Genomic DNA, 57,671 nt, shown 5'->3' with positions numbered 1-57,671 from the left:
ACGCCAGAGTCCGCATACTTTTCCAATAGAGCATTTAAGACTGCTTGCGCCTGTTCGCCATACTTAGTAAAATAGTTGCGTTTTTTCACGTTGTTAGCGCGTTCTTTTCTGGTAAGCGGCGGTTGGTCGTAGGCAATATGACACACCAAATCAAAGGGGTCAAACTCTCGGCCGATTTGCTCCTGCAATTCTTCCAAAAGCACGCCTTGGCTTGCAAACTCATCAAGGATTACCTGTTTGCGCTCCGCACTGTGCCATGCGGTGAGGAAATCCTCTAAGGTCGCATACTGGTCGAGGACATTGCGCTTGGTGTAATCAGTGAGGGATTCTGTAATCAGCTTGCCGTCCTTGTCAATGTATTGAACCCTTTGTTTGAGTACGGTCACTTCTACATTGTCAACAAAGTATTTCATACGGCGCTCGTGCTTGTGTTCCTCGTCCCCTGCCCCAGGATATTCCGGGTCCTCAGGAAAATCTGGTTCTTCTGGGTCCGTTGGCGGATCGCCGGGCAGGTCGGGGATTTGTCCATCCTCTGATGGCGTGAAAGAATCGTCCTGCTCAACTGGGCCGTCAAAGTCCGGGTCAGCAAAAAGTCGTGTAGAATCTCTAAAATCGAAAATAGTAAAAAACATTTTGCCGAGGTCTTCGCGCACACGGGTTCCTCGACCAATGATCTGTTTGAACTCCGTCATACTGTTGATATTGGCATCAAGCACAATAAACTTTACCATCTGCACATCCACGCCGGTGGTAAGTAATTTAGAAGTGGTCACCAACACAGGATAACGGCTTGAAACATCGCGGAAGGCATCAATCTGCTTTTTGCCGATGTCATCATCGCCGGTGATGCGCATGACATAGCGCTCGTCTTCTTTTACAAGATCGGCGTTTTCGTTGACAAGCGCTTGACGCATACGGTCAGCATGTTCGGTATCGACACAGAAGAAAATGGTCTTGTCATAGCGCAAATTATGCTTTTTAAGATAGTTGGACACAACTTTTGCAACCATGCGGGTTCGTTGTTCCAACACCAATTCGCGATCATAGTCTTTCGTGTTATATTCCCGGTCAAGGATTTCATTTCCATATTTGTCAGTTTGACCTTTGTAGGGGCGAAATCCTTCTGCATCCTTATCTAGCAAAACACGAATGACACGATACGGCGCTAAAAAGCCGTCCTCTATACCTTGCTTGAGAGAATAGGTATAAATCGGCTCTCCGAAGTAATCAACATTAGAAATGTCCTTTGTTTCTTTCGGTGTTGCGGTCAAACCGATTTGCGTTGCTGCGGTAAAGTAGTTTAATACAGCGCGCCATTCGCTATCTTCCTTTGCACTGCCGCGGTGGCACTCATCAATGATAATCAAATCAAAAAATCCCGGAGAGAACTGCTTGAAAATTTCCTTGTCGCCATCCCCGGTTAAACCTTGATACAATGCCAGATAGATTTCATAAGATTTATCAACCTTGCGATTGCGAACAATCGTCATTTTGTCCTTAAACGGTGAAAAATCGTTTACATAGGTTTGATCAATTAAAGCGTTGCGATCAGCCAAATACAAAATACGCTTTTTCACACCAGATTTCCACAAGCGCCAAATAATCTGAAATGCTGTGAACGTTTTACCTGTGCCAGTTGCCATCACCAACAAGACACGGTTCTGCCCACGCGCAATCGCCTCAACAGTTAAATTGATGGCATTTAACTGGTAGTACCTTGGCGTTCGGTCTTCCCGTGCCGTATAGTAGGGTTCTGTAATGACTGCTTCCTGCTGCGCGGTAAGCCCAGTACCCTCTCGATACATCGTCCAGAGTGTTTCAGGGGATGGAAATTGTTCAAGGGTCAAGAATGTTTCTCTGTCGCCTCCGCCGCTCATGCGGTTATGAAAAGTAAACCCGTCACCATTGGATGTGAATACAAACGGAATCAACAGCCGCTCCGCATAATCAAGGGCTTGTTGCATTCCATCAGAAACAGCATGATTGTTGTTCTTTGCCTCAACAATAGCCAGTGGAATATGCGGCTTGATGAATAAAGCATAATCTGCAAATTTAGCTTTGTCGCGCTTATATGTACCACCTCTGGCAATGATGCGGCCTTTCGTAATAGGATATTCTTCCCGTATCTGAGAAGCAGACCAACCCGCCTTCGATATTGCAGGGGTAATATATCTTGTGCGGATTTCTTGTTCTGTCAATTTTTTCTTATCCATGCACATTCCCCTTTGCCATACTGTTATGGGCACAAAAACTCAAAATAATTGTAGCATAAGTGATGGCAATTTCCAACATAATTTTGCACTGAACACATCAGAGTGAAGCACTGCTACACAACCTCCAAAAAATATTTTTGCAATACAGGAACAAAAAGTATATACTTATGTCGTAAATTAATAGATGAACTTCATCTGATTTCAAAGGAAAGGAGGTTCACCCCATGAACGACCCTTCGCTTGTCCAGTTTCCCTATGACAGCAACATCCGCTATCTGCCTTTGGCCTATTTCCTGCCGGAAGATTTATTCGCCCAATGCCCTACCCTTCGTAGGCTGCCGCGTGATTTGGCTGCTTTAGCCGCTTCGGAGGAACTGATCTCGCTGATCGACAGCGATCAATTTCTTAAGGAAATCATGGACGCCGCCGCTTCCCTTGCGTTTCCCCACTTCGGTTTCGGCGGCTGGAAGGAGCATTATACCGGCTGGTGTCCCATTTGGCGTCTGTCCTACGCCCTGCCGCTGTGGGTCAAGGGCGTGGAGCAGATCACCGGCTGGGGAGTGCAAGCCTTGTTTCGTTTGCCGCCCCATACGCCCATCCCTTTCTTCCAGCCGGAATATGTTTCGGAGGTTTTCTCGCTGGCGGTCAAACGTGTTGTCGAGGAACAAGGTTGGCAGCCTGTTTTAGACGTGGTGCGGGAGATACCTTGCGACGAGGACTTTGAATCGTGGGACACCAATGTTCGCAAGGACTTCTTGCGGAAATGGTATCACACCCGTTCCAAGAGGGTGCAGACGGTTTCGCTGGAAGCCTGCATAGAGGACGAGAACAGCGGCATCCATGAGATCGCAGAGGCTTCCGGCGATTTTACGGAACAGGTAGAGGCGGAGGACTTCTGCCAACGGTTCAAGGCCACCTTATCCGAAAAGGACATGGCGATTTTGGAACTGCGGGTGGAGGGCCATACCTACGAGGAAATCGCGGACAAGCTGGGATACAAAAATCACAGCGGGGTCGTGAAGCGGATGGAGGCCATCAAAAAGCGGTTTATCCAATACGAGAAAGAAGCAGGGTGCTAAAGCCACGCAAGCCGAGATGGCAAGCGTGGCTTTTCTGCGCCCCAAATAAGAGGAAAGAAGGTGCGAATGTTCAACATCAAAGATTTTCCGCCCATTGAACGCAGGCCAGACGGCTCCCTATACCGCATGGATGCCAAACAGCGGCGGGAGGCGCTGCGGCTCATCAAGGGCCTGTGCAGTTACTACGACAGCGGGAATTGCCTCTATCTGGACAGAGGCGAGGAAGTGACCTGCCCCCAGAGCATTTCCTATTCCGTCTGCTGCAAGTTTTTCCGCCATGTGCTGTTGAAGGACAAGGAAGGGAAAGGATTGGAAGCGGCGGTTTTCCAGCACGACGCCTTGAAGCACTGTAAACGGTGCGGCAAGGCGTTTTCTTCGTCCTCTAACCGGGCCAAATACTGCGAGAGCTGCAAAGCGGAAGTACAGCGGCGGCAGAAGGCCGAACACGCGAGGAAGAAGCGGGCGGAGAGTAGAAAAATGGAACCCGAAAAAGGCTGATATATCAAGACTTTTCCAGCGAAAAACAAGCAGGGCAGTATAAATCCCTTTAAGACCCCGGAAACGGGGTTCTATCTTTCTACAAGGAGGTACAATGGCGCAAAAGGCACAACACGCAATCCTACGCTTCGCCAAACACAAGGCGGGGCCAGCCGGGGCGCTGGAAGCCCACCACGAGCGCACCAAAGAGCAGTATGCCAGCAATCCCGACATTGACACCAGCAGGAGCAGGGACAACTTTCACATTATCCAGCCCGCCCAAAAGTACCGGCGGGAGATCGACAGCCGGATCAAGGCGGCGGGGTGCCGCACACGGAAGGACAGCACCATATTCGTGGACACGCTGATAACCGCCAGCCCAGAGTTTTTCACGGGTAGGAGCAAGAAAGAGGTGCAAGCCTACTTCACCGAGGCTGTGACCTTCATGGAGAAGAAGATAGGCCGGGGCAACATCTTCTCCGCTATGGTACATATGGACGAGAAAACGCCCCACCTCCACCTGTGCTTCACCCCCATCACCGAGGACGGGCGGCTGTCAGCAAAGGAGATTTTGGGCAACCGGGCGCAGCTTTCCCAATGGCAGGACGAGTTTCACGCCCATATGCAAAAGGCGTTCCCCGTCCTCAAGCGGGGCGAGAGCGCCCTTGTCACCAGAAGAAAACATATCCCCACATGGCTGTTCAAGCAGTCGGTTGACTTAACGAAACAGGCGGCGGCAGTTCAAAAGGTGTTGGCGGAGATTACGCCGCTGAACGCCGGTAAAAAACGGGATGAAGCGGCGGCACTGCTGAAACGCTTTTTCCCCCGGCTGGAAAGCCATTTGGGGCAGATGAAAAAGTATCAAGCCACAATCGACTTTCTGACGCAGGAGAATGAAGGATTGAAAGAAAAGGTCAAGGATGGCAGCAGCATCAAGAAACAGTTGGAGGCCGCGAGGCTAAAACAGGAAAACGAGCAGCTTCGGCGGTTTGTGGAGAGCATTCCGCCGGAGCTGCTTCACAATTTGCGGGAACAAGGGAGGGACGGCCATTCAAAAGACCAGCAGCGGTGACACGGCTTTGCACCTTGAAAATTGAATATGCTAACGGGAGGTAGCACTTGGGCAGAAGGAAAAAACTAATCAACAACACCGACATTCCACAGCACAAGATTGAAGCAATTGCCCGCTGTCTTTTGCCGGACATTCTCGCTTTCTACGAGAGCGAGGAGGGCCAGCGGGAGTTTGCCGAATGGAAAAAGCAACGGGAGGCGGAGAAGCAGGAGGCCAAACAAGAGTAAGGACGAAAAGGGCGGGCGCACCGTGAAAACGGTAGCGCCCGCCCTTTTTGCGTTTACGGGGTCTGCTTCTTCTTGCGTGGGCCTCTCGGCTTGGAGGTGGGCTTGCGCTCCAATCCGTTGCGGAAATGGGTCGCTTCGTAGCGGTCAAAGAAAACAATAAATCCGAACCCGTCCCCAATTGGGAATAGGTTCGGATTATATTGGTTTGGTGCGGATAACAGGAGTTGAACCTGCATGAAGTCGCCTTCACACGGACCTGAACCGTGCGCGTCTGCCAATTCCGCCATATCCGCAATTTTTAAAAAAGCGCTTTTATATGCGCTTTTTTAGTTGGTGGAGAGAGATGGATTCGAACCATCGAAGGCGTCGCCGGCAGATTTACAGTCTGCTCCCTTTAGCCACTCGGGAATCTCTCCATATTGAAACCTATAATAGGTTCTGAACCAGCAACCTGCTGGTCAAAATCCAAATGCTTCCCTTACCCGGTCAGCGATATTTATTATAGCATAGCGGTTTGTAGAGGTCAATAAAAAAATTACAAACTGCAAAAAAAGTATGGACGGCGTAAATATACGCTTTCAAAAAACGATCTGTTGTTTCATCCGGGAAATTCACTGGAGCATCACCTCCTTTCGCCGGTCAGGTTGCTGAAGCGCATGACGCTACCGCTTATTTTTATTTCCATCGATCTGGGAGACCAGATAAAGCATCCAGCCAACCATAGGCATATCATACTCGTTATCCAGCCCGTAGGACTCTTCAACGAAGCTTTCCTCTGTGATTCCGGTGAATACCGCACCCGGTATTTGAGGAACCGGAGGAAAAAATTCACCAAAAATACCCCTGTGCGGCTGGTTATATCCAACTCCCTCCACATTGCTTGCGTCAAACCGGTTTGCACCGAGTATCCAGTCGAGCTGCCGCTGGGCAGTCTGTGTATATTCGGGCTCTCCAAAATGCTTTGCCGCTTTTGTGAGGAATACGCCAGCCGCAATCAAATCAAGATTATAGCAAAAACTGTATTCCTTGTAAAGCACTTCAAAATCTTCGTTCCCTTTGCTTGCGATACCGCCCTTTGTTTCATCACGGCTTGCGTCATGTTCTGTGCTGTAGCTGAAAATAACAGGCGTCTCAAACCTGTCGTGCCCGGCTGTATGCCATGTTGCGGGTACGCGTCCAAAAGGATTTTCCCGGTGTTTTTGGTTATGCTGTTCTGCAATCAATCTGGCGCAGCCCTGCCATATGGCTGCGTCCGGATCGTCTGGCCACGTTTCCGCAGCTTCGAGCAATACGATTGGTACTGAGGTGGAAAAAAAGTAATAATAGTTATTCGCCAAAAAGTCGGAATGTTCCCCTTCCCAAAAGCATGCCGCCGCAGGATTTTGGGATACGTCGCCCCCAACCTGAAGTTTTGACAGTTGCCGTAGGGCCAAAACCGCTTCGTCATGGTATTCCATACAGGGCTCAGCATCAAATAGCTTGATTGCCGCACCCGCCAGCTCCGCGCAGCGTAAGGCCGAACCCTGATAATATCCCCGGTACTGCCTTGCCATACCATCATGCCCCAAAGGCGGATAAGCCGGCAAATCGTAATTTTGCATCTCGCTGCCGGGACCAAGCATATACCGCCAGACAGCCTTCGCTCCCACCAGGCACTCTTCTGATTTACCCGCATCGCTCTCTTTGAAGTATCGTGAAGCGAGCGCCAAAAATTTGATCGTCTGCCAGTGTGAGGGCTCATTATTCGGGCTTTCATAGTATTGCCTGTTTTTCCAGCTGAACCGGTAATCACCGTAGCCCTTTCCCGCCAGCTTTGTATTGTATCCTTCCGGAATCCATGTGCAGTCGATAAGCCATCCTTCCTCCGTAATGAGGGAAAGAAGGTATTTTGCCCCATGCCAAAGATTTTCCCCGATTATTTTCTGGTCCCGGGCAGGCTCCGCTTCCAGTGCATATTCAGCGAGCGCCGAAAGTCCCAAGGTTGTGCCAAAAACCCATTTTCGCAAATCGCTGGACTGGTGGAAGCCCCCGGTAAGGCTTCGCATCTGCGACGAACGCAACAAAATATGGTCGCCTGTATGGCACGCGCCGTTCCAGCCCTGTTCGTCACCGCACCTCTGCCAGACAAAAAAATTCAAAAGGATACGCGCCAGAGGATCGTATGCGTTTTCCCATATGACGAAGCAACGGCTGTTGCCATCCTCTGTATGGATGCGGTAAATCCCCTCCTCACAAAGCCCGGAAAAATCTCCCACGCCGTAAGAACCATATTGCACGCGCCATTCAAACGAGCCCTCAAAGACCGGCGTAAGCTTTAAATCCTGTAAGCGGCATACCGTAAAAGAGTCCGCATTGCCGTCATAAACAAATTTTTTGGACGCTTCCGGCAGGAAGCCCGTATGATTGATCAAAAACCGATTTTTATGATTCATTTTTTTCTGAGACCTCCATCAATGTTTTTTTGCTTTCCGGATCGAAAACATGAAGCTTGGCCGTATCGAGGTATAGATTGACAGAAGCGCCAACACCTGCGGCATATCCGGAAGAAAGCCTGGCGTTAAGCTGCTCCTGTCCGCTTTTTCCGCCGGGCGGCAGCACGATCAGGAACATATCCGCGCCGGTCTGCTCTTCTACCTCTATCTTCATTTCGATAGGCGTTTCCCCTTTTGTTTTGATATCCTCCGGGCGTATACCAAAGACGACCTCCTTCCCAAACGCCTCCTTTTTTATTTGGACGGCCCGTTCCCGGTCAATTTCTATTTCCTTTCCCCACATACAGGCAAAGGCTTTTCCGTTTTTCCTGCTGAGTCTTCCCTTCCATACGCTCATCTGCGGGCTGCCGATAAACTGCGCCACAAAAAGATTTGCCGGATGCTCGTACAGGTTCATCGGTGTATCGATCTGCTGGATGTACCCATCCTTCATCACGACGATTCTGGTTCCCATGGTCATGGCCTCTGTCTGGTCGTGCGTAACATAAACGAAGGTCGTTTTCAGGCGCCTGTGAAGTTTGAGTATCTCTGAACGCATTGTGACGCGCAGTTTCGCGTCGAGGTTCGAAAGAGGCTCGTCCATCAGGAATACGGATGGGTTGCGTACGATTGCACGCCCAAGTGCTACACGTTGGCGTTGTCCGCCGGAAAGTGCCTTTGGTTTTCGATTCAGGTATTCGGTAATGTCGAGTATTTCAGCAGCTTCTTTCACCCGTTTGTCGATTTCTTCTTTGGGTGTTTTGCGTAGCTTTAAACCGAACGCCATATTATCGTAAACTGTCATATGCGGATACAGGGCGTAATTCTGGAAAACCATAGCCATGTCGCGGTCTTTTGGTTCCACTCCGTTTACGATACGCTCCCCGATAGAAAGCTCTCCCTCCGTAATATCCTCAAGGCCAGCGATCATACGTAGCGTCGTCGATTTCCCGCACCCGGAAGGCCCTACCAGCACAACGAATTCTTCGTCTTCAATTTTCATGGACACGTCTTTCACAGCATAAACGTCACCCTGTTTATATTTTTTCCCTATGTTTTTGAACGTAATTGCAGCCATATTTTTTCCTCCCTCAGCCTTTGACCGCTCCACCGGTCAGGCCCTGCACGAAATATTTTTGAACAAAGCAGAAGAAGACAACGAGCGGGATCAGTATGATGCAGATTGCAGCGCACATCGGTCCCCAATTCGTGCCAAACTGTGCTGAAAACGAAACCATGCCGATCGGTATTGTTTTCATGGACGAGGAGGCCAGCGCTACTGTCGCCCATAAAAGTTCCCCCCACCATGCGACAAAGATCAGAATCGCGTTGGTAGCGATTGCCGGAAGCATAAGCGGTATCGCAACTTTTGTGAAAGTCTGTACCTCCGTGCAGCCGTCGATACGCGCAGCCTCGAGCAGTTCGTTTGGTATGGTATCGAAAAAATTCCGAAAAATATAGATCGTCATGGGGAGCCCCCATGCGATATATGGGATGATAAGCGACATCCGCGATCCGATCAGCCCGATTTTTGATGTAATCAGATACAGTGGCATAATGACCGATTCGGAAGGCAGCATCGTACATGCCAGAATCGCAAGCATAATAATCTCCGCGTGTTTGATGCGGAATCTGGACAAGGCATATCCTGCCAGTGCGCCGACAATGAGCGATACGATAAGCACGATAGACACGATGATCACGCTGTTGAGCATATATTGACCGATTTTCGCATCATTCCATGCCGTAGCGTAATTTTCCCACGCAACATGCTGGGGCAGTCCCCAAACGTTCGTATAAAATTCCGACGTTGATTTGAAAGAAGTCATTACAACGAAAATAATTGGAAATACGATTACCGCACAATAGAGAATCAATAATGTGCGGCTGAATCCCCGCGCCTTGCCATCGCCCTTCATGTGCATCCTGACAGTTTTCTGGTTGATATTCATACGTTTAGTATTCATATTTTTCTCCTTTGAACACCCGGTTCATCAATACCACGATCAGGATGACGATCACCGTGATAATCACCCCCTGTGCAGCTGCATAGCCAAAATCTCCAAAGTTAAACGCTGTTTTTACCATGTTGATGGGTACGACGTAAGAGGTTGTGCCCGGCCCCCCTCCCGTCATGACGGAAACAATATCGTAGGATTTGAAATTCACCGTCAGCGTATAGACGGCCGTCATCAGGACAGTAGGCCGGATCAATGGCAGGATCAGGCTGAAAAACTGGCGCGGATAGCTCGCTCCTTCCAGTTTGCTTGATTCAAAGATAGAGGCTGGCAGCATTTGCATCGCCGCAAAACTGAGCATCATCGTCAGACCGCTCATTTTCCATATATTGACGAGTGCGATGCACCACATTACGGTCGATTTATTCTCCAGCCACGCCGTTGTCAGGTTATCCAAACCGATTGACCGGAGTAAATTGTTAAGCAGGCCCATGTCTGAATTATAAAAAAACGTAAACAATAAGCCGACCACTGCCGCAGGCAGCATTACCGGCATAAACGCCATCAAGCGATAAAAAGCTCCCTCCTTCCTGTATACCTTAAATACAAGCGCCGCCAAAAACAGTCCCATAAGAACCGATCCTGCAGTGGATACCAGCCCCAGAAACACAGAATTTTGCAAGCTGAGACGGGATGTGCCGTTTGTGAAGGCTTTTGCATAATTATCCGCGCCAACCCATTGTGGAGCACTGAATCCATCCCACTGTTGGAACGACATAACTCCATTCCATACAAACGGGACATACAGCGCATAAACAAGAAATGCAAATGCAGGAACCAAAAACAGCAGACACAGCAGGCGACGCTTTGTCTTACTTTTTCGAATTGCAGTTTCCATATTTTTCCCTCCCCATAAAAATAAAACTTTGCGGAATCATTCGACGTTCATTGAATTGTATTTGGTGATGACTTTATTATAGGCAAAATCGTTGATCTCAAGAAGGGTGCACACTACGAAACTATCCAAAATTCTACGAAGTGGACTTCCGCTTTCAAAAGGTGATATCTGCCTGCGTTAGCAAATTACCAGCCGCACGCAACAAAAGAAAGGAATCATCCTGCTTAAATGGATAATCCCTTTCTTTTGTTACGATTTCAGAGTGTGGACGTTTCTGCGAAAATTCGCGCTAAAATTGCAATAGCAATCACTGCTCCATTTTTTTACGGTATGCGGAGGGCGAGCATCCGACGATCCGCTTGAAAACAGTTGAGAAATATTTATAATCGTAGAAGCCAACTTTATCTGCAATTTCATAAGTCATCATCGAGGTTGTACGCAGCATTCGCCGCGCATGTTCGATTCGAACCCGCGCAAGGTAATCTACAAAACTGGTCCCAGTTGATCGTTTAAAGCAGGAGCTAAAGTAATTATTCGATTTCCCAAGGTGCCTGGCTACGTCTTCCACGGTAATACGATCTGCATAACGTTCGTTGATATATGCAAACGCGCGTACAAGCAAAGGGCTAAAGCTGTTTTCGCTGAGGTTCAGTGTGGGATCTCTGCCGAAAATGACCTGGTGCATTTCCAGGCCGAACGAGCCCTCCTCGCCAAGCGCCATCGCCGCATTTTTCACAGAAATAATCTGGGCGACCAGTTTTTGTATCAGCTCTTTTAAGGCCTGAATATTGACCGGCTTCAATAAGTAATCAACGGCGCCAAGCTTGATTGCATCGTGTGCATAATCAAAGTCTGCAAACCCGCTCATAATGACAATTCTTAGTGGCTCATAGTTAAGCCTCCTGCCAAGCTCCAGTCCATCAAGGCCCGGCATACGGATATCTGTCAGTACCAGCTCTATTTTATACTCCATACACAGGCGATATGCCTCCTGTCCATCGCGCGCAGCAAATACACGGTCGATCCCCAGTTCTTGCCAGTCAATGCCTGTCTGGAGGCCGAGGCGGATATTTGTTTCATCATCTGCTATGAGTAACTTAATTTCATTCTTCATCTGTTTTGTACAGTATGGGAAGCAGTAACCGGACAACTGAACCTTTGTTTTTGCTGCCCTGTATACTGAGCCCATATTCCTTCCCGTATTCGAGCTGAATCCTGTCATGGATATTTTTAAGCGCAAACGATCTGCCTGCATCCCATTCCCCGTTGATATATTTGTTAATCGCTTCCGCATCGATACCAATCCCGTCGTCGGTAACGCGACAGCGCATTTTTCCTTCCCACCTGTCGATCAGTATCCTGATATGCCCTTTCCCCAGTTTGGGCTCAATTCCGTGCACGATCGCATTTTCGACAAGCGGCTGGATGACCAATTTGATGATCCTGCATGGAAGTAAATCTTCCTCCACCCTGATTTCAAAAAAGATGCTGTCTTCAAACCGCGCGCGCTGTAGTAGGATATAGGACTCAAGGCTTTTGATCTCTTCTTCGAGCGTTGTATATTTGTTGCCGCTGTTCAGGCTGTGCCGGAAAAGGTTGCAGAGCGCCTCGATATTGTCTGCGATTTTCTGCTGGTTTTCCATGACGGCCATCCAACGGATGTTATCCAATGTGTTGTACAAAAAATGCGGATTAATTTGGCTTTGCAGGTATTCCAGTTCCATCTCCCGTTCCGAAAGTTTGCTTTTGTATTCCTGCTCGATCAGATTCCTGATATATTCGTTCATTTCACGCAGCGAGCGGTTGAGCTGCCCGATTTCGTCGTTACTCCTCGACTGCGTCGTAATCCTGAAATTCCCTTCCCTGTAATTCTGCGCATCCTTTGAAAGCAGCGATACCGGCCGGATGATGCTGCGGTTCTGTACCAGCAGGAACGCGATTCCAAAGGATACCACGACAAGGATATTAAAAAATGTCAGCAGCGTTACTTCCTTCTGCCCGCTCAGGAAGACGCTTTTGGGCTCTTCCATCACAAGGCTCCAATCCGGGCTATCCTGCACCGTATGGAGCACAACATTCCCATCCTGTTCGAAATATCCACTGTTTCCGAACAGCTCCGCAAACCGTCCGCCGCCTGACAGGTTGCTTCCAAGCATGGATTTATCGGTGGATGACACGACTTCCCCGTCCCGGTTCACGATATACATACGCCCATTTCCAATCATAATACCGGAATAGAGGGCCTCGATGTACGCTTCATCAAAGGTAATTCGTTCGATCCCCAGCATTGTTTTATAATTTCCAAGATCATTGATTCCGCGCAGCAGCGATACGACGTATTCACCGTCAAGGTAACGGTAATAGTAGTCGCCCGGATAAACCTGCTTATAGGCCGCCGTCCAAAACGGCCTTCCCTCCGCTTCCTTTACCGCTTCGACGTACTGCATATCCTCCGCTTCAATACGCAGACCATACTGGTAGATAATTCCTTCGTCGTCATACAGGCTGATGGCTTCGACATAATTCCTTGATTCAAGGAGCGGCTGAACGGAAAAACCTACCGTCAGCGTTTGCCTGCCAACCGCGTCGATCGTGGGATCACGGTAGTCTTTGAGGAGGGACTGCGTTTTTGCATCCGATAAAATATTCAGGGAGACATACTTCGCGTCATTCGTAAAATTTTCCAGGTTACCGCTCACCTGCTCCAAAAGCGCAAAGCGCGCGTCGCAGGTCTGTCTGTAGTTGTTAACGCTGATATAGTGACTGACCAGAATGGAAACGACAATAATAGGCGCAAGCAAAAGCAGCAAAAGCGTTACGCTGAATTTTTGTGATAAGTTTAGATTTGAAAACAGACGCATGGTTTCCTCGACGTAGCCAGTCATAGAATATGTTTAAATATAATATATCATAACATATTTTGACGAATTCCGGATTAAAACAATTTAGAAGCGGCATCCCCCACGAACGCCGCTTCTAATTCATTTTTGTTCGTTTTCGTTTATCCGACAATCTGCTGGCGGATATCTTCCATCGCCTGCATGACGGAATCAACGCCACCCCCTAATATAAGTTCTGGCAGTGCCTGATTGACGCAATAATCCGACATGACGGGATCAAGGTTTTTAATTTCCTTTGCAACGACTGCAAATGTGAAATCCGAGAGCTTTTTGACGATGGGATCGTCAGAGGTCGTTCCCTTTACCGCCACAACAAAACCGTTATCGGCATTAATCTGCTGGACAGGAACGCTCGTATAGGTTTTCAGGACTTCCACTGCGGCATCAGGATCCTTGACATTGGCTGGAATAAACAAACCGTCAGCACCGCCGGTTATAGCCGTTTCACTTGCCATAGACGGCCATGGAACGATGACGGCTTCAAACGGGAGGGAATCTATCACCGCGCCGATGCCTGCTGCAACTTCCGCACAAAGAGCCGTTTTACCCTGAGAGAACGCAGCGCGTCCTTCGTCTGTCGTAAGCGTTACAGCGCCCTCGCCCGGATACATATATTCCTTGTCGTAGAGTTCCTTTGTATTGGTGAACGCATTTTTAAAAATATCGTCCGTACATGCCACTTTTCCTTCCGCTACTTCATCTACCTTATTGGCGTCTTTCGTATAGCCAAGAACACCATTACCCCATACCCAGTTCCCTTTTTGATTATCAGTCGGCGCCGACATCGGGAAAATATCTTTTTCCTTGAAGGTTTCGCAGGCTTTGAGGAAATCATCCCAGCTCCAGTAGGTGCCGTCCGGAACCGGTACGCCCGCCTGTTCAAATAATTCCTTATTGGCAATCAGGCAGGAGAAGTTTGGCGTAGTAGGTATGTCGTAGACTTTCCCGTCGATTTCTCCCAGCGTCAACAGGTTTTCGTCAAAGGTATCGCGCCACGCACCGCCATCGGCGTCAAGGTATGGTGTAAGATCGAGCGCCATATCCGATTTTGTGAATGTGCTTATATACTGCGGCCAATAATTATAAACGTCGCAGGGATCCCCCGAAGCGATGCCTGTACGGATGACCTGTTCGAGGTTCCCCCAGTCTACCTGGAGTGATTCGATATTATACTGATCCGAAAGCAGCTCTTCGAGTTTTTCGCACGTTGCTTCGCCTGATGTATATTCTACAATTTTACCATAGAATTTAATGTCCTTTTTTGCAGAAGCTGTTGTAGCGGTTGCGTCCTGCGTTTCTTTTGCTTCGGAAGGCGCGCTCGCTTCCGTCGTCGATTCGCCAGTGGAAGAAGCCGCCGGGGAGGATGCGCACGCAGCCATAAGCAGGCAGAGTACGATCACAATAGATACTACCATCAATGCTTTCTTTTTCATAATTTCCTCCTTATTTTCAGGCCCTTACGGGACAATTAGAAATTTTGACAAAGAGTTATCCTTTTTTCTCGGCAAATAGTGTCAGTATTTTAAATGTTACTGGTTCAATAAAATAAATATAGTAAGATTATGTTTGAAATTCTTCTTGCGTTAATCCTATGATAAAAAAAACATCCTGCTAATAGAATGGTATTATCTACGAAACTATCGAAATTTCTACGCAATGTCACCTTTTCAGTAAAAAGTAGTTTTTGTTCAGACGCTTTACGTTCTCAACTGGCGGAGCTGTTAAGAATGAAAGAAAAATGAACCTTTATGACAATCAGAATTTTTGATGCTAAAGATAATTACAAACAATAAAAAAGTTTAACAAAGGATTTTTGAAGATCACGAACATTCAGAAAAATAAAAAAACCGCATAAAAACGCGGTTTAAAGTTTGGAGCTGGTGATGGGACTTGAACCCGCAACCTGCTGATTACAAATCAGCTGCTCTGCCAATTGAGCTACACCAGCAGGATAATTATGTCAGCGTTTAATATTTTACCAGAATCGCAGCAAAAATCAAGTATTTTTTGTAAAATAGTTTTTACAATTTTAGTTGCTGCCAAAGGATCAACCGGTTTTGGCCAAACAAATCGGATTCCCTGTTGCAAATATTGCGATACGTGGATTATGACATTGGTCAGTCCGCAAAATCTACTGGTAATATCAGGTATAAAAAAAGCCTTTTTAAAAGGCTTTTTTTGACTTATTACGCCGGTCTTATAAAGACGCGGCATATTTCATGGTGCCTCCGGGCGGAATCGAACCACCGACACGGGGATTTTCAGTCCCCTGCTCTACCGACTGAGCTACAGAGGCAAATGTGGCGACCTGGAAGAGACTCGAACTCTCGACCTCTAGCGTGACAGGCTAGCGTTCTAACCAACTGAACTACCAGGCCACATTACTGTAAATATTATCATGTAAAGGTACATAATTCCTTTACTCAATTGGTGGGCCCTCAGGGACTCGAACCCCGGACCAATCGGTTATGAGCCGACCGCTCTGACCAACTGAGCTAAGGGCCCGCAAGCAAATAAGAGTAAAACTTGCTCAAAAAACAAATGGTGACCCCACCGGGAATCGAACCCGGGTTACCGCCGTGAAAGGGCGATGTCTTGACCGCTTGACCATGGGGCCTCGTACAAAAGCTAAGATGTATTTTTTGGTCGGGGTGGAGGGACTCGAACCCCCGGCCCCATGCTCCCAAAGCACGTGCGCTACCAAACTGCGCTACACCCCGAAGCATACTCTTTTTATTTGCGACGCTTTATAATATACTTTAATTTGGTTGAAAAGTCAATAGTTTTGACTCTTTTTTTTATGCTTTTTTTAGAGACACAAAATTGCGTAAAAAAAGCCGCGTGGTGCGGCTTTTTTATGCAATTCTAATAACTATTCTTCGTCCTGATCATCCATTTTTGGGAAGAAATCTGCAAGTGAAGAAGTAGCCTCTTCTACCGGCGGAATTTCATAATGGAATTTCTCTTCACGCTGTCTGGAATCGTCTTCACGCTTTGCAGGCTTTTCCGGTTCATCCATTAGTGCGCGAATGCTCAGGCTGATGCGTTTTTTTGCAGGGTTCACTTCCATAATCTTGGCAGTTACCTTATCGCCAATCCTAAGCTCTTCCTCAACCTTCTCAAGGCGCCTGTTGGTCACCTGGGAAATGTGGATCAATCCGTCAATGGTAGGTTCAAGGGAAACAAACGCGCCAAACGGCATAATGCGTACAACCGTGCCTTCCACTGTGTCTCCAACAAGATACTTCTCAGGAACAAGATCCCATGGCTTGGGTGAAAGCTGCTTCAATCCGAGGGAAATCCTCTTCTTTTCAGGATCAACATTCATAATGAGGACTTCAATTTCATCCCCCACGTTTAACACATCCGAAGGATGTTTGATTTTAACCCAGGAAATATCTGTAATATGGAGAAGCCCATCTACGCCACCGATATCGATGAACGCGCCAAAATCGGTCAGGCGCTTTACTTTTCCAGTTACTTTATCACCTTTTTTGAAGGTTTCATATAGCTTCTTTTCCTGTTCTTCCGCCTGAACCTTCAGGATATTCTTATGAGACAGTACAAAACGCCTCTGGCGCTTATCTGCCTCGATGATGTTGACTTCAAGCTCTTTGCCTACAAACTCGTTGAGGTCCTCAACGTACTTCAAAGAAAGCTGGGATGCAGGAATAAATGCGTCATATCCTTCCAGTTTAGCAAGTACGCCGCCCTTTACGACTTTATCCACCTTGACAGTATAAACTGCGGTTTCATCAAGAGATTCCACCAGTTCTTTCCATTTCAGCTTGGATTCGATAGACCTTCTGGAGAGCACAACATTGCCTTCCCCGTCGTTCAACGTAACGACTTCTGCTTCGATCTCATCTCCAACCTTGAACAAATCCTGTGGATTTGCATCACCGGATGCGGTAAGGTTCTCTTTTTTGATGATACCGTCAGATTTATAGCCTATATTGACACATATTTCACTGTCGGAAATCTGAACAACCGTTCCGGTTACTATCTGTCCTCTCTTAATATATACAAACGATTTTTCGATTTCAGCCATGAAATCCTCGTTTGCCTGTGATTGTTCTTGTTCTGTTGTGGATACTTCCGTCTCCTCTGCAACTTCTGCGTCCACTACTTTTTCGACATCGCTCATAAGTGTCTTTACCTCCCTAATTAACCGATCCGGTGTCGAAGCACCGGCGACAATACTTATTATATCATGATTCGTCACATTTTCAAGTGGAAGTTCTGCAATATTGTCTATGTAATACGTTTTTTGACAATTATTTTTACACAATTTGTACAATTTTTCCGTATTTGACGAGTGCTTCCCTCCCACCACTAGGACGATATCAGACTTTTTCGCAAGTTCTACCGCTTCCTTCTGTCGTTTTTGCGTCGTATCGCAAATAGAATTGAAAAGTTCGAGGTTTACAATCCTTTCACGCAGTACAGTCACAATTTCATCCCACAAATCGTGTGTAATTGTTGTTTGCGCGACCACGAGCGCTTCGTCAAGGGAAGGAATCGTTGCCGCGTCTTCTGCGGTATTTACCACATAAACCGGCCCCTGCGCCCAGCCTTTGATTCCCGTTACCTCAGGATGATCCTCTGCGCCGATAATAACGACAGGCATATCCCCCGCCTCAATGACACGGTTATGGATACGTGCGACAAACGGACAGGTGAGGTCTAAAAGCTCAAAGCCCCTGTTTTCTATTTTTTGGTATACAGCTTTGGGAACACCATGCGAACGAATGATGATAACCGTGCTTTCTTCCTGTGGGACGCTGTCAATATCCTCTGTGATCCTGACGCCCTTGTTTTCCAGCTCTACGATTACGTCCTTGTTATGGATTAATTCCCCGTAGGTATAGATGTGCCTGTATTTACCGATGGTTTCGTTCACCGAATCCACCGCGCGCGCAACGCCAAAGCAAAATCCGGCGTTTTGGGCTACCACTATTTTTGACACGCCTTTTCCCTCATTTCAATCATAATCCCGCGCAGGTACTCCGTCGCCTTTTCTACCGCCGCGCTGTTTGTTTTCTCTCCAACAATCTCCTTCAGGTCTATCGGCGGATGCGTATACAGCTTCACCTGATGAAAGAGCTTGTAACTTGCCTGGATATAGACCGGTACCACCGGTACGCCCGCCCGCATTGCCATAAGCGCCGCCCCTGGCTCGAACGGCAGGATCTCACCCGTTTCACTTCGCGTCCCCTCTGGAAAAATTCCAAGTATCTTTCCGTTTTTAAGCGTCGTAAGGGCTGTTTTAACCGCTTTTAAATCACTTTTCCCGCGGGCCACCGGGATGGCGTGAAGCCGCCGTAAAAACCAGTTGGCTATTTTGTTTTGAAAAAGCTCCTCTTTGGCCATATAGCATACTGGTTGCGTCTTGATACTATGCCCCAAAATGATCGGATCCCAATTAGACTGATGATTGCAGATGACTACTGCTCCGCTTTTGATCTTCAGGTTTTTCTTATCGATTACCTTTATACAAAAAATCGGCATCAGGACGATATAAGCAAATACCCGCGCAAGAAAATAAACCATGTTATTTCTCCCCCGAAACCCGCTCGGCTACCAGCTTAATTACCTGCTCCCTGCTCATCTCTGTGGTATCTACCAGAAGCGCGTCCGGCGCCTGGCACAGCGGTGCAAATTTCCGTGTGGAATCCGTTTTATCCCGTGCGATAATTTCTCGTTCGATCTCGTCAAGATCGGCGTTTGGATCGGTATCTTTCATTTCCAGATACCTGCGCTTTGCGCGTTCCCTTGGTGAAGCCGTAATAAAAAATTTGAAATCTGCATCCGGCAGCACATAAGTCCCTATATCGCGGCCATCCATTACAACGTCGTATTCGTCCGCTACCTCGCGCTGCAGCTCTACGAGCTTAAGACGAAGCTCAGGAATAACAGCGATATCGCTTGCCCCCCTGGAAATACGCGGCGTACGGATAAACGGCGTTACATCCTTTCCGCCGATCAGGACCTTTTGCATACCGTTTTCATAAATAACCTTCATATCCATTTCAGGCAAAGCCTGCACGACCTCCTGTGAACGTTCCGGCTCAATCCCCTTCTCAAGCATCGCGTAAGCAGCCGCGCGGTACATCGCCCCAGTATCGAGATAATTGATATGCAGTTTTTCTGCAACCGCCCTGGCAACGGTGCTCTTTCCCGCACCCGCAGGTCCGTCAATCGCTATTTTCATGCTCGAATCCTTCTCCCTCAACTACTTTTCCCGTTTCAGAATAAAACGCGCAAGCTCTGCAAGCTCTTCGCCACGCGTACCGAATACCTTCAAGGCGGTTACAGCCTCGTCGGTTTTCTCTTCGGCAATCTTCATAGACTTCTCTACGCCGTACAAAGTAGGAAATGTAAACTTTTTGGATTTATTGTCCTTGCCCAGTGTTTTACCCATTTTTTCCTGATCGCCAACAATATCGAGCACATCGTCCACAATCTGGAACGTAAGGCCGATATTATTTCCATAAACAGTCAGCGCGTCAATATATTCCTGCCGGGGATTACACAGCAAAAGACCGGACAACAGCGCAGATTTGATCATTGCGCCCGTTTTATGTTCATGCACATATTTCAATTCTACTTCCGTTAAAATCTGTCCTTCGTTTTCAAGATCGCCGCATTGGCCTGTGATCATACCATAAACGCCCGCTCCCGTGGCCACTTCAAGCATCGCCTTGATATGCGAGTCCATATTGGAAGCATAGCGGAGCGCGTTTTTAAGCATCACCTCATAAGCAAAATTGAGCAGCGCGTCTCCGCATAAAACGGCAAACGCCTCGCCAAACATCACATGGCTGGTTGGCTTACCGCGTCTCAGGTCATCGTCGTCCATTGCAGGAAGATCATCGTGAACCAGGGAATAGGTGTGAATCATCTCAATCGCACACGCAATATCCAGAGTCTCTTTCATATTCCCTGACAAAAGAGCGTTTGCCATAATGTTCAAAGTAGGACGCAACCGTTTTCCGCCTGCATTGACGCTGTAGTTCATCGCATCTTTGATTACAGCATTCGTATTGCTGATATCAAGCAATTCCCCCAGCCGCCGGTTGATAATGTCGGTATATTGATTCAAAATATCAGGCATGATCATTCCTCGCTTTCATCATGAACAATTTCTAATTCGTTTTCATATTTTTCCAGAATCTTAGACGCTTTATCGGCTGCCGTCATTCCTTTTTTGTACAATGAAACGGCTTCCGCAAGCTTGATATTCTCATCCGAAATTTTTTGGGATATTTGTTTCAAATCTTCAAGATAGGCTTCCAAGTCCTTTTCAGGCATATTATTTACTCCTCTTTACCGGTAATTCCCGCAATCAGCGTCCCGTCTTTTAACATAATTTTAACTACGTCGCCCGCAGATACGTCCTTAACGCTTTTTACTTCGTTGTCCTGATAAGTCGTGACAGAATACCCACGGTCAAACGCGCTCATCGGGCTCAGGTTTTCAATCGCCGACCTATAGGTATTATACTGCATTTTACGCGTGTGATAAAGGTGTTGCACATCGTTTTTGATCCGGGTTATGCTGTGCGTAATAAACGCACGTGCATTCTCGGCCCGCATGGAGAGCAAATCCTTTTGCAGCGCCTGCCTGCCCTGCAAAAGCTGCGTCTTCTTTGCAAATAATATCTGCGTCAGCTTCTGCTCTATGGTTTCACGGTAAACGGACAGTTTTGCCATAATATCTTCGCGCGCAGGGATCGCAAGCTCCGCCGCTGCAGACGGAGTTGGCGCCCGAAGGTCGGCAGCCATGTCGCACAGTGAAAAATCCGTTTCATGTCCTACTGCGCTGATAACAGGTATCCTTGAGCGGTATACGCTTAGCACCACTTCTTCCTCGTTGAATGCAAAGAGGTCTTCCGCGCTGCCGCCTCCCCTGCCTACGATCAGCACGTCCGCATCCGTATGCTCATTCAGGTAAGTAATACCACGCACGATTTCTCCCGGCGCATCCGCCCCCTGCACCTTGACCGGATACAACACAAGTTTTACATAAGGATTCCTGCGCAGGGCAATATTCCTGATGTCCTGTATCACAGCGCCCGAGGGCGATGTAACGATTCCAATCTTTTTTGGATATCTGGGAATTTCGCGTTTGCGCTCTTCGTCGAATACGCCAAGCTTCGCAAGCTTTTCCCTGATGCGTTGAAAGCGCGCATAAAGCTCGCCAAGGCCAACAAGCTGGACTTCCTTCACGATGATCCTGTAATTCCCGTTTTTCCAGTAAAGGGAAATATCCCCGCGCACGAGTATCGTCTGTCCCTCGATGATTGAATCTGTATATTCAACCGCTTCGTCGCAGTCAAAAAGCATACAGCTGACAGAAGCGGTGTCATCCTTCAAAACAAAATACAGGGTATTGTGCTTCAAATTTACATCAGTAACCTCGCCGCGCACCCAGATTTCCTCCAGAAAAGGATCGCTTGAAAGTTTATCCGCAACGTAATAATTCAGTTCATGGACAGAAAGAACAAGTTCATCCATAAAGCTCCCCGGCATCCACAGTGTTCTCCATCAGCATTGTGATCGTCATTGGGCCAACGCCTCCCGGAACAGGCGTGATATAGCCTGCAACCTCGCTTACTTCAGCAAACTTCACGTCGCCTTTGAGCTTTCCGTCCACACGCGATGTTCCCACATCGATTACTACAGCCCCCGGCTTTACAAATTCCTTTGTCACGAACTCCGGCCTGCCAATCGCCGCAACCAGTACGTCGGCCTGCGCGCATACTTCCGGCAGATTTTTTGTTTTGGAATGGCAGATCGTTACGGTTGCGTTTTCGTTGAGCAGCAGAACCGCGACAGGCTTTCCTACGATATTGCTCCTGCCGATCACAACTGCATTTTTACCGGTGAGATCGATGCCTGACTTTTTGATGAGTTTGATAATACCTTTTGGCGTGCATGCCACAAGCCCGGGGAGTCCGGTGAACAGGCTGCCCGCATTCTGCACATGGAAGCCGTCCACATCCTTATGCGGGTTAATATTTTTTAATATCTCCGTTTCATCGATGTGGGACGGGAGGGGCAGTTGAACCAGCAAGCCATGGATTTTAGGATTGTTATTATACTGGTCAACCATTGCGAGCAGCTCCTCCTGCGTAGTTTCTTCCGGCAGGCGGTTGACCTCCGAATAGATACCTACTTCAGCACAGGCTTTTTCCTTATTATTGACATAAATTGTAGAGCCGCCGTCGTCCCCCACCTGTATTACCGCAAGGCCGGGCGTGATGCCTTTGGCTTCCTTCAGCTCTTTTACCCGCTGCTTCAGCTGTTCCCTGATTTCAGCGGAAAGCTCTTTTCCACTCAGAATTTGTGCGCTCATTTTGTTCCCCCTTTTTTCTGTGCTGCCAAAACTGCAAGTCCAGCCGCATTATCGGCAGAATATTCCACGTTAGCAAATTGTACTTCTTCTATTTTAGACGAAATGTGCTCTCTAATCAACAGGTTACTCATCACTCCGCCAAATAACAGGCAATTTTTTACGCCGGTTTTTTCTCGAGCGGCCCGAAGCGTTTTCTCAAGGGTTTTGGCAATCGATAAAAGCGCCGAGCGGCATATATCCGGGGCCGCTTCCCTTTCGACCGCTTTCATTACCTGTGCCTCAACGCCGGAAAAATTCATATCGCAACCATCTGCGCTGCATTTAAACTGTAAATCATTGCTGCTTTTCCGCGCACATTCCTCCACATGCCTTCCACCCGGAAACGGAAACCCCAATTTTTGCGCGAGCCGGTCTATAACCTGTCCGGCCGCGATATCTTTTGTCGCTCCAATTATTTCGATGGCAAAGCCATCCTTTTTGCGGACGACGTCAAGAAGTTCTGTTGTCCCGCCTGAAACGTGGGCTGCCAGAAAACGCTCCGGCGCCTTCTTTCCGATCAGCGCCGCGGCAAGATGCCCTTCCTGGTGCGTGGCATAAAGGACGTCGGCTCCCGCTGTGCTTCCGGCAATCGTTCCGGCAAGCGTGCTGGCCAGAAACACCGGCATATAGGATCCTTCCTGTGGACGCGGTTTCTCACTGACGCAGATTCCAGCGATATTTCCATAGGATGAAAAATGATTCTCCTTAAAAATTTCAGTCAAATTCCTGACATGAAGAAATAAAGCCTGAGACTGCTGCAAGCCTTTTTTCCCCTGCGCAACCTCAAGCGGTATTTTGATATTACATATGATTTTTTGCGTTTCATCCGCAAGTGCCACGGATGTTGTATAACAGCTCGTATCAATTCCAAGAAATATGTTCATTTTGGCGCTCCATTTTTCAGGTAACCACCCAGAAGCCCATTGACATATTTATAGGATTTCTCTGCGGAGTACTTTTTGGCAAGTTCCACCGCTTCGTTGATTGTGACCTTTTTGGGGATCTCCTCCATGTATAGCAACTCAAAAATAGCAAGCCGCAGGATTGCAAGGTCCACCTTGGCGATTCTGTCAATTTTCCATGCGTGTGAATTCTGTGATATTATCTCGTCTATTTCCTCCTGCTTTTGCGGGAAGCCATCAATCACCTGATCAATGTAATGTAAGTTCTCTTCATCCAACTGCTCGAAATCAAGCACATCCGGGGCGTCATGCAGTGAATCCTTGCTTAACGCCCCGGTAATGCTGTATTCATAAAGTAGCTTCATTGCAGTTTCGCGTGCGCTTTTCCTGCTCATGCCAAAACAATTCCTCCATCAATCTCAATTCTTTTTCGTAAACAATCCGTAAAACCATTCCCTGATCATCAGGCGAATATCGGGCCTTCCGCCTAAGAATGCGCCTACACCAACGCATAAAGCGATCAGAAGCGTTGCCCAGAAGCCAATGGTTAAAAACAGGATTGCCACGGCAAGGCCGATTACCATACCCCAGAATAATCCGCCATGCTCACCGTACCATTCGAAAAACTTTTCTTTCATGATTTCTGCCCCTCCGATTCGTCAGGCAGGCCTTACCGTGCTTTCCCTGATCCCACTCACAACGATTTTGACCTGGCTTACCACGATACCCGTATGCTGCTGGATGTGCGCGGACAGCCCCTGCTGAAGGTCTTTCGTGACCTGGGGAATATCCGCCTCCGGCAATACGCTGACATCGAGGTTAATATCCAATGAATCCTGATTTGAAATCACATTTGTCTTAAGGCCTTTTATGTTTTTGTCCTGGTGCACAAAGCGTTCCACCAGCTCTTCAACAGCTTTCACCGTAATGACGATGCTTCCGCTTTCAAACGTAGCAACCTGTGCCGTTTTGGGAGCAGGTGCTTTTCCAAGGCCAAAAAACATTAACATAAAGCTTACGATAATGACCACAATACCAATTACAGCATACAGGATTTTAAACCAGATATCCCCATTGGCTGCCGTATACGCAAAATCCGTCAGGTTGCTTGCAGGCAGAAGGCCCGCAATAATCGCCAGCACAAAACCACATAATACGATTACCGCAATCAGATAAATCGTCAGGACTACGCGTGTTCCCACTTTCATTTTCATATGATAGATCCTCCCTAAAAAACAAATCCGTTTTCATGAAGCGTGACAGGCTATTGAAATACCCGGCCGTAGACATAAACAGACCGGGCATTTCTATATACTCACGCTATTTTATCCGAATTTACTTTACTCTGCTGGTTTCTTTCTCTGGTTTTTCTTCCTTTTGCTCTTTACGGGAAGTCTCTTTGAACTTAATTCCCTGAATGCTGATGTTTACTTCTACAACCTTAAGACCGGTCATTGTTTCAACAGCCTTCATGACGGCCATCTGAATGTTCTGGGCAATTTCCGGAACAGGCGTGCCATAATCAACAATGATTGCAATATCTACCGCGACCTCTTCCGATCCCACCTCAACTCTGATGCCTTTGGAAAGGTTTTTCCTTCCGAGTAGCTCTGTGACTCCGTCCACGAATCCGCCGCTCATGCCTGCAACGCCGGGAATATCAACTGCAGCAAGTCCTGCAATCGTTGCAATCACCTCATTTGCAAAGGTAATCGTGCCGTTGCTTTCTTTTTTAATTGCTGTATCCTGCGTGGTTAATTTTGTATCTGCCATTAGAATGTACCTCCGGTTTCTTTTTTATATATTGCATTTATACCCCATCTGAAATACAAATAACATTTTTATTAAAAAAGACCTATACCCTCTCCATATATTCGCCCGTGCGGGTATCAATACGGATTTTATCCCCTGTATCTATAAACAGCGGGACCATAATTTTTGCACCGGTTTCCATAATTGCAGGTTTATTGCCCGCGGTTGCCGTATCTCCCTTAAAGCCCGGCTCCGTCTCCGTAATCGTCAATTCTACAAAATTCGGAGGCTCTACCGAAAAGGCTTCGCCTTTGAAGAACTTGATCGTTACGTTCATATTCTCTGTGATATATGGGAGCGCATCCTCCACCTTATCAAAGTTAAGCGGCAGCTGCTCGTAAGTTTCCGTATCCATAAAATGATACAACTCACCATCCGTATAGAGGTATTGCATTTCCTTTCTTTCCACATGTGCCTTGGGAAATTTCTCTGTCGGGTTGAATGTGCGCTCAAGGACATTTCCTGTCACCACATTTTTTATTTTCGTACGGACAAACGCAGCGCCCTTTCCGGGTTTTACGTGCTGGAAGTCTACAACTACCCAAACCTGCCCGTCTATTTCGATTGTCATTCCTTTTCTAAATTCTCCGGCTGAAACCATGAATACCTTACCTCCTGTTTATTGTGAAACTCTTATACCGCCTCCCGGCGTATGTTACAATGTAATCAAATCCCTGCTGAAGGAATATACGCTTCCCTCGCCGCCGATGTGCATATCCTCAATGCGCACCCCGCCTACGCCGGGCACATAGATGCCAGGCTCTACAGTAAAAACCATATCCTTTTCAAGAAGCATACTGGAACGTGGATTCAGAACCGGAAGCTCGTGGATAAACCTTCCAACGCCGTGCCCTGTTCCGTGGTCATAAAACGCGCCAAAACCATTCTCTGAAATAATGTCGCGCGCTACCTTATCGACAAATACGGTATCCGCACCAATCACCGCCGCGTCTGCAGCGCTTTTTTGTGCATTCTTAACTATATCATATATTTTTTTTTGCTCTGCGTCAATATTTCCGATTGCAAAAGTCCTTGTCATATCTGAACAATAGCCCTGATATTTGCATCCGAAATCAATCGTCAACAGATCGCCGTTTTTCAGGCGGTATGAAGAAGGCGTTGCGTGCGGCTGGGCTGAGTTCTCCCCCGCTGCAACGATCGTGGGAAACGCAAGGTCCATGCCCTGACGCTGCATCCTGTATTCAAGCTCCGCTCTTACGTCAAGCTCGCTGATTCCGGGCTTTATGACGTTGAGCATTTCTTCGAGCGCAATCTCGTTTGCACGCGCGGCTTTTTTGATCTTTTCAAGCTCGCTTTGTGTTTTAATCATACGCATTGTAAGTAAATCGTCAAAAATATCGACGTAAGTATATGGTTCAAAGGTTGCCTCATATCCTTCAAAAACCTTGACCGTCACATTGTTTTTTTCGATACCCAATGTTTTGACGCCGCGCCCCCTTAAGTATTCATTCATCTTTGTAATGCGGTCTCCGCCTCCGGTCATGACGACCTGCGCATTTTTCACTTCGATGCGCGCCTGTTCCACATAGCGAAAATCCGTAAAAAACAACGCCTCGTCTTTTGTAATCAAAAGCTGCGAGCAATCGCCCGTAAAATCGGTTAGATAAGCCACGTTTTCAACAGAAGAAACCAGATACGCATCCGCCTTAGCCAATTCCCTTACTTTCTGTATCAGATTGTTCATTTTGCCTCCTCATATAGCTGCTTCATTTTTAACGCATCGTATGCCTGTGTGCCGCTCGACTCGCAAATGATCACAGGCTCCATTTCCGTTCGTTCCGCAAGCACCTCTGCAAGCGGCTCAAAAAAAGGCCCCCACTCTTTATCTTCAAAGGTCAGATGAAGCTTCTCTCCCTTATCCGTATATTGGATATGTGAGAAATGCACGTGCATTTTTCTTGTTTTTTCTTCTCCTGCACTCTTTTTCAAGGAGTCCAGAACTGCAATGTAGTCTTTCTTGCTTCTGAGTCCTCCCAACGTGCGCGCATTCAGGTGTCCAAAATCAATCGCCGGATATACACAATCCGAAATTTGCGTCAAAAGCCCAATTTCTTCAAGATCGCCAATTTGATTGATTTTACCCATTGTTTCCGCGCAATAAATAAAATCATGGAAGCCTTCCTTCCAAAGGGCGTCCACAATTAATTTTAAATTTTTTTGGACGTTGGAAAATGCAAGCTTGCGATCCATTTTGGCGCATGAACCGGGATGGAAAACAACGCGCTGCGCGCCCAGATACCCGGCGGCAATCGTTGATTCCCGAAAATAACTCAGGTTTTTTTCAAACTTTTCAGGCGCGTCGTTTGCAAGATTAATGTAGTATGGCGCGTGTACGCTCATTGCAACGCCGTATTTTTCCGCCTGCTCCCTGATTTTCGCACCGGTCTCTTCCTTCAATTTTACGCCCCTTCCGAAGGAATATTCAAAGGCGTTGAGCCCCAGGGAATGTACCCACTGCGGCGCTTCATAGGTATGTTTATGCCCTTCGCTATAAAATGCTTCCGAATTTCCTGCCGGGCCGAATCTGATCATATTTTCTCCTTCAATCATGCCTGCGCAAAAGATCGCCCTCATGCAGCGTGTACGGGCAGTTTATCCTGACCATCTGCTGCGGGTGCGGGGCGCTGTCCTGCATATTTCCGTCCATGTCCATAATCTGTGTAACCGTGAAAAAAGCATTTTCCACAGATGGGGACAAAATTTCAAGTTTTTCGCCAATACTGAACTTATTACGCTGCTCTACTTTTAGATACCCTTCCGGTAAATTTTCATGCACTTTGCCAACAAACGTGTATCTACGCAAGTCTACGTCACGCGTAACATCCTGGGCGGCCTCGTGCGGATTCCCAAAGAAAAAGCCTGTTGTGAAACCGCGTGTTGCGGATTTTATAAGCTCTTCTTTCAGGCTCTCATCAAATACGTAGTTATCCTTTTGGGCATAATAGGCATCCAACGCCCGCCTGTATGCGTGAACGACCGATGCGACATAATAAGCCGATTTCATACGTCCTTCGATTTTAAACGAAGTAATTCCCGCCTCCGCAAGCTGCGGAATATATTCAATCATCATCAGATCGCGCGAATTCATGATATAGGTGCCGCGATCATCCTCCATAATTGGAAAATATTGTCCGTCATACCCTTTTTCATACAAGTAATATTCCCAGCGGCAAGGCTGTGCGCACGCACCCTTATTCCCGCTCCTGCCCGTCATGACAGAGCTTAAAAGACACCGTCCTGAGTGCGCGACGCACATGGAGCCGTGCACAAACGCTTCGAGCTCCAACCCTTCCGGCGTATTTTGCCGGATCGTTTGAATATCATCAAGCGACACCTCGCGCGACAGTACAATACGCTTAACCCCTTGCCGATGCCAAAAAGAAGCAGACAAATAATTGGTCGTATTTGCCTGCGTGCTCAGGTGAATGGGTATGCTGAGCTGTTCGCGCTGCACAAGCTCAATTACCGCCGGATCGGAAACAATCACACCGTCGGCTCCTATCTCGCTCAAATAGCGCAGATAACCGCCAAGCCCGTCGAGGTCCCGGTTCCACATAACCGAATTCACCGTAATATATATTTTTTTATTTCCGTTATGCGTCAGCTGTACGGCTTCTGATAGCTGCTCATCTGAAAAATTATCGGCAAACGCCCGCAAGCCATAGCTTTGTCCCGCCATATAGACTGCGTCGGCGCCAAAATACAGGGCTGTTTTCAGGCACTCCATATTTCCCGCCGGCGCAAGCAATTCTATTTTTTCGTCATTCATATCTCGATTCACTGTACTCCCGCAGCAGCGTCTGCCGCATCCCACAAAGGCCTGTATTTTGCAACTGCCTCATTATGCTCTTCCAAAGTCTTATTGAACTCCAGCACGCCTGTCGCAGGATCAGTCAGCGTGAAGTACATGTACTCGTCGCCTTCCTGCATATATTCTTCAAAGGGATACAAGGCCGCTTCAATCGCCGCCTTACTCGGATTGCCGATCGGTCCCGGTGGCAATCCTTTGTTCTGGCGCGTATTATAGGCGGAAGGCGTATTTACCTTATCGCCGATATTATAAACGTTTTTCAGGCCCAGGGCATACATGATTGTGGCGTCGGAACCAAGCGTTTCATCCTTATTCAGCCTGTTATGGAAAACGGCGGAAACCTTGGAAAAATCATCCGGCTTCGCTTCCTTTTCGATGATAGACGCAAGCGTCACGACATCGTCGACCGTCATACCAAGCTCCTCGGCACGCGCTTTATATTCATCGCTGAAAATCTCGTTGAAACGGTTGAGCTGCTTCTTGATAATTTCCTCTTCCGAAGCGTCCGTATAGTATTCATAGGTGTCAGGGAACAGGTAACCTTCCAATACGTACTTTCGTTTTTGATCGGGTTCCTTTTCCGCTTCCTTTGCAATGACGTCCGCAATCACAGGATAATCCTGCGCGAAAGCCTCGCCGCTGGTTGCGATTTCCTGATATCTGGTCGTGTTCTTCAGGATTCCGCTCTCAATCAAAACTTCGCTGAAATCATCGATCGTAAGGCCTTCCAGGAATTTTACCTTTGCAACATTGGAATCGCTCTTTCCCTCCTGCAACGCATAAATCAGGTCGTCAAAATCCATGTTTTTGGATAATTCATAGGTTCCTGCCTTCAGCTTTGAGGACATGTCGGAAAAATCCACATACAGTTTAAACACCTGCTTATTACGGATCAAATCGTTGTCATACAAAATATCTGAAATTTTATTGAGTGACGCGCCTTTGGGAATCGTTACCTCAACCGCAGTGCTGTCGGCACTGTCTACCGGATCGAAATATTCCTTGCGCACGTAGGAAACCACGCCATACACAATGGCGGCCACAATCGCAAGGCTAATCAGGAACATCACAAGCGTACGCATCCTGCTCCACCCGGAACGCGTCTTTTTTTGCGGTTTTTTTCCATTGCCGGTTTTTTGCGGCTCAAGATCGATGTAGTTGTTTTCGTCGGGATACAGATGATTCAGCTTTTTTGCCAACGTACCAGTCTCCTGTTTTTATTCTTCAAACATATTTGCGCCAACGTCACACGCATCTCCGATGATCTTATAGATATCGGAGACAAGTGTATTAAACTTATACTCAGCGGAAAAAAACTCGGTGATTTTGGGATTGAACTGCAAAACCTCACCCATTTTCTGGATTTTATTCATCAACTCCGCCTCCGGCTCCTGCCCTGTGAGGTAGGCAGCCTGCGCTTCAAACTGCAGTTTTTTATAATCCTTGATCATGCGCTGGTTCTGCTCGTCTTCGTACACCTCATCCTTGATCTTCGTATATTCCTCATATTCTTCACTTTGCTTGATCAAAGACGCAAGCTCATTTGCTTTATCATAAACATTTACCATCACAAATCTGCTCCTTTATACTTCAATAATAATCGGCAGTATCATCGGACTGCGCTGCGTCATGTCGTACAGGTAATTGGATAATTCTTTTTTAATCAGTCCCTTGAGCGTAGACCAGTCGCTCGAGCCGCTCTTGAAGCACGAATCCACAATGTTAATCACAAGGTCTTTTGCGTGATCGAGAAGGTCTTCCGATTCCTTCATATATACGAACCCGCGTGAAACAATATCCGGGGCCGACAGAAGTTCGCCGGTCTCTGCAGACGTTGTTACAACAACGATAAACAATCCGTCGGACGACAGCTGTTTCCTGTCGCGCAAAACGACGTTTCCGACATCGCCTACGCCAAGACCGTCGATCAGGACGCTCCCTGACGCAACCGTCTCCTTTTGTACGCCCATCTTCCGGTTTAATTCTATGACGGAACCGATCTCGGGAATAAAGATATTCTTCTTTTTAATCCCCATTTTCTCCGCCAGCGCGGCATGCTTGTAAAGATGCCTGTATTCGCCGTGTACCGGAATAAAATACTTTGGTTTCACGAGCGAAAGCATCAGCTTCAGCTCTTCCTCGCACGCATGCCCTGAAACATGGACCATATCCACAGCGTCGTTGATTACGCTCGCTCCCTTTCGGTAGAGCATATTAATAACATCCGACACATAGCGCTCGTTCCCCGGGATCGGCGATGCCGATATAATCACAAGATCGCCTTCCTTAATGCTCAGCTTCGGGTGTTGCCCCGTTGCCATACGCACAAGGCCGGACATCGTCTCGCCCTGGCTGCCGGTTGTGAGGATCACAACCTGGTTGTCCCGCAGCTTTTTCAGTTCGTCGAAGCCCACGAGCATTTCGTCATCCACATTAAGGTATCCCAGCTCGCGCGTAACTCCTACGATTTTCAGCATGCTCCTGCCGGAAAGGCAGATTTTTTTGTTGAAAATCTTCGCGACGTCGATCACCTGCTGTATCCTGTGCACGTTTGAGGCAAACGACGCAACGATAATACGCCCCTTCGCCTGCCTGAAATAATTGACAAAGGTCTCTCCAACCTGGCTTTCAGACATCGTAAACCCGGAACGCTCTGCGTTTGTGCTGTCCGACATCAGGGCCAGTACGCCCTTTTTGCCAAGGTCTGCAAACCGGCTCAGTTCCATCACCTCGCCGCACGCAGGCGTAAGGTCTATCTTGAAATCGCCCGTATGGACCAATACGCCGATTGGCGTTGTAATCGCAAGCCCCATCGCGTCGTCAATCGAATGGCTGACATTGATAAATTCAACCGTAAATACGCCCGCTTTGATCTTATCCCCGCTTTTTATCACATTGATCTGCGGTTCTACGCCCGGATGCTCCGTAAGCTTTGCTTCGATCAGCGCCATCGTAAGGCCTGATCCGTAAAGCGGTACGTTAACCGACCTTAAAATATAAGGCACACCGCCAATGTGGTCTTCATGACCATGCGTAAAGAAAATCCCCTTTATTTTATTCAGGTTTTTCTGCAAATAGGTCGTATCGGCAATCACATAGTCAACGCCCAGCATTTCCTCCCGCGGAAACATCATTCCTGCGTCGATCACGATGATATCATTTCCAAATTCGATAACAGTCATGTTTTTGCCGATTTCACCGATCCCGCCAAGCGGAATAATTTTCACCGAAGGCACGGGCGTTGTATTGTTTTGCTTCCTTGGCCCGCTTTTCCTTGTATTTTGTGTATTCTGTTTTGTCTTTTCCAAAATCTTTTCTCTTTTCTTCTTTTCACTTATTCTATTTTTTTATTCCTGCGTGCATACCGAACGCACATACAGGAAATAATCTCTGACTCATTATATCATAGATACGGCACTCCTGCCGAAAGTCGTTACAGTATGAACTTCTGCAGATTCGTATACTGTTCTTCCTGCTTCAAATGTTCGCTTACATAATTTGCGTCCACTACAACATCCACTGCCGGTTCAATTCCACTGGCATTATAGGAAATGTCATCCAGCAAATTCTCCATAATCGTATGCAGGCGGCGCGCGCCAATGTTTTCTGTGCTTTCATTTACGATCTGCGCCACTTCCGCAATTTTAGCGAGTGCGTCAGGCGTAAACTTGAGGTTGACGCCATCAGCGGCAAGCAATGCCTCATATTGCTTTGTAATCGCGTTCTTAGGCTGCGTCAAAATCTGCTCGAATTCCTTTTTTGTCAGGTTTTCAAGCTCGACCTTAATCGGGAAACGCCCCTGCAGCTCAGGAATCAAATCCGATATTTTGGAAACATGAAACGCGCCCGCGGCAATAAACAACATATAATCAGTTTTCACCGGGCCGTATTTGGTCACAACGGTGCTCCCTTCGACAATCGGCAGGATATCCCTCTGTACGCCCTCGCGCGATACGTCCGGGCCGTTACCCGCGCCTTTTCCGGCAATTTTATCGATCTCATCAAGAAAGATAATACCGTTTTGTTCAGCGTTGTCGATTGCAGTTTGGGTTACCTCATCCATATCGATGAGCTTCTCCGCCTCTTCCTGCTCGAGGATTTTCCTTGCCTCTGTAATACTAACCTTGCGTTTTTTCGTTTTTGTGGGTAAAATCCCGGACAAAAGATCGCCCATACTCTCCCCGCCCATGCCGGGTATTTCCATCCCCATGCCAGAGCTCACCTCAACCTCAATTTCGATCATCAGGTTTTCGAGCTTTCCATTCCGCAGATTCTGGCGAATCTCATCCCTGCGGGACATTCGTTTTTGCTTTTCTTCGTCTGTTTCGGAAGGCGCGGCTTCGATCTGCGGCGCTCCGAAAAGGGCCCCCAGAGGATTGCTGTTCTGGCGTGCCTGCTTATTTGGAACAAGGATATCTACAAGGCGGTCCTCCGTGTTCGCCGCCGCACGGTCTTTCACGGTTTCAAAACGCTGCTGCTTCACCATACGGATCGACGCTTCCACAAGGTCGCGCACCATGGATTCCACATCACGTCCTACATAACCTACCTCAGTGAACTTTGTCGCCTCCACCTTGACGAACGGAGCCTCCATCAGCTTTGCAAGCCTGCGCGCGATCTCCGTTTTGCCAACGCCGGTCGGCCCTATCATGATAATATTTTTCGGCGTGATTTCCTCGCGCATCTCCGCGTCAAGCTGGCTTCTCCTGTAGCGGTTCCGCAGTGCGATTGCAACGGCTTTTTTTGCCTTATCCTGTCCAATGATATATTTGTCGAGTTCTGTTACGATTTCCTTTGGCGTTAAAAATGACATATATTTTCACCTACACTTCTTCTACTCTGATATTGTCGTTTGTATATACGCATATTTCGCTTGCGATTTTAAGCCCCTGGTATGCGATCTCTTTTGCAGTCATATCCGTATTTTGGATAAGCGCCCTTGCGGCTGCAAGCGCATACGATCCGCCGGAGCCAATCGCACACACGCCATCATCCGGCTCTATCACCTCGCCAGTACCGGAAATAATCAAAAGATTTTCCGCATCCGCCGCAATCAGCATCGCTTCCAGCTGGCGCATCGCTTTATCCATACGCCATTCCTGTGCAAGCTCAACCGCCGCACGTTGCAGGCTGCCGCCAAACTCTTCCAGTTTCGCTTCAAATTTTTCGGAAAGTGCGAACGCGTCCGCAACGCTCCCCGCAAACCCAATGACTACTTTATCTCCATAAATCCGGCGAACCTTTGTCGCCCCGTTTTTCATGATTACGCTTTCGCCAAGCGTTACCTGCCCGTCGCCCGCGATTGCACAATTCCCGTCTTTCCTGACTGCCAGTATCGTTGTTGCCTTCATCATAATAAGACTGTCCTCCTTCTTTGCCGGATCAGATTCCGGCTTCTTCGATGTTGCGCAGCGCCCGTTGCGCGATCTGCGTATTTTTTTCTTCCTTGTTCCTTATCTTTTTGCCCAACGGCTGCATAATGCCAAAATTAATATTCATCGGCTGGAAATTAGAAGTAACCGCTCCCGAAACATGTGCAGCAAGAGCTCCTGACGCAGTGTCATCGCCTAACTGCGGCAGCGGTTTCCCCTGTAATTCGTACGCAGTAAAAATCCCTGCCATCATTCCGCTTGAAGCACTTTCAATATACCCCTCAACTCCGGTGATCTGCCCCGCAAACCGGATAGCAGGGTTCTTCTTCAGCCTGTAATACCGGTCAAGCAGCCTTGGAGAATTTAAAAACGTATTGCGGTGCATCACGCCATACCGCAAAAATTCTGCATTTTCAAGTGCCGGTATCATACCAAACACCCGTTTTTGCTCAGGGAATTTCAAATGAGTCTGAAAACCGACAATATTATACATACTGCCTTTTTCATCTTCCCTGCGCAGCTGCACGACCGCAAAGGGTTCTTTGCCTGTCTGCGGATCATAAAGTCCTTTTGGCTTTAGCGGCCCAAACAGCATGGTATCATGCCCGCGTCCCGCCATCGTTTCAATGGGCATACACCCTTCAAATACACTATTCTGCTCAAATTCCCTGAGTTGCGCACATTCCGCGCCCACCAGCGCCGTATAAAACGCCTCGTATTCCTCACGCGTCATCGGACAGTTCACATAATCGTTTCCGCCGTGTTCATACCGTGAAGCAAAGAATGCACGTTCCATATTGATGCTGTCAGCAGATATAATCGGCGCGGCCGCATCAAAGAAATGGAGCTGTTCCTCGCCTGTAATCCTGCTGATATCACAAAATAACGCTTCCGACGTGAGAGGTCCGCTCGCAACAATCACAATCTCATCCCCAAACATAGAAAGATCCGTCACTTCCTCATGCACAACCTCAATAAGCTCACACGAGGTAATCTCTTCCGTGATATCTTTGGAAAAATCCTTCCGGTTTACTGCGAGCGCCCCACCTGCCGCCACGCTGTTTTTATCGGCAATTCGCATAATAAGGCTGTCCATCAGCCTCATCTCCTGTTTTAACAGCCCTACCGCATTACAAATCCTGTCTGATCGCAGGGAATTGCTGCACACAAGCTCTGCGAAGTTGTCCGACTGGTGCGCGGGCGATTTCTTTTTCGGCTTCATCTCGTAAAGCCGCACATGAATCCCCCGCTTCGCGAGCTGCCATGCACATTCGCATCCCGCAAGCCCGGCTCCTATTACGTTAACTTTCTTTTTTTGCATTCGTTTTCTTTTTCTCGTTTGTCACGCATTCCGGATTCGAACATTTTTTATATGGTTTCCCGCCATAACGGAATTTTGCCTCCACCATATATGCTCCGCATTCCGGACATTTTTCCTCAAGAGGCTTATCCCACGATACAAAATCACAATTCGGATAATTTTCACAGCCATAAAAGCTCTTTCCGGATTTTCCACCGCGCTTGATTACAACCTTGCCGCCGCACTTTGGACACGGCACATCAATCTGTTTTACAATCGGCTTTGTATTTTTGCATTCCGGATAATTCGGACACGCAAGAAATTCGCCAAACCGGCCCGTCTTATAAACCATATTGGCGCCGCACTTTTCACAGATCACATCCGAAACCTTTTCCGGAAGTTGAATCCGTTCGATATTTTTTTCGCCGTTTTCAAGGTCCTTTTCAAAGGGACCGTAGAAATCCCCGATTACCTTCTTCCAGTCGTTTCCTTCCTGCTCAACGCCATCAAGCTTTTCTTCCATATCCGCAGTAAAAGTAATATCCACGATATCGGAAAAATTCTTTGCCATCAGGTCCGTAACAATTTCACCAAGCTCTGTGGGCACAAAGGATTTTGCTTCCTTCTGCACATAAGCTCTGTCCTGTATGGTAGAAATGATGGGAGCGTAGGTGCTCGGTCTGCCGATTCCACGTTCCTCAAGGAATTTGATCAGCGCAGCCTCCGTATATCTTGCGGGCGGCTGCGTAAAGTTTTGCTTTGGCGTTACGCCCAGGCATTCCAGAGTCTCCCCTTCTTCTGCCTTTGGCAACATTTTCTGGTCGTCGTCATCCGTCTTGGAGTCGTACACGGCAAGATGGCCCTTGAATAGTATCCTGGAGCCGCTTGCCTTGAAAATATGATCGTTCGCACCGATCTCATAGCTCAGCGTTTCGAATAGCGCAGGCATCATCTGGCTGGCCAGAAAACGCGTGTAAATCAATTTATACAGCTTATATTGATCATTTGTAAGATATTGCTTTACGCTGTCCGGCGTATTTTCAATGTAAGTAGGACGAATTGCTTCGTGCGCGTCCTGCGCGTTTTTCCTTCCGCGATATACGTTCGGCTTTTCCGGCGCGTATTCGTCGCCATATGTCTGCTTCACATAATCGAGCGCCGCAGCCTGTGCTTCGCCTGAAATACGCGTAGAGTCCGTTCTCATATAGGTGATAAGTCCAACCGTATTTCCGCCTTTCAGCGGCACGCCCTCATAAAGCATCTGTGCAAGCATCATCGTCTTTTTCGCGGTAAATCCAAGCTTGCCGGACGCAGCCTGCTGCAAAAAGCTTGTGGTAAAGGGCGGCAGTGCATTTTTCTTACGCGTTCCGCTTTTTACCTTATCGATAATAAAATCAGCGCCCTTCACCGCGTCGAGCACCGCCTGTGCGTCGGCTTCGGTTTTAAGATCCGCCTTTTTCCCTTTTACACCGTAATATTTTGCTTCAAATTCCTGCTTGTCTTTTTTCAGCAGCGCGCTGATCGTCCAGAATTCTTCCGGTTTAAAATTACGGATTTCGTTCTCACGGTCAACGATCACCTTAACGGCAACGCTCTGAACCCTTCCCGCAGAAAGACCTTTTTTTACCTTCTTCCACAGAAGCGGGCTCAATTTATAACCCACCAAACGGTCCAGCACACGCCGTGCCTGCTGCGCGTCCACACGGTCCATATCAATATTCCTTGGGTTTTTGATCGCACTTGTTACTGCGTCTTTTGTAATTTCATTAAACTCAATCCGGCTGACTTCAGCCGGATCAAGCCCCAGAATATTTGCAATATGCCACGAAATCGCTTCGCCCTCGCGGTCCGGATCGGTTGCGAGGTATACCTTTTTCGACTTTTTCGCCTCGTCCTTGAGCGCTTTAATCAACTGCGCTTTTCCCCTGATCGTCGTATACTGTGGTTCGAAGTTATTATCAACGTCCACCCCGATTTTGCTTTTGGGCAGATCCCTTAAATGTCCGTTGGATGCGCGCACCGCATATCCCTTGCCCAGAAATTTCTCAATCGTCTTCGCTTTGGCCGGGGACTCCACAATCACAAGATTGTTCTTTGCTGCCGCAGTCGTCTTCTTCGCCGCCGTTTTTCCTGTCTTTTTTGCGGCAGGCTTCTTTTTTGCAACGCTCGTTGCTTCCTTTGCCATTCCGTTCCTCCAAATATATTATCTATATTATACTATAATGTTAGCACTTTTGTGTAAACTAACTGTTAACTCTAAATTTATCCCCCGGAATCCCCTCGATCAAACCTCTTAATTCCATTAATGTAAGAAGTGTGTTGATTTCCCTCATGGAACGCCCTGTTTCTGCTGAAATTTCCTCTGGAGCTAAATCTTCCTTTAAAAGCAGATTATATATCTGCGTTTCCAATAAATCAAGCTTAATCGTATTATTTCCATCTTTTTCTTTCAAACAGTCAAGATTGATTTCCCATCCAAGGTCGCTCATTACCTCAGTTGCCTTTTGCACTGCGGGCGCGCCGGATTCCATCAGATACAGCGGCAGCTTTGCAACCGGCGAACTCAAATTACAGGCAAGCGTATATACTTCACGTCCCTGCTTCAAAGCAAAATCCACGGTGATCCGCGCCCCGCTTTTTTCGCCGCCTTCTCCTGAAATAAGGGCTTTGGACAATCCTGCCACAATTCTGTTTCTTTGCGGAAAATTAGAGGCCTTAGGCTCCATGCCCGGCAAAAACTCAGAGATCACGGCTCCCGATTCAACGATCTGGTCGTATAGCTTTCTGTTTTCGGCAGGATACACGACGTCCACGCCGCTTCCAAGGACAGCGACTGTTTTACCACCGCCTTCAAGCGCTCCCGTATGCGCCGCCGTATCGATCCCTCTCGCCATGCCGGAAACAATAACGACTCCCTGCGCCGCAAGTTCCATAGAAATATTTTTCGCCGCCTGAAAACCATTTTTCGTCGGCTTGCGCGAACCCACTACCGCGCAGGACATATCGTCAAAATCAGGCAGCGTCCCTTTATAGTAAAGTACCGTCGGCGGATTTTCGATCTCCGCAAGCGTTTTTGGATAATCCTGATTAAGACGAGTCAGCACATTGATGTTTTTATGTGCAAGAAACTTCAAAAAACGTTCGATGAAGGCATCATTGGCGCGTTCGCATAATTTAGCGCCCATTTTTTCATTGATGCCTTTCACACAGCGCGTAATTTCCGTACAGTTTTCCCACGCGCTTTTAATGTCCGTAAATGTGTTTAACACATGATAAAACCGAACCGGGCCGATTCCTTCTACCGACGCCAGCCACAGCCAGTATTTTTCTTCTTCTGTAATATCCTGCATAAGCCCCACCGCTTTGCTTTTATAATTCCTGTTTTACAGCGATTTAACAGAAAGCAGATTATGCAAAACTTACGATAAACCCGCTTGCATTGGCAACTGATGCCAAAAGCCTGCAACAGCCTTTTGACAAATCGCTATAATCAACTACAATATAGTATCATCTTTTTTACAAAAATGAAACAAGCCGTTTTATTCAAACAAACGGTCTTCCGGATTCAGTCGCACATTCCACCCCAGTATTTCCGGTCGAGCGTGCGATACTGGATTGCCTCCGCAACATGGGCTGGCCCCACGTTTTTGCTTCCGTCAAGATCTGCGATTGTCCGCGCGACCGATAACACGCGTGTGTAGGATCTTGCGCTCAGATTCAGTTTTTCAAAAGCGCTTTTCAGCAGGGCCTGTGTGTCGTTATCCACTGCGCAGTACTCGCCAAGCTGGGCAGAGGAAAGCTGGGCGTTACAATATTTCCCAACATCCTGATACCGTTTTACCTGCCGGTCACGCGCACTGTTCACCCTGCCGCGTACAGTTTCAGAAGATTCCTGTACCCTATGATCCTGTATCTGGTCGTATCGTACCCTTCCCATCTCCACATGGAGGTCAATCCTGTCGAGCAGCGGGCCGGATATCTTTGAAAGGTAGCGCGAAATTTGGTTTGTGGTGCACCTGCACTCCACGTCGGAACCAAAATTTCCACATGGGCACGGATTCATGGATGCAACAAACATAAAATCCGCCGGATAACGTACTTTCATATTTGCCCGCGAAATAGAGATTGTCCCATCTTCAAGAGGCTGGCGCAAAGCCTCCAGAATATCCCGCCGAAACTCCGGAAGCTCGTCGAAATAAAGAACGCCCCTGTGAGCAAGGCTAATTTCTCCCGGCCGGCTTTTTGATCCGCCTCCCGTAATCGAAATCGCTGACGCCGTATGATGGGGGCTGCGAAAGGGCCGCGTTGCAAGTATCTGTTTTTCGTTGTTTTGCAGTTCGCCCGCAATCGAATGAATCTTTGTTACTTCCAGCGCTTCATCAAACGTAAAATCAGGCAGGATGCCCGGTATCGCTTTTGCGAGCATGCTCTTACCGGAACCGGGTGAACCGATCAATAGTATATTATGTCCTCCGGCAGCGGCGATTTCTACCGCGCGTTTCGCTTTTTCCTGTCCCCTGATATCTGCAAAATCAACGTCCGGCTTCGTCCCGCGCTCCGGCGGGCGCCACTGCGAGCCCGGATAAAATTCCGGCGTTTCTTCTTTGTCCAGTATTTGCGCAAGCTGCTTTAAGTGCTTCACCGGTAATATCCTGATATCCTTAATATAGCTTGCTTCCTGAGCGTTTTCCTGCGGCACCACCATCAAATTGAATCCACGTTTGCGCGCTTCAATCACCATTGGCAAAATACCATTAACAGCACGCACATCGCCGTTCAGAGATAATTCTCCAAACAGCACCATATACTTCAAAAGCTCGCTCTTCACCTGACCACTGGCGGCAAGAAGCCCCACTGCGATTGCAAGGTCGTACATCGGGCCTTCCTTTTTGAGGTCCGCGGGTGCGAGATTAATTGTAATTTTCTTTGCCGGATATTCAAAACCGGAGTTTTTGATCGCGCTGCGCACACGTTCCTTGGACTCTTTGATGGCTGTATCCGGCAACCCCACCAGTTCGTAGCTTGGCAGGCCGTTATATACATCCGTTTCCACCAGCACCGGATATCCGTCAATCCCCTTGAGGCCAAAGCTCAATACCTTTGCAAGCAACTTTGCTTACCCCCCTCAAAAATCAGCCGTAGAAAGGCCATGACTGCAGCCAGCGCAGGCCGGTGACATATTCCGCATTGAATGGTATCCCCGTGATGACCGGGTAGAAGATAATAAACATCGCAATACATGCCGTCACAAAAATCCAGCCGAATTCTTTTCCATACTTAAAATCACGTTCCACGTTTCGTAACCAGAATACGATCAATATAATGAGGAACGGCACCGTCGCAAAATAGTGGTAAATAAATACCTCGCGGGCAATAAACCACCACGGCACAAACTGTGAAAGCGCAGCGATTGCAGTAAAGGTAACGCCGTAGTTGCGATGTTTACCACGCGCAGAATCGATGATCAGCCAAATACATGCGACAACGCCCGTCCACCAAATAAGCGGATTTCCCATTGTAGACAGTGTGGAAATTGTTCCATTCGCCGTGTTGTGTCCATTGAAGAACAATACCGGGCGCACATCCATTGGCCAGCTGTACCACATGGAAGCAAACGGATGCACCTTGTCCGGATCAAGCAGAGAGTGGTAGTTGAGCATATACGACTGGTTTTCCAGTATCCTTGAAAAATCATAGGCATTCCCCTGCGTGACGATCGTATATGGATAATACGATGCAAAATAGATAATCAGCGGAACAACGATAAAGAACAGCACGCACCATGCAAGCATAATGAGTACATTCCATTTAAAGCTTTGTACAATGGGTTTATAATCCGGCAGTTTTGACTCCTTCGCAAACTGGTATTCCTTGTAGCGCTTGTAGAGCGTCATAAAGAATATGACAGCGAGTCCCGCACCCGCATACATACACAGCCATTTTGTCGCCGCGCCGATGCCGAAAAACAGGCCGGACAGCGCAAGAGGAACCAAGGATTTTGACAGCTTCTCCTTATTGAAGTTACTTTGTGTAAACAGATACATAAACAGGTACATCAGCATAATCCACAGGATGCTGTAGCTGTCTATCGTACCGATCCTCGTTTGCGCAAAGTGCATAAAGTCCGCTGCAAATAAAATCGTCGCAAATGCTGCATATTTTGTTTTTTTCAGCAGCATTTTCGCAAAGATATACATCACCGGCAGCATCAGAACGCCTGTAAGCGTCCCCATAAAGCGCCATCCAAACGGATTCATTCCAAACATTTCGATCCCGCAAGCAAGAATAATTTTTCCAAGCGGCGGATGCGTAATCTCGTAAGGCTCGATCTGATGAATATTTTCGTAGGCTGTGCGCACATGATAGATTTCGTCAAAATAGAAATCCGTCATATAAGTCGGTTCGTCCGGTACAAGCTCCTGTTCGTCAAATAACGGCGCAGCCTCCGGCGGCGTTACGCTCTGTGGCGTAACAAGGTTTCCGTCTTTGTCCTTGAACGCCATTTCAAGCATATCAAGGTCTCCGCCATATGGGCGGACCGCAATGTATTTCGCATTGATATCAGTCGTATATATTTGCCATTTATAGAGGTCTTTGAGCTCGTGTTTGACCTCTGTTACGCTTTCCGCGCTCCCCTTCGTAAGGTCAACAGGGGTATATGAGTTGCCATCCTTTGAGGAAAGCACCATAAAATCAGCTTTTCCATATCCGGCATAATATTCGATTGTGGCAATCTGCTCTTCCTGCGCAAACTCTACGATAATCTGCGTGTTGTCAAGATGGACGGGCGTTTCAGGCACTTTGAACGCACCAAGGTTCGTAAACGCCACAACGGCATAAATCGCCGATATTACGATCATCAGCAATCCATCCTTTTTGGTTAAGGTCTTTTTCCGTTCAAAGCTGTCAAGCCGCATCTGCGCGGGTGGCTTATCAAACACTTCAAACTCCGCATCCGGATACAGCTTTTTTTGGAATTCCACCCTTGAAGTTTCAGGTGCCTCCGTTTCCCCATTGCCGGCTTCTTCAACAAGCGTTTCTTCTTGTACGGCCGCTTCAGTCCCAACAAGCGGCACGCCGTCTTCCTCCCAGTCGAACGCTCCCATTGGAGCGCTTGACGCAAGAATATCCGTATCCCCTGCCTTTTCGCGCACGGGGCCAAAAGCAAGCCTTGTAATCACATAACCCGTGTAGATAAAGATTGCCATATTGACAGCCGATACTGCCACAGTCCACGCCATCGGCATCATCACCTGATAATAGTAAAGCGACAGGCTTTGGTTCAGCAGCAGCGATATAAACGTAAGCACCGTACACCATATAAGCCGCTTGTCTTTCATAAAGATAAAAGCAAGCAACAGCAAAACCGGTACCGGGAACAGGTAGCGCTCATGCATGCCATGTCCAAGCGCGAAAACGCCCATCAGCAAAAAAGCCGTGAGTGCAAACAGAAATTCTTTTTTTGAATTTTTGATATACAGGAAGAGCGTATACACGCACACCAGCGCAATCATGATAAATCCCCAGACATTACCCGGCAATCCTAAGAACACAACCATACTCGCTGGCGTAAAGTTCTCGCCAAGCATTGCAAAAATATTGAGCGCGTTAAGCGTTACCTGGTCATATTGCCCTATTGTGCTAAGGTATTGTTTCGCCAGCCACAGCGGTTCCTGATTTGCTCCAAAAGGCAACGGAATCAGGAAAAACAAGCCTATCATGATGCCAAGCGATATCAAAAATGTGAACCAGGCTTTCTTTTTATCCTTACTGACTATAATATTGCGAATAAATACAAATCCAAGGATTGGCAGGATCATAATTGCCTGCGGCTTAATCAAAAACGCAACAATAAAGGCAACAGACGCCCATATGAGTTTATCCTTGACCAGCAAATAGATCGTCAAAACGAGCATCAGCGTAAGAATGATGTCCATCTGCCCCCAAACGCTCGAATTAAACATAACCGCAGGATTGAGCAGCAACAACGTGCTCAGCATCAGAGCGACCGGCGCCCTGAATTTTTGTTTGGCAAGTCTGTAGACGATGTACGCTCCTGCAACGTCACAGATAATCGCAGGGAGATGCAGCAGCATACCATACATTGGGCTTGCAAGCCCCAAATCGAACACATTGCGAATAAACCCAAAGAAATAGAGGATGTAAATATAGATCGGGGGGTAATCGGCAAAAAAATCTCCGGTATAGAAATTCTCTATGCCGCCGGTATAAACATTGTTCGCCCATGCCCGGAAACAGTCCATATCCGTACCATAGCCCGGCAGGTTATAAGCCATTGCAAGACGCATAACTACCGCAAATATGGCAAAAATAACAAACAACCGGCCTGTCGGCATCGGTTTTTCAAAAGGATTATACCGTTTTTTTCCATAATACAGATAAGCGATCAAAAATAAAAAAATAACGCCAAGTACTGTAAACCATACGATCAGTTCGTTTTGTTCCTTCATTGCCTCACCTATTGTTATGATTGATATTCCTTATATTCCAAACGCATTTTCGATGTAATTCATGTGCATTCCACCGGTACGTACATAGACCTCCGCGACATCGAATCTGGCATTCATATCAAACAGCTTGTTTTGCGCAAGATACCACCGCGCAGTCTGTACGATCATTTGCTGCTTGCGATAGGTAACCGCTTCACCCGGCGTTCCATAAGCGGAGCCGGATCGCGTCTTGACTTCCACAAAAGCGACCGTATCGCCGTCGCGCACAATGATATCGATCTCGCCTTTTTTTGCGCGATAATTCCTGCAAAGAATTTTTTTTCCGTTTTTTACAAGATATGCGCAGGTGAAATCCTCGCCCTGCTTTCCTACAGCCATCTTGTCCATTATTCACCTAATATCTTTTTTAAAAACGTCTTCCGGTGGATATCGAGTATCCCATACTCACGAATCGCATCGTAATGCGCTTTTGTTCCATATCCCTTGTGTTTTGCAAACAGGTATTGCGGATAAGTTTTATCAATTTCACGCATGATACGATCCCTCGTTACCTTCGCCAAAATCGAGGCCGCCGCAATCGTATAAACCCTGGCATCTCCCTTGATCAACGAGGTGTACGGAAGAGTCGTTTTGATATCCATTGCGTCTGTATATACGTGATCCGGTACTGTTTTCAGCCCGCTAAGCGCCTTTTCAAACGCCATACGCGCGGCATTTAAAATATTGATTTCATCTATGATCTTATTATCCACTACGCTGACAGAATAATCAATCGCTTTTTCAATAATTATATCATAGAGCGCTTCCCTGCGTTTTTCAGATATTTTTTTTGAATCGTCGATGCCAAGAATCAGGTCGTCTTTTGGCATAATTACGCAAGCGGCTACCACAGGGCCGGCAAGAGGGCCCCTGCCTGCTTCATCAAGGCCCGCAATCAGGAATTGTCCGTTTGCCCAATGCGCGCGTTCATATTCCGTCATGATATGAAGCTTTTCTTTTTGTGCTTCTTCCCGTTTTCCCATATCAGCAACGCTCCGGCTTTTCCAGCGATATTCTTCCAAGCTTTCCATTTTTAAATTCGTCGAGAATTGTTTTCGCACCGCGCTCCGTATCATATACGCCGCCCTTTAGCAGAAAACCGCGCGCTTTACAAATATCTTCCAGAATCTCAAAATCATTCCGGTCAAGGTTGCTGAGCTGATAGCGCTCGGCAAGAAGCCGCGGCGCCGTCTCCTTCAAAAGCCCGATCAGGTAAAAAGCGAGTGATTCTTCGTCGAGGATATCGAGCTTCACGCTGCCAATAAGCGCAACGACAGCGCCTGTCTTCTGATCCTTGAATTTTGGCCAGAGAAGGCCGGGCGTATCCATGATTTCCAGATACTGGTCTATCTTCGCCCATTGCAGGGACCTTGTCACCCCCGGTTTGTTGCCTTCTTTCAGTTTTTTTTCGCCGGACAGGCGGTTTAAAATCGCAGATTTACCTACATTTGGAATACCCGCTACCATGCAGCGCAGCGTTTTATTCATCCCTTTATCCCTGTACCTTTGCAGAATGCCTTCCGCGCAGTCAATGATACTCTTTTTCAACTGCTGCGTATTTCCCCTGAGTGCGGAAAAGGAAACCGCGCTGATCCCTTTTTCCCTGAAATACGAAATCCAGTTTTTGGTGATATTTTCGTCAGCAAGGTCTGCCTTGTTCAGGATATAAAAACGTGTCTTGTTTGAAAATACGTCGTCAAAATCCGGATTCAGCGAGCTTTTGGGCGCACGTGCATCCAGCACCTCGATCACCAGATCGACCATTTTCAATTTATCCTTCAGCTGCCTGCGCGCTTTTGTCATGTGCCCGGGATACCACTGAATATCCATTCCAACCGTCCTTCCTGTACGGCGCTGCTGGAACGTTCGCCTGCAAGCAGGCAAAGCCCGCGCCATATATAAAAAAAGGGGGCGCTTGCCGCCCCCCGCATCTTATGACTTTTATGCTTCTCTGATTTTAGCTGCCTTACCGACTCTGTCACGCAGATAAAACAATTTCGCTCTGCGAACCCTGCCGTGACGAAGAACTTCGATCTTATCAACACGTGGTGAATGGATCGGAAATGTTCTTTCCACTCCAATGCCATAGGATACACGGCGAACCGTGATCGTCTCAGACAACCCGCCGCCTTTTTTCGCGATCAAATATCCTTCAAATGCCTGTAATCTTTCTCTGGTACCCTCGACAACCTTTACGTACACCTTAACAGTGTCGCCAACTTTCAGCTTAGGTACATCAGATTTCAGCTGTTCTGCTTCTACCGCTTTAATGATATCGTTCATTTTGAATAGCCTCCTTCCACTACAGACGTTCTTACCCGCATATTCGGGCAGCGGACCATCCTAATTCAAAACACTAAAATTTTATCACAACCTGACTTAAATATCAAGATTGTTTTTTAATTTAGAAAGCAACTTTTTATCCTGCTTTGTAAGCTCGGCTTTTTCCAGCAGGTCCGGCCTGCGCTCAAAAGTCTTTTTCAAGGCCTCTTCCCTGTTCCATGCGGCAATATTCTTATGATGCCCTGAAAGCAGGACTTCCGGCACGTCCATGCCGCGAAAGGACGACGGCCGCGTATATTGCGGATACTCGAGCAGCCCTTCGCTAAAACTTTCCTCACTGACAGATTCGTCGTTGGAAAGCACTCCCGGTACATAACGCATCACACAATCCATCAGTACCATTGCAGGAAGCTCTCCACCGGTCAATACATAATCCCCGATGGAAATTTCTTCATCTATCAGGTGATCAAGCACGCGCTGGTCTACACCTTCGTAGTGCCCGCATAAAATATTAACCACCTCAAACCCGGATAGTTCCTCTGCTTTTTGTTGCGTAAGCGTCTGTCCTGCGGGGCTCATATAAATATTACGCGTTCTTTTCTGCGCATATTTTGTCTCAAGCGCTTCGAAACAACTGAAAAGCGGCTGGGGCATCAAAAGCATTCCCGCGCCTCCACCAAACGGATAGTCGTCCACACGGTTATGCTTATCTTCCGTAAAGTCACGGAAATTGACCGTATTCACCTCAATCAGCTGTTTTGATATTGCTTTTTCGCACAGGCTGGTTCCGCGAAACCCCAAAAACATCTCGGGAAAGATTGTCAGGCAATTAAATATCATATACCGCAACCTCTTCAAGCCTTTGCGCGTCTACGCGTATCACACCCGTATCCACGTCCTTTTCCACTACGACGCCCGGAATTGCCGGAAACATACAAACACCGCGCTCTTCCGTATGCACTACATACACATCAGCCGCGCCGTTTTGCAGAATATCCTTCAAGGTGCCAAGCACTTGACCGTCCGTAAGCAACACGCTAAGGCCAATCAGGTCGCAGATATAATAAGCCCCTTCGGGCAGCTTTGCCGCATTTGCACGGTCGACGTACAAAACGCTTCCACGAAGCGCTTCCACCGCATCCCTGTCATCATAGCCTTTCAGCTTCAGGTAAGCATAGCGCGCATCTACGCGTGCGCTTTCCACCTCTACCGGCTTATAGTCTCCTTCCGACAGGAAAAAGACATGAGACAGGTATGAAAACCGTGACAGGTCGTCCGTAAAGGCATCCAGCTTAATTTCTCCCCTCAGGCCCTGCGGCTTCAGGATGCGGCCAAGTTCGAAATAGTCTGTCATATGATTTCTACAATATACTTTTTGGACGCTTTGGTCGTAGCGGCTTTCACAACGGTACGGATGGCTTTTGCGATCCTTCCCTGCTTACCGATCACCTTTCCCATATCGTCCGGCGCAACCGTCAGCTCAAGGATATAAGCGTTTTCTTCTTCACGCTCGCTAACCTTTACCGCATCCGGCTCGTCTACCAGATTCCTGGCAATATATTCCACTAATTCACGCATTGCAAATCACCCTTTTTTAGTTGATTGCGCCGCTTTTTTTCAGTAATGCGCGCGCAGTATCCGTAGGCTGTGCACCATTGCCGATCCAGCTTTGCGCCTTTTCATTATCGAGTTTCAGATCCTTTGTAAGCGGGTTGTAATAGCCGATCTCTTCAATGTATCTGCCGTCGCGCGGCGCTCTTTCATCTGCTACAACCATTCTGTAAAAAGGTCTTTTCTTGGAACCCATTCTCTTTAATCTGATTTTTACTGACATAGTATAACCTCCAAAATAAATTCAACTTAATATTTGATTACCGATCAAACGGCGACTCACTTTCCCACTGCCGTTAAAACGGCATTTTGAACATTCCCTTGCGCTTACCGCCTTTTCCGGAGAACTGGCGCAGCATCTTTTTCATCTGGTCAAACTGGTTGAGCAGGCGGTTTACTTCCTGCACCGTGGTACCGCTGCCAGCGCAGATGCGTTTGCGGCGCGAACCATTTATAATCTGTGGATTCTGGCGCTCTTCCCTGGTCATGGAACGCACGATTGCCTTGGTGCGTTCAAGCTGTTTTTCGTCAAGCGTCATGCCTTTGAGCTTATTACCTCCCGGCATCATAGCGAGGATATCGCTCATGGAGCCCATATCCTGAAGCTGCTCCATCTGGTCAAGGAAATCCTCAAGGTTCAGCTGATCCTTTGATATCTTTTTCTGGAGCTCCGCAGCCTTCTTCTCTTCAAACGACGCTTCCGCCTTCTCAATCAGCGTCATAACATCGCCCATGCCAAGGATACGCGACGCCATACGATCCGGGTAAAACGGCTCGATGTCCGTCAGCTTTTCCCCCACGCCCACAAATTTGATCGGCTTTCCTGTTACCGCACGCACGGACATTGCCGCACCGCCTCGGGTATCGCCGTCGATTTTTGTAAGGATTACTCCGTCGATTCCAATATTATCGTTAAAGGTCGTCGCCGCGTTTACCGCGTCCTGGCCTGTCATTGCGTCAAGCACAAGCAGCGTTTCCGTCGGATTTGCCGTCTGCTTCAAATCCTTAAGCTCGCTCATCATCTCATCGTCAATATGCAGCCGTCCCGCCGTATCGACAATCACAATATCACAACCAAGCTTTGTCGCCTGTTTCAGCGCTTCCTTATAAATCCTGGAAGCGTTATCCTGTCCCATATCAAACACATCTACGCCTACCTGCTCGCCTACCACGTGCAGCTGCTTGATTGCCGCAGGGCGATAAATGTCACAGGCCACAAGAAGCGGTTTCTTGTTCTGCTTTTTGTAATACCCTGCAAGCTTTGCGCAAAACGTCGTCTTACCCGCGCCCTGCAAGCCCATCATCAGGATTACCGTAGGTGGGGAACCCGCAAGCTTGATCTCCGCCTGCCTGCCACCCAGAAGCTCCGTAAGTTCGTCGCGCACGAGCTTGATTACCTGTTGCCCGGGCGTAAGGCTTTCCAGAATCTGCGAACCGACAGCCTTTTCAGAAAGCTCCTTAATAAACTTCTTCACAACAAGGAAGTTAACGTCCGCCTCCAGCAATACGAGCTTTACCTCCCGCATTGCAGCTTTGATATCGCTTTCAGAAAGCTTGCCGCGCGAGGTCAGCTTTTTAAATACATTTTGTAATTTTTCCGCAATTCCTTCAAATGCCATTTATTTCTCCCCAGAGAGCTGCTTTTCTACCAGTCCAAGTTTTTCTTCCATATCCATAAGCTTTGCCTGCGCGCGCTTTAAGGTATCAAGCACGCCCTGACGGGATATTCCAAATTCCTGCGCAATTTCCGCAAGCGAGTAATCGTCATCATAATATAAGGCAAATATCTTCGCCTGTTTTTCGGTCAGGAAGCTGCCATAAAAATCATAATATAAACTGAGACTCAAATCTTTTTCATGCTTCATCTTATTCCCGCCGATACAGATGCACATTTTCCTTCCAGTACATCTTATGTCCTGATTCAAAAAACAGGTGTCAAGTACGTAACCTTTACACCTGTTTTATTATACATGATTTTTCCCTTCTGTCAAGCCGTTTTCCTGATTTTTACAGCCTGTCCAGCTTTTCCATCGAGATTGCCGCCCCATGCCCCGGATAAAAAAGCTTCGCCTCGCAAGACTTCAGGCGCAAAAGGCTTTTATCCGCCCGCCCGTAATCCTCCGCAATACGCGCGCCGCTTACACCGAACAAATTCATCATCGTATCGCCAACAATACACGCCTGCGCGCCGCCGCACAAAAATCCCACAGAGCCTGCGGTATGGCCAGGCAGCGCAATCACCTGCACATGCACGCCATATTCAGATAAATCCTGCCCGTCCTCCAGAAAAAAATCCGGCTCAAACGGATCGAGCTTTATTTTATGGATTGTCCGCAGTGACGAGCTTTTGATAAAACCGCCAATTATCCCCCGCGATCCAAAGCTGCGGAGGCGGTTATCCTGAGAAAGCCTGTAATCTTCCTTGTGGATCGCAATGGGAACATTTAGTTTTTCAGCCAGGAATGCCGCGTTTGCACTGTGGTCAAAATGTCCGTGCGTCAAAGCAATCAACCTGATATTCCAGCCGCTGATTCTTGCAAGCAGTCTTTCACGGATCGGCTCCGGTCCGGTATCCACAAGGATTGCCGATCCATCTTCTATGATTCCAAAACAATTCACCGTCCCAAACCGGAGCGGTACAATCTCCTGCATTTTATGTTCTCCGATTCGCTTTATTCCAGAATTGCCCTGGCAAACTCTTTTGCATCAAATGGCTGCAAATCATCCACGCCCTCGCCAACACCGATAAAGCGCACAGGCACGCCGGTCATATCCTTGACCGCGCACACAACGCCGCCCTTTGCGGTCCCGTCAAGTTTTGTCAGGATAATCCCCGTCAGCTTCACGCTCTCATTGAAAACCTCCGTCTGGGAGATAGCATTCTGCCCTGTCGTCGCATCCACCACAAGAAATGTCTCCCTGTTCGCCTGCGCATATTCCTTGTCGATCACGCGATTGATCTTTTCAAGCTCGCTCATCAGATTTTTTTTGTTGTGCAGCCGCCCAGCCGTATCGATAATCAGCAGATCAATATCGGCATGCTTTCCCGCGTCGATCGCATCATAAACCACAGCCGCCGGATCCGCACCCTCCGCATATTTGATTACGCGCGTATTCGTACGTTCTCCCCAAATAGAGAGCTGTTCCGCCGCGGCTGCACGAAAGGTGTCTGCGGCAGCTAAAAGCACTTTTTTACCTTGGGTGTTATAATAATTGGACAGCTTTCCGATCGCCGTCGTTTTGCCGACGCCGTTAACGCCCACAATCAGCATCACGGTTGGCTTTTTAACCTCTAACGGCGGCGCGTCCATATAATCCGCAAGAATCTCTACCAGCATATCCTTGATCTGCTCCGAATCCGCCACCTTATTTTCTTTGACGCGGTCTCGCAGGGTTTCTACGATCTTTTCCGTGGTAGCATAACCGATGTCTGACAAAATCAACGCTTCTTCAAGTTCTTCGAAAAATTCTTCGTCAACCTTCCTGAAATTCTTGATTACATTATTTATTTTTGCTGAAAAATTTTCCCTCGTCTTATTGACTCGTTCTTTTAGCTTGTCAAAAAATCCCATTTTCCTGCCTCATTTCTGTTAAAGTTGCACGGATACAATGTCTGAAACGCCCTTTTCCTGCATTGCAATCCCATATAAAGTATCACAGATCGCCATAGAGGGCTTTCTGTGCGTAATGACAATAAACTGTAAGTCCTCAGATAACGTTTGCAGATATTCTGAGAACCGTATTACATTCGCATCATCCAGCGGCGCGTCGATCTCATCCAGCAGACAGATCGGCGAAGGATTGATATTGAGCATCGCAAAAAGCAAAGCAATCGCCGTAAGAGCCTTTTCCCCGCCTGACAAAAGCTGAATATTCTGGAGCTTTTTGCCCGGCGGCTCCGCAATGATCTCTACGCCGCACTCCATGATATCCCCATCCTCCAGAACAAGCTCCGCATGGCCGCCTCCAAACAGGTCCCTGAACGTATTGGTGAAATTTTCGTTGATCAGTGCAAACTTCGCGCGGAAGCTTTCCTTCATACCGGACAACAGGTTGTCGATCACCACCTGCAAATCTCCGCCTGCTTTTACAAGGTCTTCGCGCTGCACAAGCAAACTGTCGTAACGTTCGCGCACGCGCGTATAGTCCTCGATTGCATTCGGATTCACCGCGCCCATGTCGCGGATTTGCTCCCTGATGCCATCTATCTCCTTCATAGATGCCTGATAAGGAAATTCCTTTTTCCACACAAGCGCATTTGCATAGGTAAGGCCGTAATCATCCCACAGCTTTGTCTGGTATGTCTCGCGTGCAAGCTCCAGCTTCTCGCGGTTGGCGATATACTTGTACTTCAGCTCAATTAACTGCTCCTTGCCGCCAGTGAGCTCTTCACCCTTTTGCTCCGCCTGTGCAATCTGCCCGTTAAGCGCATTGCGCATTTCCAGCTTCTCTTTTGACTCGTCGCCCGCACGCCGCACCCGATCCAATACTTCGTCAAGCTGCCCGCGAAGCTCCGCCTTCTGGTGCGTAAGCTGCTTCATCTCAACCATAAGCGTTTCATTTTGGTTTTGCATCGCTTCTAAGCTTTGCTTTGCCTGCGCGGCTGCAAAACGCACGTGCTCCGCCTCGCTCAGCAATATATTTTTCTGGTTGTTAAGCTCGGTTTGCTCCAGCTCTTTTGCAGACAGCAAATCCTTTGTTTCAGAGGTTTGTGCCGCATTCTTTGCCGCGCGTTGCTCTGCCTCGGCCTGCTTTGCAAGCAGCGCTTCAAAATCCTCCCCCGCTTTTTGCACATCATCAAGGAGCGTTTTGATCTGCATGTTGATTGCTTCCAATTCGCTTTGCGTGTTTTTCAGCTCATCCTGCAGCTTTGCCGATATGGTATCCTGATCTGCAAGCGCTTCCTTTGCCGATGCGAGGCGCTGCTTTATTTCCGCTGACCTGATTTCCTGTGCGCGAAGCTCGTTTAACGCTTCCTGCTGTCTCTTTTGCGCCTGCTCGGCCAACTGCTGGCAAGCTTTTAACTCACGCCCGACCTTCTCAAAGCGTTTCTGGTTCTCCGCTATATTTTCCTCAAGCTCCTGCGCCATACGTTTTCTGGAAAGAAGCCCTGTTTTCGTGTTTTTCAGGCTGCCGCCTGTAATCACGCCGCCCGGCTTGATAAAATCCCCGTCCATTGTGACCGCACGGAACGCATAATCCGATTTTTTCATCAGCCTGATTGCGCTGTCCATATCGCGGACGATCACCGTCCTGCCGAGCAGAAAATCCACCGCGGGCCGTATTTCTTCTGCGCAATCGATGGCCTCGCTGGCAACGCACTCCACGCCATCCATCGCCAAAAATTCTTTTTCATTTTTTTGCAGGTGACGTACTTTCAGAGCCTTTGTCGGCAAAAACGTAACGCGTCCAAGGTTATTTTTCCTGAGGAAGGCGATAATATCCTTTGCGTCCGTGTCCTCTTCCACAACAACATTTTGAAGGGCGTTTCCCAAAATCACTTCAATCGGCGTCTCGTATTTTTTGGGAACGTCAATCACTTCTGCCAGTACGCCTTTTATTTTACGCCTGATTTCCGGTGCATTTTTTGCCTGCTTAAACAAGGATTTTACACTGTCAAAATATCCTTCGTATTCCGCGCGTATATCGCTCAGAAGCTTAAAACGCGACTCATCCTCGCTGATACGCCTGGAAACCGCGGCAGCCTGCGCTCCAAGCTCTTTTTCCTGTGCGCGCGACGCAGCCATTTCCTGCGCTGCCTCGTTCATCGTTTCACGAAGCCTGGCAGCCTCATCGTCATAGCGTTTCGTCTCAGCAAGCAGCGTCTGCACCTGCTCCGCCTGCTTTTTGACATATTCCTTATGTTTCTTGGCCTCTTCTTCTGTGGCTTTGCTTTTTTGTGTCAGCATTTCGCTGCGCAGTTCTTTTTCGCTTTGCTCGAGCTTCATCGACTGCAATACGCTGCGGGCGCTTTCCACCTCGCGTTTGATATCGTCAATCGCATCTGCCGCGTCGCCCGACTCGCCCGTAACAGCCTCTATTCTTTTTCTCAGTTCCAGAATTTCAGCATATTTTTGGTCGATCGCATTGTTTTTTTCATTGACCTGTTTTCCTAAATCCTCGGCCTTTTTTTGATTTTCCGAGATAACCTCTTCATATTCGTCTCGTTTTCGCGAATTTTCATGAAGAATAGCGAGATGCGTGCTTTCCTTTTCCTCGAGTACATTCAGCAGCCCCTTTAGGCGTTCCTGCTCGCTCATCTGCTCCGCTAACATTGCATTTTGCTGCTCAATCTCCTGCTGCAGAGCCTGAAGACTTCTTTTGCATTCAGAAACACGCGCTGCCTCTGCGTTTATCTGTGCGGTAATATCATGATATTCCTGCTCGTTTTCTTTAATCTGCTCTTCATTTTTGGCGATTCTCTCCCCTGCGCGGTCATACTGGTACAGGTAAAGATTGATTTCGAGCTCCTTTAGCCTGTCCCGCAGGTTCAGGTAATCCTTCGCCTCGTTCATCTGCTTCTCAAGGGGCTCTATCTGTGCGAAAAGCTCGGAAATAATATCGTCGATACGCGTAATATTCTCGTTTGTTTTTTGCAGATTCCTCTCCGCTTCCTCCTTGCGCACCCTGTATTTCATGATGCCTGCCGCCTCTTCAAACACCTTGCGGCGCGCGGTCGCCTTGCTGTTCAAAATCTCATCGATCTTGCCCTGTCCGATGATGGAATAACCTTCTTTGCCGATTCCGGTATCACGAAACAATTCCAGAATATCCTTTAACCGGCAACCTGTATTATTAATCGAATATTCGCTTTCGCCCGAACGGTACATTTTCCGTTTTACAGAAATTTCCGTATATTCTGATTTGATCCGCATATCAGAGTTATCAAAAATAAGCGCAACCTCGCAGTATCCCTTTTTACTGCGCGTTTGCGTTCCATTGAAAATCACATCCTGCATACTGGTTCCACGCAGGTTCTTTGAGCTTTGCTCGCCCAAAACCCACCGCAGCGCATCCGCAATATTGCTTTTACCGCTGCCGTTTGGTCCCACGACGCCCGTGATTCCCTTATTAATAATAATCTCTTTTTTGTTGCAAAAAGATTTGAAGCCGTTTAGTTCGATTCTTTTTAGAAACAAAGGGATTTACTCGCTTTCTTCCACAATTTTTGTCATGGTGTATACATTCGCAAACTTCTTCTTGAAGTAAGGATTCAAAAGCCTGAGCACTACAAACGCAACCGCAGCAAATATAATTCCAAGGATTGCCGCAAAAGCGTCCTTTACCGGGAAAATATCCTGTGGGATCACATAGCCAAGCCATACGCCGACAAACAGCATGATCAGCGGGAAAATATAAGCAATCGCCGAAGATTGCAGTGCATTTTTAGTTGTAAATTGGACCTCTACACGTTCCCCCTCACGCGCATGAAGCGCATTTTCCATCGTGACGGTGATATCGTTCTGGCCTGATATCATCCCGCAGGCGCCGCACTTCGCACATGCCGAAGTCCGCTCAAACAACACGTACGCCGTATTGCCATCTATTTTTGTAACGAGTCCCGATTCCTTCATTGCTCTACCCCGATAATCCGCCTGACCACATAACCGGCCATCAATAGCCCGCATACGGGCGGTACAAACGATATACTGGCGGGCACGTGCTTTCCATCCTCAGCGAGCTGCGTTTTCTGGGGAAGCTCATCGGAGCAAACCACGGGCAGCTTATCGATTCCCGCATCCCGAAGCCTTTTGCGTAATATTTTTGCAATCGGATCACACTTTGTCGCAAACAAATCCACAATGCAAAAACGCTCCGGGTATAGTTTATTTCCCGCGCCCATAGACGAAATGATTTCAATTCCCCGCCTGCTGCACTCCAAAATCAAAAGCTCTTTGGAGCGCAGGCTGTCGATCGCGTCCACCACAAAATCGATCGGGCCCGACAGCAGTTCATCCGATGTTTGCCCGTCATAGAACGCATCATACGCCACCACGTTTGCCTGCGGGTTGATGTCCAGGATACGCTCCTTCATCACGCCCACTTTCTTCTTGCCGATTGTAGACGAAAGCGCAACCAGCTGCCTGTTGCAGTTCGAAGGCTTTACAACGTCATTATCGACCAAAATAAGCGTTCCCACGCCCGCTCTGGCAAGCGCTTCCGCAGCGAAGGAACCTACACCGCCTACGCCAAACACAGCGACAGCTGAATCCTTCAATTTCGCCGCCGCATCCGCTCCGAGCAGCGCAACCGTTCTGGAATCGTCCATCTTAGTCTTCATCCACCTTGATATGCAACTCCCGCAGCTGTTTTTTATCAACCTCCGTAGGTGCCTTTGACATCAAATCCGACGCATTCTGCACTTTTGGGAATGCGATTACGTCACGGATAGAATCCACGCCTGCCATCAGCATTGCAAGGCGGTCAAGGCCGTATGCGAGCCCGCCATGCGGAGGCGTTCCGTATTTAAGCGCTTCAAGCAGGAACCCAAACCGGTTCCATGCGTCCTCTTTCGAGAAGCCCAGCGCTTCGAACATTTTTTCCTGCAGCTCTGAGCTGTGGATTCTGATGCTTCCCCCGCCGATCTCGTTGCCGTTCAATACGATATCATACGCCTTTGCCCGTGCATTTGCCGGATCGCTTACCACCTTATCGATATCTTCATCCATGGGCGACGTGAAGGGGTGGTGCTTCGCGACATATCGTTTTTCTTCCTCGCTATACTCAAACAGCGGAAATTCCGTTACCCACAAAAGATCCCATGTATTCTCTTTGACCAGCTCAAGCTTTTCAGCAAGCTTTAGACGCAGAGCGCCAAGCGAATCATACACGACAGAATTCTTATCACCCACAAAGAACAGGATATCTCCTACCTGTCCGTCTGTGCGCTGCATGATTGCGTCGATTTCCTCCTGCGTCATAAACTTTGTGATTGGCGAATTCAGGCCGTCCTCGCGGATAGATATCCACGCCATACCCTTTGCGCCATAAATTTTAACAAAATCAACCAACGCGTCTATCTCGCGACGCGCGAGGATGTTTGCACATCCCTTTGCATTGATCGCCCGTACGCTCCCGCCATTTTTCACAACGGAGCTGAACACCTTGAACTCGCTGCCTGCCACAATATCGCTGACATCCCTTAGCTCCATGCCAAAACGCGTGTCCGGCTTATCGCTGCCAAAACGGTCCATTGCCTCCTGATAAGGAATGCGGCGCAGCGGCAGCTTGATATCGATATCCATCACGTCTTTAAATACTTTTTGAATCAGCCCTTCGTGTATTGTCATCACATCGTCCGCATCCACAAAAGACATTTCCGTATCAATCTGCGTGAATTCCGGCTGACGGTCGG

Annotated in this window: 54 protein-coding genes, 8 tRNA genes and 1 pseudogene (2 of these 63 cut by a window edge); 5 read left to right on the top strand and 58 right to left on the bottom strand. The window is 47.9% G+C overall.

Annotated elements, in window-relative coordinates; genetic code table 11:
• Positions 1-2,213 carry the 5' portion of an EcoAI/FtnUII family type I restriction enzme subunit R gene (hsdR, locus tag CHK_RS14110; protein WP_046444704.1) on the bottom strand. 148 nt of this gene lie to the left of the window's left edge, so only the first 2,213 of its 2,361 coding nucleotides appear in the window; the start codon lies at positions 2,211-2,213; its stop codon lies beyond the left edge, outside the window.
• Between the two features lie 224 nt (positions 2,214-2,437).
• On the opposite strand from hsdR, the gene CHK_RS14105 reads away from it, so the two are divergent.
• The 4 genes from CHK_RS14105 (at position 2,438) to CHK_RS14090 (ending at position 5,068) form a co-directional block, all read left to right on the top strand.
• Positions 2,438-3,292: an RNA polymerase sigma factor gene (locus CHK_RS14105; protein ID WP_046444703.1), complete on the top strand. Its 855-nt coding sequence runs from the start codon at positions 2,438-2,440 to the stop codon at positions 3,290-3,292.
• Between the two features lie 66 nt (positions 3,293-3,358).
• Entirely contained in the window at positions 3,359-3,790 is a 432-nt protein-coding gene (locus CHK_RS14100; RefSeq protein ID WP_046444702.1) for a cysteine-rich VLP protein, read from the top strand.
• Between the two features lie 94 nt (positions 3,791-3,884).
• Positions 3,885-4,841: a MobV family relaxase gene (mobV, locus tag CHK_RS14095; RefSeq protein WP_046444701.1), complete on the top strand. Its 957-nt coding sequence runs from the start codon at positions 3,885-3,887 to the stop codon at positions 4,839-4,841.
• 47 nt (positions 4,842-4,888) lie between these two features.
• Positions 4,889-5,068, top strand: a complete 180-nt coding sequence (locus tag CHK_RS14090) for a hypothetical protein (protein WP_046444700.1) — start codon at positions 4,889-4,891, stop codon at positions 5,066-5,068.
• Positions 5,069-5,274: 206 nt separating this feature from the next.
• Here CHK_RS14090 and CHK_RS14085 read toward each other — a convergent pair.
• From CHK_RS14085 to CHK_RS14040, 10 genes are all read right to left on the bottom strand, one after another.
• Positions 5,275-5,361, bottom strand: a tRNA-Leu gene (locus CHK_RS14085).
• Between the two features lie 38 nt (positions 5,362-5,399).
• Positions 5,400-5,484 (bottom strand) — tRNA-Tyr (locus tag CHK_RS14080).
• 246 nt (positions 5,485-5,730) lie between these two features.
• Positions 5,731-7,500 (bottom strand): glycoside hydrolase family 9 protein, encoded by a 1,770-nt coding sequence (locus CHK_RS14075; protein ID WP_046444699.1) that lies wholly within the window; start codon positions 7,498-7,500, stop codon positions 5,731-5,733.
• A complete protein-coding gene (locus CHK_RS14070) occupies positions 7,490-8,617 on the bottom strand; it encodes an ABC transporter ATP-binding protein (RefSeq protein ID WP_046444698.1) in 1,128 nt (375 codons plus the stop codon). Before CHK_RS14070 ends, CHK_RS14075 begins: the two co-directional genes overlap by 11 nt.
• A 13-nt stretch (positions 8,618-8,630) precedes the next feature.
• Positions 8,631-9,506 (bottom strand): carbohydrate ABC transporter permease, encoded by an 876-nt coding sequence (locus tag CHK_RS14065; protein ID WP_052740620.1) that lies wholly within the window; start codon positions 9,504-9,506, stop codon positions 8,631-8,633.
• The gene (locus tag CHK_RS14060; RefSeq protein WP_046444697.1) at positions 9,496-10,395 is read right to left on the bottom strand and encodes a carbohydrate ABC transporter permease; all 900 of its coding nucleotides are present in this window, start codon (positions 10,393-10,395) and stop codon (positions 9,496-9,498) included. The genes CHK_RS14065 and CHK_RS14060 overlap by 11 nt, the downstream gene beginning before the upstream one ends.
• A 307-nt stretch (positions 10,396-10,702) precedes the next feature.
• On the bottom strand, positions 10,703-11,509 hold the full coding sequence (locus tag CHK_RS14055) for a response regulator transcription factor (RefSeq protein WP_046444696.1): 807 nt from the start codon (positions 11,507-11,509) through the stop codon (positions 10,703-10,705).
• Entirely contained in the window at positions 11,499-13,280 is a 1,782-nt protein-coding gene (locus CHK_RS14050; RefSeq protein WP_082103586.1) for a sensor histidine kinase, read from the bottom strand. Before CHK_RS14050 ends, CHK_RS14055 begins: the two co-directional genes overlap by 11 nt.
• Before the next feature lie 116 nt (positions 13,281-13,396).
• Positions 13,397-14,728: an ABC transporter substrate-binding protein gene (locus CHK_RS14045; protein WP_046444694.1), complete on the bottom strand. Its 1,332-nt coding sequence runs from the start codon at positions 14,726-14,728 to the stop codon at positions 13,397-13,399.
• A 439-nt stretch (positions 14,729-15,167) separates the two neighbouring features.
• Positions 15,168-15,243: transfer RNA gene (locus CHK_RS14040), tRNA-Thr, on the bottom strand.
• A 9-nt stretch (positions 15,244-15,252) separates the two neighbouring features.
• Between CHK_RS14040 and CHK_RS16415 the strand changes: the two genes are divergently transcribed.
• Entirely contained in the window at positions 15,253-15,477 is a 225-nt protein-coding gene (locus CHK_RS16415; RefSeq protein WP_131924958.1) for a hypothetical protein, read from the top strand.
• 38 nt (positions 15,478-15,515) lie between these two features.
• Here CHK_RS16415 and CHK_RS14030 read toward each other — a convergent pair.
• The 47 genes and pseudogenes from CHK_RS14030 to aspS all read right to left on the bottom strand — a co-directional run.
• Positions 15,516-15,591: transfer RNA gene (locus CHK_RS14030), tRNA-Phe, on the bottom strand.
• 5 nt (positions 15,592-15,596) lie between these two features.
• Positions 15,597-15,673, bottom strand: a tRNA-Asp gene (locus tag CHK_RS14025).
• Positions 15,674-15,723: 50 nt separating this feature from the next.
• A tRNA-Ile gene (locus tag CHK_RS14020) sits at positions 15,724-15,800 on the bottom strand.
• A 37-nt stretch (positions 15,801-15,837) separates the two neighbouring features.
• Positions 15,838-15,912 (bottom strand) — tRNA-Glu (locus CHK_RS14015).
• Between the two features lie 26 nt (positions 15,913-15,938).
• Positions 15,939-16,015 (bottom strand) — tRNA-Pro (locus tag CHK_RS14010).
• Between the two features lie 152 nt (positions 16,016-16,167).
• Positions 16,168-18,264 carry a bifunctional 4-hydroxy-3-methylbut-2-enyl diphosphate reductase/30S ribosomal protein S1 gene (locus tag CHK_RS14005; protein ID WP_046444692.1) on the bottom strand — a complete coding sequence of 699 codons (2,097 nt, stop codon included), beginning with the start codon at positions 18,262-18,264 and terminating at the stop codon, positions 16,168-16,170.
• Positions 18,252-18,848 (bottom strand): lysophospholipid acyltransferase family protein, encoded by a 597-nt coding sequence (locus CHK_RS14000; protein WP_046444691.1) that lies wholly within the window; start codon positions 18,846-18,848, stop codon positions 18,252-18,254. The genes CHK_RS14005 and CHK_RS14000 overlap by 13 nt, the downstream gene beginning before the upstream one ends.
• A gap of 1 nt (position 18,849) precedes the next feature.
• Entirely contained in the window at positions 18,850-19,509 is a 660-nt protein-coding gene (gene cmk / locus CHK_RS13995; protein ID WP_046444690.1) for a (d)CMP kinase, read from the bottom strand.
• Between the two features lie 21 nt (positions 19,510-19,530).
• Positions 19,531-20,412 (bottom strand): polyprenyl synthetase family protein, encoded by an 882-nt coding sequence (locus CHK_RS13990; RefSeq protein WP_160295689.1) that lies wholly within the window; start codon positions 20,410-20,412, stop codon positions 19,531-19,533.
• Between the two features lie 2 nt (positions 20,413-20,414).
• Complete coding sequence (gene xseB, locus CHK_RS13985) at positions 20,415-20,609, bottom strand: exodeoxyribonuclease VII small subunit (RefSeq protein ID WP_046444688.1); 195 nt, start codon at positions 20,607-20,609, stop codon at positions 20,415-20,417.
• Positions 20,610-20,614: 5 nt separating this feature from the next.
• Entirely contained in the window at positions 20,615-21,814 is a 1,200-nt protein-coding gene (xseA, locus tag CHK_RS13980; RefSeq protein ID WP_046444721.1) for an exodeoxyribonuclease VII large subunit, read from the bottom strand.
• Complete coding sequence (folD, locus tag CHK_RS13975; protein WP_046444687.1) at positions 21,807-22,655, bottom strand: bifunctional methylenetetrahydrofolate dehydrogenase/methenyltetrahydrofolate cyclohydrolase FolD; 849 nt, start codon at positions 22,653-22,655, stop codon at positions 21,807-21,809. The genes xseA and folD overlap by 8 nt, the downstream gene beginning before the upstream one ends.
• Entirely contained in the window at positions 22,652-23,578 is a 927-nt protein-coding gene (locus CHK_RS13970) for a Kae1-like domain-containing protein (protein WP_046444686.1), read from the bottom strand. Before CHK_RS13970 ends, folD begins: the two co-directional genes overlap by 4 nt.
• Positions 23,575-23,991 carry a transcription antitermination factor NusB gene (nusB, locus tag CHK_RS13965; RefSeq protein ID WP_046444685.1) on the bottom strand — a complete coding sequence of 139 codons (417 nt, stop codon included), beginning with the start codon at positions 23,989-23,991 and terminating at the stop codon, positions 23,575-23,577. Before nusB ends, CHK_RS13970 begins: the two co-directional genes overlap by 4 nt.
• Positions 23,992-24,015: 24 nt before the next feature.
• A complete protein-coding gene (locus tag CHK_RS13960) occupies positions 24,016-24,234 on the bottom strand; it encodes a DUF2273 domain-containing protein (protein WP_046444684.1) in 219 nt (72 codons plus the stop codon).
• 21 nt (positions 24,235-24,255) lie between these two features.
• A complete protein-coding gene (amaP, locus tag CHK_RS13955) occupies positions 24,256-24,810 on the bottom strand; it encodes an alkaline shock response membrane anchor protein AmaP (RefSeq protein ID WP_046444683.1) in 555 nt (184 codons plus the stop codon).
• Between the two features lie 121 nt (positions 24,811-24,931).
• A complete protein-coding gene (locus CHK_RS13950; RefSeq protein WP_046444682.1) occupies positions 24,932-25,369 on the bottom strand; it encodes an Asp23/Gls24 family envelope stress response protein in 438 nt (145 codons plus the stop codon).
• Positions 25,370-25,451: 82 nt separating this feature from the next.
• Complete coding sequence (gene efp / locus CHK_RS13945) at positions 25,452-26,009, bottom strand: elongation factor P (RefSeq protein ID WP_046444681.1); 558 nt, start codon at positions 26,007-26,009, stop codon at positions 25,452-25,454.
• Positions 26,010-26,063: 54 nt separating this feature from the next.
• Positions 26,064-27,113 carry a M24 family metallopeptidase gene (locus CHK_RS13940; RefSeq protein WP_046444680.1) on the bottom strand — a complete coding sequence of 350 codons (1,050 nt, stop codon included), beginning with the start codon at positions 27,111-27,113 and terminating at the stop codon, positions 26,064-26,066.
• Positions 27,110-27,961 carry a TIM barrel protein gene (locus tag CHK_RS13935; protein WP_046444720.1) on the bottom strand — a complete coding sequence of 284 codons (852 nt, stop codon included), beginning with the start codon at positions 27,959-27,961 and terminating at the stop codon, positions 27,110-27,112. Before CHK_RS13935 ends, CHK_RS13940 begins: the two co-directional genes overlap by 4 nt.
• Positions 27,962-27,971: 10 nt before the next feature.
• On the bottom strand, positions 27,972-29,198 hold the full coding sequence (locus CHK_RS13930; RefSeq protein WP_046444679.1) for a peptidase U32 family protein: 1,227 nt from the start codon (positions 29,196-29,198) through the stop codon (positions 27,972-27,974).
• 8 nt (positions 29,199-29,206) lie between these two features.
• Positions 29,207-30,439 (bottom strand): endolytic transglycosylase MltG, encoded by a 1,233-nt coding sequence (gene mltG / locus CHK_RS13925; protein ID WP_046444678.1) that lies wholly within the window; start codon positions 30,437-30,439, stop codon positions 29,207-29,209.
• 18 nt (positions 30,440-30,457) lie between these two features.
• Entirely contained in the window at positions 30,458-30,808 is a 351-nt protein-coding gene (locus CHK_RS13920) for a YlbF/YmcA family competence regulator (protein WP_046444677.1), read from the bottom strand.
• A gap of 15 nt (positions 30,809-30,823) precedes the next feature.
• Entirely contained in the window at positions 30,824-32,476 is a 1,653-nt protein-coding gene (locus CHK_RS13915; protein WP_046444719.1) for a ribonuclease J, read from the bottom strand.
• A 197-nt stretch (positions 32,477-32,673) separates the two neighbouring features.
• A complete protein-coding gene (hslU, locus tag CHK_RS13910) occupies positions 32,674-34,053 on the bottom strand; it encodes an ATP-dependent protease ATPase subunit HslU (protein ID WP_046444676.1) in 1,380 nt (459 codons plus the stop codon).
• Positions 34,054-34,063: 10 nt separating this feature from the next.
• A complete protein-coding gene (gene hslV, locus CHK_RS13905; RefSeq protein WP_046444675.1) occupies positions 34,064-34,594 on the bottom strand; it encodes an ATP-dependent protease subunit HslV in 531 nt (176 codons plus the stop codon).
• Positions 34,595-34,622: 28 nt separating this feature from the next.
• Positions 34,623-35,933 (bottom strand): methylenetetrahydrofolate--tRNA-(uracil(54)-C(5))-methyltransferase (FADH(2)-oxidizing) TrmFO, encoded by a 1,311-nt coding sequence (trmFO, locus tag CHK_RS13900; RefSeq protein WP_046444674.1) that lies wholly within the window; start codon positions 35,931-35,933, stop codon positions 34,623-34,625.
• Entirely contained in the window at positions 35,914-38,097 is a 2,184-nt protein-coding gene (topA, locus tag CHK_RS13895; protein WP_082103582.1) for a type I DNA topoisomerase, read from the bottom strand. Before topA ends, trmFO begins: the two co-directional genes overlap by 20 nt.
• Before the next feature lie 58 nt (positions 38,098-38,155).
• The gene (gene dprA, locus CHK_RS13890) at positions 38,156-39,262 is read right to left on the bottom strand and encodes a DNA-processing protein DprA (RefSeq protein WP_046444673.1); all 1,107 of its coding nucleotides are present in this window, start codon (positions 39,260-39,262) and stop codon (positions 38,156-38,158) included.
• A gap of 215 nt (positions 39,263-39,477) precedes the next feature.
• The gene (locus CHK_RS13885; protein WP_046444672.1) at positions 39,478-41,022 is read right to left on the bottom strand and encodes a YifB family Mg chelatase-like AAA ATPase; all 1,545 of its coding nucleotides are present in this window, start codon (positions 41,020-41,022) and stop codon (positions 39,478-39,480) included.
• Positions 41,023-41,044: 22 nt separating this feature from the next.
• Positions 41,045-44,383, bottom strand: coding sequence for a glycosyltransferase family 39 protein (locus CHK_RS13880; protein ID WP_046444671.1), 3,339 nt, complete (start codon positions 44,381-44,383; stop codon positions 41,045-41,047).
• A 30-nt stretch (positions 44,384-44,413) separates the two neighbouring features.
• A complete protein-coding gene (locus tag CHK_RS13875; protein WP_046444670.1) occupies positions 44,414-44,770 on the bottom strand; it encodes a YraN family protein in 357 nt (118 codons plus the stop codon).
• Positions 44,770-45,405 carry a ribonuclease HII gene (locus tag CHK_RS13870; protein WP_052740618.1) on the bottom strand — a complete coding sequence of 212 codons (636 nt, stop codon included), beginning with the start codon at positions 45,403-45,405 and terminating at the stop codon, positions 44,770-44,772. Before CHK_RS13870 ends, CHK_RS13875 begins: the two co-directional genes overlap by 1 nt.
• Before the next feature lies 1 nt (position 45,406).
• Positions 45,407-46,252, bottom strand: coding sequence for a ribosome biogenesis GTPase YlqF (gene ylqF / locus CHK_RS13865; RefSeq protein ID WP_046444668.1), 846 nt, complete (start codon positions 46,250-46,252; stop codon positions 45,407-45,409).
• 111 nt (positions 46,253-46,363) lie between these two features.
• The gene (rplS, locus tag CHK_RS13860; protein WP_046444667.1) at positions 46,364-46,705 is read right to left on the bottom strand and encodes a 50S ribosomal protein L19; all 342 of its coding nucleotides are present in this window, start codon (positions 46,703-46,705) and stop codon (positions 46,364-46,366) included.
• 96 nt (positions 46,706-46,801) lie between these two features.
• Entirely contained in the window at positions 46,802-47,545 is a 744-nt protein-coding gene (trmD, locus tag CHK_RS13855) for a tRNA (guanosine(37)-N1)-methyltransferase TrmD (protein WP_046444666.1), read from the bottom strand.
• Entirely contained in the window at positions 47,535-48,059 is a 525-nt protein-coding gene (rimM, locus tag CHK_RS13850; protein WP_046444665.1) for a ribosome maturation factor RimM, read from the bottom strand. The genes trmD and rimM overlap by 11 nt, the downstream gene beginning before the upstream one ends.
• A complete protein-coding gene (locus tag CHK_RS13845) occupies positions 48,056-48,283 on the bottom strand; it encodes a KH domain-containing protein (RefSeq protein WP_046444664.1) in 228 nt (75 codons plus the stop codon). The genes rimM and CHK_RS13845 overlap by 4 nt, the downstream gene beginning before the upstream one ends.
• Before the next feature lie 16 nt (positions 48,284-48,299).
• Positions 48,300-48,539 carry a 30S ribosomal protein S16 gene (rpsP, locus tag CHK_RS13840; RefSeq protein ID WP_046444663.1) on the bottom strand — a complete coding sequence of 80 codons (240 nt, stop codon included), beginning with the start codon at positions 48,537-48,539 and terminating at the stop codon, positions 48,300-48,302.
• 73 nt (positions 48,540-48,612) lie between these two features.
• The gene (gene ffh, locus CHK_RS13835; protein WP_046444662.1) at positions 48,613-49,935 is read right to left on the bottom strand and encodes a signal recognition particle protein; all 1,323 of its coding nucleotides are present in this window, start codon (positions 49,933-49,935) and stop codon (positions 48,613-48,615) included.
• Positions 49,936-49,956: 21 nt separating this feature from the next.
• Positions 49,957-50,181: pseudogene (gene ylxM / locus CHK_RS13830) on the bottom strand (YlxM family DNA-binding protein); the annotation flags it as partial.
• A 142-nt stretch (positions 50,182-50,323) separates the two neighbouring features.
• Positions 50,324-50,968 (bottom strand): MBL fold metallo-hydrolase, encoded by a 645-nt coding sequence (locus CHK_RS13825; RefSeq protein WP_052740616.1) that lies wholly within the window; start codon positions 50,966-50,968, stop codon positions 50,324-50,326.
• Between the two features lie 20 nt (positions 50,969-50,988).
• Positions 50,989-51,888 carry a signal recognition particle-docking protein FtsY gene (ftsY, locus tag CHK_RS13820; RefSeq protein ID WP_046444661.1) on the bottom strand — a complete coding sequence of 300 codons (900 nt, stop codon included), beginning with the start codon at positions 51,886-51,888 and terminating at the stop codon, positions 50,989-50,991.
• Positions 51,889-51,906: 18 nt separating this feature from the next.
• Positions 51,907-55,455 carry a chromosome segregation protein SMC gene (smc, locus tag CHK_RS13815; RefSeq protein WP_046444660.1) on the bottom strand — a complete coding sequence of 1,183 codons (3,549 nt, stop codon included), beginning with the start codon at positions 55,453-55,455 and terminating at the stop codon, positions 51,907-51,909.
• A 6-nt stretch (positions 55,456-55,461) separates the two neighbouring features.
• Positions 55,462-55,890 (bottom strand): SoxR reducing system RseC family protein, encoded by a 429-nt coding sequence (locus tag CHK_RS13810; protein WP_046444659.1) that lies wholly within the window; start codon positions 55,888-55,890, stop codon positions 55,462-55,464.
• The gene (locus CHK_RS13805) at positions 55,887-56,585 is read right to left on the bottom strand and encodes a tRNA threonylcarbamoyladenosine dehydratase (protein WP_046444658.1); all 699 of its coding nucleotides are present in this window, start codon (positions 56,583-56,585) and stop codon (positions 55,887-55,889) included. Before CHK_RS13805 ends, CHK_RS13810 begins: the two co-directional genes overlap by 4 nt.
• A 1-nt stretch (position 56,586) precedes the next feature.
• Positions 56,587-57,671: the 3' portion of an aspartate--tRNA ligase gene (gene aspS, locus CHK_RS13800; protein WP_046444657.1), read on the bottom strand. The gene runs 700 nt beyond the window's last position; the window shows 1,085 of its 1,785 coding nt (coding positions 701-1,785); its start codon lies beyond the right edge, outside the window; its stop codon occupies positions 56,587-56,589.

It is taken from the genome of Christensenella hongkongensis (assembly GCF_000981035.1).
Classification (GTDB): domain Bacteria; phylum Bacillota; class Clostridia; order Christensenellales; family Christensenellaceae; genus Christensenella; species Christensenella hongkongensis.
Note: the sequence above shows the minus strand (reverse complement) of the source record. Positions and strands in the feature narration are given on the sequence as shown.

What these genes read in the sequence shown, in the direction of transcription:
- hslV (WP_046444675.1), bottom strand. Translation starts at nt 34,594, where the DNA reads ATGATGAAGGCAACAACGATACTGGCAGTCAGGAAAGACGGGAATTGT.
- topA (WP_082103582.1), bottom strand. Translation starts at nt 38,097, where the DNA reads ATGGCAAAGGAAGCAACGAGCGTTGCAAAAAAGAAGCCTGCCGCAAAA.
- CHK_RS13970 (WP_046444686.1), bottom strand. Translation starts at nt 23,578, where the DNA reads ATGAACATATTTCTTGGAATTGATACGAGCTGTTATACAACATCCGTG.
- CHK_RS13870 (WP_052740618.1), bottom strand. Translation starts at nt 45,405, where the DNA reads ATGGGAAAACGGGAAGAAGCACAAAAAGAAAAGCTTCATATCATGACG.
- rplS (WP_046444667.1), bottom strand. Translation starts at nt 46,705, where the DNA reads ATGAACGATATCATTAAAGCGGTAGAAGCAGAACAGCTGAAATCTGAT.
- CHK_RS16415 (WP_131924958.1), top strand. Translation starts at nt 15,253, where the DNA reads ATGTCAGCGTTTAATATTTTACCAGAATCGCAGCAAAAATCAAGTATT.
- CHK_RS13880 (WP_046444671.1), bottom strand. Translation starts at nt 44,383, where the DNA reads ATGAAGGAACAAAACGAACTGATCGTATGGTTTACAGTACTTGGCGTT.
- ftsY (WP_046444661.1), bottom strand. Translation starts at nt 51,888, where the DNA reads ATGGGATTTTTTGACAAGCTAAAAGAACGAGTCAATAAGACGAGGGAA.
- ylqF (WP_046444668.1), bottom strand. Translation starts at nt 46,252, where the DNA reads ATGGATATTCAGTGGTATCCCGGGCACATGACAAAAGCGCGCAGGCAG.
- CHK_RS13805 (WP_046444658.1), bottom strand. Translation starts at nt 56,585, where the DNA reads ATGGACGATTCCAGAACGGTTGCGCTGCTCGGAGCGGATGCGGCGGCG.
- CHK_RS14050 (WP_082103586.1), bottom strand. Translation starts at nt 13,280, where the DNA reads ATGACTGGCTACGTCGAGGAAACCATGCGTCTGTTTTCAAATCTAAAC.
- CHK_RS14070 (WP_046444698.1), bottom strand. Translation starts at nt 8,617, where the DNA reads ATGGCTGCAATTACGTTCAAAAACATAGGGAAAAAATATAAACAGGGT.
- CHK_RS14065 (WP_052740620.1), bottom strand. Translation starts at nt 9,506, where the DNA reads ATGAATACTAAACGTATGAATATCAACCAGAAAACTGTCAGGATGCAC.
- dprA (WP_046444673.1), bottom strand. Translation starts at nt 39,262, where the DNA reads ATGCAGGATATTACAGAAGAAGAAAAATACTGGCTGTGGCTGGCGTCG.
- CHK_RS14045 (WP_046444694.1), bottom strand. Translation starts at nt 14,728, where the DNA reads ATGAAAAAGAAAGCATTGATGGTAGTATCTATTGTGATCGTACTCTGC.
- CHK_RS13990 (WP_160295689.1), bottom strand. Translation starts at nt 20,412, where the DNA reads ATGCCTGATATTTTGAATCAATATACCGACATTATCAACCGGCGGCTG.
- CHK_RS13845 (WP_046444664.1), bottom strand. Translation starts at nt 48,283, where the DNA reads ATGCGTGAATTAGTGGAATATATTGCCAGGAATCTGGTAGACGAGCCG.
- CHK_RS13810 (WP_046444659.1), bottom strand. Translation starts at nt 55,890, where the DNA reads ATGAAGGAATCGGGACTCGTTACAAAAATAGATGGCAATACGGCGTAC.
- rpsP (WP_046444663.1), bottom strand. Translation starts at nt 48,539, where the DNA reads ATGTCAGTAAAAATCAGATTAAAGAGAATGGGTTCCAAGAAAAGACCT.
- CHK_RS13935 (WP_046444720.1), bottom strand. Translation starts at nt 27,961, where the DNA reads ATGATCAGATTCGGCCCGGCAGGAAATTCGGAAGCATTTTATAGCGAA.
- CHK_RS14055 (WP_046444696.1), bottom strand. Translation starts at nt 11,509, where the DNA reads ATGAAGAATGAAATTAAGTTACTCATAGCAGATGATGAAACAAATATC.
- ffh (WP_046444662.1), bottom strand. Translation starts at nt 49,935, where the DNA reads ATGGCATTTGAAGGAATTGCGGAAAAATTACAAAATGTATTTAAAAAG.
- folD (WP_046444687.1), bottom strand. Translation starts at nt 22,655, where the DNA reads ATGAGCGCACAAATTCTGAGTGGAAAAGAGCTTTCCGCTGAAATCAGG.
- CHK_RS13940 (WP_046444680.1), bottom strand. Translation starts at nt 27,113, where the DNA reads ATGAACAATCTGATACAGAAAGTAAGGGAATTGGCTAAGGCGGATGCG.
- trmFO (WP_046444674.1), bottom strand. Translation starts at nt 35,933, where the DNA reads ATGCAAAAAAAGAAAGTTAACGTAATAGGAGCCGGGCTTGCGGGATGC.
- xseB (WP_046444688.1), bottom strand. Translation starts at nt 20,609, where the DNA reads ATGCCTGAAAAGGACTTGGAAGCCTATCTTGAAGATTTGAAACAAATA.
- nusB (WP_046444685.1), bottom strand. Translation starts at nt 23,991, where the DNA reads ATGAGCAGGAAAAGCGCACGCGAAACTGCAATGAAGCTACTTTATGAA.
- CHK_RS14105 (WP_046444703.1), top strand. Translation starts at nt 2,438, where the DNA reads ATGAACGACCCTTCGCTTGTCCAGTTTCCCTATGACAGCAACATCCGC.
- CHK_RS14075 (WP_046444699.1), bottom strand. Translation starts at nt 7,500, where the DNA reads ATGAATCATAAAAATCGGTTTTTGATCAATCATACGGGCTTCCTGCCG.
- xseA (WP_046444721.1), bottom strand. Translation starts at nt 21,814, where the DNA reads ATGGATGAACTTGTTCTTTCTGTCCATGAACTGAATTATTACGTTGCG.
- mobV (WP_046444701.1), top strand. Translation starts at nt 3,885, where the DNA reads ATGGCGCAAAAGGCACAACACGCAATCCTACGCTTCGCCAAACACAAG.
- hslU (WP_046444676.1), bottom strand. Translation starts at nt 34,053, where the DNA reads ATGTCATTTTTAACGCCAAAGGAAATCGTAACAGAACTCGACAAATAT.
- CHK_RS14100 (WP_046444702.1), top strand. Translation starts at nt 3,359, where the DNA reads ATGTTCAACATCAAAGATTTTCCGCCCATTGAACGCAGGCCAGACGGC.
- CHK_RS14000 (WP_046444691.1), bottom strand. Translation starts at nt 18,848, where the DNA reads ATGGTTTATTTTCTTGCGCGGGTATTTGCTTATATCGTCCTGATGCCG.
- rimM (WP_046444665.1), bottom strand. Translation starts at nt 48,059, where the DNA reads ATGACAGACTATTTCGAACTTGGCCGCATCCTGAAGCCGCAGGGCCTG.
- trmD (WP_046444666.1), bottom strand. Translation starts at nt 47,545, where the DNA reads ATGATATTTAATTGCCTGACAATCTTTCCCGAGATGTTTTTGGGGTTT.
- amaP (WP_046444683.1), bottom strand. Translation starts at nt 24,810, where the DNA reads ATGAAAATGAAAGTGGGAACACGCGTAGTCCTGACGATTTATCTGATT.
- cmk (WP_046444690.1), bottom strand. Translation starts at nt 19,509, where the DNA reads ATGAAAATAGCGATTGACGGACCTGCGGGTGCGGGAAAGAGCACCGTT.
- efp (WP_046444681.1), bottom strand. Translation starts at nt 26,009, where the DNA reads ATGGTTTCAGCCGGAGAATTTAGAAAAGGAATGACAATCGAAATAGAC.
- CHK_RS14060 (WP_046444697.1), bottom strand. Translation starts at nt 10,395, where the DNA reads ATGGAAACTGCAATTCGAAAAAGTAAGACAAAGCGTCGCCTGCTGTGT.
- CHK_RS13920 (WP_046444677.1), bottom strand. Translation starts at nt 30,808, where the DNA reads ATGGTAAATGTTTATGATAAAGCAAATGAGCTTGCGTCTTTGATCAAG.
- CHK_RS13950 (WP_046444682.1), bottom strand. Translation starts at nt 25,369, where the DNA reads ATGGCAGATACAAAATTAACCACGCAGGATACAGCAATTAAAAAAGAA.
- CHK_RS13825 (WP_052740616.1), bottom strand. Translation starts at nt 50,968, where the DNA reads ATGCAGGAGATTGTACCGCTCCGGTTTGGGACGGTGAATTGTTTTGGA.
- CHK_RS13960 (WP_046444684.1), bottom strand. Translation starts at nt 24,234, where the DNA reads ATGAAAGAAAAGTTTTTCGAATGGTACGGTGAGCATGGCGGATTATTC.
- CHK_RS13875 (WP_046444670.1), bottom strand. Translation starts at nt 44,770, where the DNA reads ATGGACAAGATGGCTGTAGGAAAGCAGGGCGAGGATTTCACCTGCGCA.
- CHK_RS13930 (WP_046444679.1), bottom strand. Translation starts at nt 29,198, where the DNA reads ATGAATGACGAAAAAATAGAATTGCTTGCGCCGGCGGGAAATATGGAG.